This window comes from Rhodanobacter umsongensis (assembly GCF_042654965.1).
In the GTDB taxonomy this organism is placed as follows: domain Bacteria; phylum Pseudomonadota; class Gammaproteobacteria; order Xanthomonadales; family Rhodanobacteraceae; genus Rhodanobacter; species Rhodanobacter umsongensis.
The window spans coordinates 399118-455593 of record NZ_JBHSMK010000003.1; the positions used below are offsets into that span (position 1 = coordinate 399118).

Below are 56476 nucleotides of genomic sequence, written 5' to 3' on the forward strand. Positions count from 1 at the left end.
CCAGCAGCGGCTGCTGCAGTTGCGAGCCCCAGCCCAGCGCATGGCCAGCGCTGCGCAGGGCGAGGATGCCCAGCCCCAGCGTGGCGAAACTGCACAGCACGCCGGCCGTATAGAACAGCGCGTGCCGACGTGCGGTGGCGCGGCTCTCGCCGCTTTCCAGCACGCTGACCGCCTTGATCGACAGCACCGGCAATACACACGGCATCAGGTTCAGCACCAGCCCGCCGCCCAGCGCAAGCAGCAGCGCTGCTATCAGGCCGGTGCGCATCGGCGGCAGGACCTGCGCCGCAGTCTCGACGGTCTCGCCCGTGGCGGTGGCGCCGCCGGCAAGATCGATATTTGCCGACCGGGTCATCAGCGGATAGCACAGGCCGCCGTCCTGGCAACCCTGGAAACCCGCATCCAGCGTCAGGTGCGTGCGATCACCAAGGTCGCCTTCCACTGCTACCGGCAACTCCACCTGATCGAAGTACACGATGACATCGCCGTAATGCTCGTCGTGATGCGGGCTGCCAGCCGGCCACGCCGGCTTCAGGTCCAGCCCGGCGGCATCCCTGAGCTTCAATGTGGTCTGGTCGCGATACAGGTAGTAACCCTTCGGCATCGTCCAGCGCAGCAGCAGTTGATGCGATCCCTGCGCCAGCGCCTCGAAGCGGAAGGCCTGCTCGGCCGGCAGCGGGGTGCCGACCACGCCTGCCGGATGTCCGTTCCCGCTGCCGAGTTGGCTGAGGGCGGCTCCGAGCGAGCCGGCAGCAGGTGTCGTCGTATCGGCGCCACCGCCGACCGGCAGCGGCAGATCGAGTTGCTCGGTGTGCGGCGGATAGCAGATTTTCGGATCGACTTCATGGCAGCCCTGATACTGCACGCCGAGCTTCAAGCGCGTGCTGCCGGCTGCCACGGCGTATGGAATGCTGGCATCGACGCCGCGGTGATAGGTCTCCACGTCGCCGAGGTACTCGTCGTGGTGCTTCTCGCCATCGGGTAGCTGCGCTTGGCCGAGGGTGACGCCATCGCCACCCTTGAACGTCATGCGGCCCCGATAGAGGTAGTAGTCCGGCGCAATGGTCCAGTGCAGCTTGAGCACGCCCGGCGTGGAAGCGTCGGCGCTCAGTTTGTACGCTTCGGTGACCGGCAGCAGCTCATCGGTGCCCTGCGCGAACGCCGGCATGACGGCCAGCAGCAGGCCCAGCCAGACAAACAGACGGAGGGCCATTCGGCCAGCGGACAGCAGGGGCATCACGACTCCGGCAACAGTAAGGCCCGCGCGCCGCGCGGGTGGGGCGATCATTATGGCCCAGTCGCCGCGGTTCACCCTGCGGCGTTGGCACGCACCCACTCGAGGTACGCCTCGTGGCCCCGGGCCACCGGCACGGCGACCAGCTCCGGGACCTCATAAGGATGCAGTTGCAGCAGCCGGGCTTTCAGCGCATCGAAACGCCCGCCGGTGGTCTTGATCAGCAGCAGCTCCTCGCTGCCGGTGGTCACTTCGCCTTGCCACCGGTAAATGGATCGGATGCCTGGCAGGCGATTGGCGCAGGCGGCCAGCCGCTCGCCGACCAGCGCCTCGGCGATGGCCTGGGCGCTGGCCGCATCGGGGCAACTGCAATAACAGAGGAGCACGGTATCGGGCACGGCTCCAGCCTAGCGTGGGCCGCCTCGGGACGCATCCAGTGCGGGCTGCGTTTCGCCGTGCCCGGGAGGCGTCGTGCACAGGGACGCTCGCGTGATCCCATGGAGCCGCAGCCCTTGAAACCCACCGGCATCCACCCAATTAGCTGTTCGTTCCCGGTTCAAAAGCTCTTGCGGCGGCGCGCTGTACCGCTAAAATTGGCACTCATATACCATGAGTGCTAACAAGATGGCCGATCCGGGTCTTGCAAGCCTTGTCCCACCTCAATATGGAGCTATCCCATGAGCAAACTGCGTCCGTTGCACGACCGCGTCATCGTCAAGCGTCTGGAAGAGGAGCGCGTCTCCGCCGGCGGCATCGTCATCCCCGACAGTGCCACCGAGAAGCCGACCCGCGGCAAAGTCGTTGCCGCCGGCACCGGTCTGATCATGGCTGACGGCAAAGTCCGTCCGATGTCGCTGAAGGCTGGCGACACCGTGCTGTTCGGCAAGTACGCCGGTCAGGAAATCAAGATCGACGGCGAGGATCTGGTCTTCCTGAAGGAAGACGACATCGTGGCCGTGATCGAAGGCTGATCGGAGCGGGGAACAGGGATCGGGGGACGGGGAACATGCAGCGCTACGCAGCGCGCAGTTTCCGGTACTCCCCGCCTTTCCTGTTCCCCGTTCCCTGTTTCCCATTCCCGCTTTCCCATTCTAGATAGAGGCAAAAAATCATGGCAGCTAAAGAAGTCCGATTCGGCGAAGACGCCCGCGCCCGCATGCTCAAGGGCGTGAACACCCTGGCCAATGCGGTCAAGGTCACCCTGGGTCCCAAGGGCCGCAACGTCGTGCTCGAGAAGAGCTTCGGCGCACCGACCATCACCAAGGACGGCGTGTCCGTCGCGAAAGAGATCGAGCTGGCGGACCGTTACGAGAACCTCGGCGCGCAGATCGTCAAGGAAGCTGCTTCCAAGACCTCCGACGTGGCCGGTGACGGCACCACGACCGCCACCGTGCTGGCGCAGGCGTTCATCCAGGAAGGCCTCAAGGCCGTCGCCGCGGGGATCAACCCGATGGACCTGAAGCGCGGCATCGACAAGGCCGTCGCGGCTGCCGTCGGCGAGCTGAAGAAGCTCTCCAACCCGACCGCGAACGACAAGGAAATCGCCCAGGTCGGCACGATCTCGGCCAACTCCGACACCAACATCGGCGACATCATCGCCACCGCGATGAAGAAAGTCGGCAAGGAAGGCGTGATCACCGTCGAGGAAGGCTCGGGTCTGGAGAACGAGCTGGACGTGGTCGAGGGCATGCAGTTCGATCGCGGCTACCTGTCGCCTTACTTCATCAACAACCAGCAGAGCCAGCAGGTCGAGCTGGACGACCCGTACATCCTGATCCACGACAAGAAAGTGTCGAACGTGCGCGAGCTGCTGCCGGTGCTGGAAGCTGTCGCCAAGGCCGGCAAGCCGCTGCTGATCGTTGCCGAGGAAGTGGAAGGCGAGGCCCTGGCCACGCTGGTGGTCAACACCATCCGCGGCATCGTCAAGGTTGCCGCCGTCAAGGCGCCGGGCTTCGGTGACCGTCGCAAGGCGATCCTGGAAGACATCGCGGTGCTGACCAACGGCCAGGTCGTGTCCGAGGAAGTCGGCCTGTCGCTGGAGAAGACCACGATCGCCGATCTGGGTCGCGCCAAGCGCATCGTCATCACCAAGGAAAACACCACGATCATCGACGGTGCCGGCGAAGCGGAGAAGATCCAGTCGCGCATCGGCCAGATCAAGGCACAGATCGAAGAGACCTCGTCCGACTATGACCGCGAGAAGCTGCAGGAGCGCGTGGCCAAGCTGGCCGGCGGCGTGGCGGTGATCAAGGTCGGTGCCGGCACCGAGATCGAGATGAAGGAAAAGAAGGCCCGCGTCGAAGACGCCCTGCACGCCACGCGCGCCGCCGTCGAAGAAGGCGTGGTCCCGGGCGGCGGCGTCGCGCTGATCCGCGCGCTGAAGGCGGTCGAAGGCCTGAAGGGCGACAACACCGACCAGGACCTGGGCATCGCGATCACCCGCCGCGCGCTGGAAGCGCCGCTGCGCGCGATCGTCTCCAACGCCGGCGAAGAGCCGTCCGTGATCCTCAACAAGGTCAAGGAAGGCAAGGGCAACTTCGGCTACAACGCCGCCACCGGCGAGTTCGGTGACATGGTGGCGATGGGCATCCTGGATCCGACCAAGGTGACCCGCTCGGCCCTGCAGCACGCGGCATCGGTCGCCGGGCTGGCGATCACCACCGAGGCGATCGTGGCCGAGTTGCCGAAGAAGGACGACGGCCACAGCCATGGCGGCGGCGGTGGCATGGGCGGCGGCATGGGTGGCATGGGCGGTATGGACTTCTAAGTCCCCGCACAATTGCCTCGAAGAAGACCCCGCCTCGTGCGGGGTTTTCTTTGTGAGCGCGACGAGGGTCGCGCATGGGCATCCAGCAAAAGGCCTCGGGAGTTTCCCGAGGCCTTGCCCTGCGCGGGCTACTGCCCGATCAGTGGCCGTGCGCCGCGTTGGCGTTCACCTTGGCGTCGGCCTCCACCGATTGCCCGGCAGCGGTCTGCCGGACGGCGTCGCCGACCGCGCCAGCGCTGCGGTCGGTGGCGCGGATCGCCGAATGGGCGGCATCGCGCACCTCGCCACCCACGCCGTGGCCGGCCGCACCGGCTTGCCCGGCGGTGTTGGCGGTGTCGACGCCTGCGCCCGTATCGATGTTGGCGTTCGCGCCTGCGTGTGCATGGCCCGCGCCGGCATCGGCCGAGCCGCCGGCCGTGGCCCTGCCACTGCCGTTGACGGTCGAACGGGTGCTGTCGACGGCCTTGTGGGTCAGGTGCCTTGCTTTGTGGCCGGCACGTTGCGTGGCCTGTGCACCCGCGTGGTCGATCGAATGGATCGTATGGGGAACGACAGCGCCGGTGTTTACCCCGGCGCCGACTTGCGCGGCGCCGCCAAGATTGACCTGGGCGAACGCGGGGATGCTGAGCGTACTGGCACCAATGACGAGGGTGGCAAGGATGGTCTTGTGCATGGATGAATCTCCTGAGGGCTCGGGGAGCGACGAAGGTGCTCATCGCTCAGCCGACGCTAGGCGGCGGCAACCCACTGATAGATGAACGCCTGCGTTCCTGCTTCAGCCTGTAGCCAGCTCGCTGAATCGCAGGCCGCGCGAGCCATCGGGAGATCACGACGCGTTCACGGGTCGGCCAAGTGCCGAGGGGCTTGAGCGAAGGAGCCGTTGAAGGGCCGTTTCCGACCCTTGCAACTAAGGCATCACATTCGCGGGGACCGGCGCCGATGCATCGCCGTTGTGGGCCATGCCATTGGCGGGCGGAGGAGCCGGGCCGGGCAGCAACTTGTCCAGCTTGCCGGCGATGCGCAGTTGGTCGACGCTGGCCATGGCCTGGTCGAGCTTCTGCACATCGCTGCCCTCGGCGGGCGGCGGTGCGCCAGGCGCCTGGGTCAGCGCGGCGAGTTGCGGGCCGACCACTTCGGTCAAGGCGAAATAGGGGTCATCGCGAATCCCGATCCGCGCCAGCAACTTGCCGGGCAGCAGCCAGGCGGCTGTATCCACGGTTCTCGGCGGGTGCGGATGCTGCGGATCGACCAGCAGCCAGACGCCGGCCTGGCTCAGCATGTCGCCGCCATCGACGAAGCCGGTGATCTGGTAGCTGTTGCTCAGCGCGGGCAGGTGGTCACCATAGAACAGCACCAGGCTGGGGCGTTTCCGTTGCGCCAGCAACTTCACCATCCGGCCCAGTTCGGCGTCGGCGTGTTGCAGATGGTAGAGATAGGTCTGCAGCTCGCGCTTGTCCTTGCCGGAAATGCCATTGGGCACAGGAATGGCATCGCGTTCGGCGATGCGGCTCGGCTCCACGTCGTACGGACCATGCGCCTCGATGCTGATTGCGAACAGGAACTGCGGCGGCCCGCTGTCTTTCAGCTGCCGCATGATCTCGTCGGTCATCGCCTCGTCGGCCATGTACTTGCCGTCCATCGTCGCGCCAGCCGGGAATGCGGCTTGCGATACGAACCGATCGAAGCCGAGCGACTTGAACGCGGTGACGCGGTTCCAGAACGCCGGGTCGTTGCCATGCAGCGCCGTCGTCGAGTAACCGTGCGCAGCCAGCGTGCGCACCAGGCTCGGCAGGCCCCGGTGGCTCATCTGCAGGTACGGAAACTGCAGGTTGTCAAAGTAACGCAGCGACAGTCCGGTGAGCACCTCGAACTCGGTGCGGATGGTGCCGCCGCCAAACGTCGGCACATGCAGTTTGCCGCTGGTGCCCTGCGCGGCGAGGCGGCGCAGATTGGGCGCGAAGTTGCTGTGCTCGTAGCCGCGCATGATGGACGGATCGAACAGCGACTCGCTTTGCACCACCACGATATCCGGCAGTTCGCCGCCGGCCGCCGGCGAGCCCATGGCCTGCAGCATGGCCGGCTTCGATTGTTCGATCAGGGCCATGGCGGCGGCGCGGTCGGGCTTGTGCTGGCTGCGGCCGTACTGAAGGTGAAACAGCATCAGCGAACTGATCAGGCCCGAATGCTCGGTCGTGGTGGAGGCCGACCACGGCTCCAGCCAGAGCACCTTGGCGTTGTAGATCCTGCCCCACGCGGGCAAACCGAGCAGCATGCTGAGCAGCGCCACCGTCAGCACGCCGCCGGCCAGGAGGCGTGGCCGGCGGGGATGCCGCACGAAGATCGGTGGCTCCAGCCGCCACGCCGCCACGATCACCGCCAGCGCCACGAGCAAGCCCAGATAAGGCCACGGGCTATGCGGCAGATAGCCGGCCAGCAGATGCAAGCCGCCCTTGCGCAACTGCCCGACCATACGGAAATCGTCCGGCAGCAGCGGGGTGCCCAGGTTCGCCACCTTCAGCAGGTTGACACCGTAGATCAGCCCCTGCAGCAGGAACGCCAGGCCGAATGACAGCAGCGCCCGCCGGGTCAGCGCCACCAGGATCGCCGCCAGCAGCAGCCCCGGCCAAGCGTTGGCCAGCGGATAGCGCGGCTGGTCAAGCAGGCGCAACGGAACCACGCCGACGCCGCCATCGAGCCCGCCGGTCAACAGCACGAAGGCCAGCGCCAGCGTCAACAGCAGCGCAAGGCGCGGGGCCAGTGAGCGCCAACGGCCGGGCGGGATCGCGAAATTCGGGGGCATGGCAGTCCTGCGGTCGCTGTCATGGTGAGGACATGACAATGTAATGCGCTGCAGATGAACAGCGGGTAGGCGCGGGGAAGCCCGATAACCGGCCCGTTCCGCACCATCAAGCGCACACCATGTGTACGCGTGGGCCCGCGCTGCCCGCCGATGCGTCGAAGTCATGTCGGCGTTTGCCCGCTGCGGCACAATGGCGCGATGCCTGCCCACGAATCCGCCGCGCTGCGAGCGCTGATCGACGATCGCTACGGTGATCTTGCCGCCCGCTGTCGCGTCGCCGGCGTGCCACTGCACGATGACGCCGGCGTGGCCGAACGGATCCGCCGCACCCTGCTGGCCAGCGACTTTGCCTTCGACGTGTGGTGCCGTCAGCCGCAGTTGCTGGCGCCGGCCGGGCTGGAGCGGCTGCGCTCGGGCAGCGACGCCAGCGCGCGCATCGACGCGCTGAAACTGCCCGACGACGAGGCCGCCTGCATGGTCGCGCTGCGCCGCTTCCGCCATGCCGAGGCGTTGCGGCTGGTGTTCCGCGACGTCAACGGGCTGGACGAGTTGCCGGAAACGCTGTCGGCCACCAGCGTGCTATATGAGGCATTGCTCGACGTGGCGCTGGGCTGGTCCGAGCGCGCGCTGGCCGCGCGCTACGGCTCCAGCCGCGGCCAGGACGGCGCGCTGCAGCGGCTGCTGGTGATCGGCTTCGGCAAGCTCGGCGGCAGCGAGCTGAACTTCTCCTCCGACATCGACCTGGTATTCGCCTACCCGCAGGGCGGCCAGACTGACGGCGCGCGTTCGCTCGACAACAGCGAGTATTTCATCCGGCTCGGCCGCCAGCTGGTGCGCCTGCTGAACGAGCCGACCATGGACGGCATCTGCGCACGCGTCGACCTGCGCCTGCGCCCGTTCGGCAATGCCGGCCGGCTGGCGCTGTCGTTCGCCGCGATGGAGCAGTACTACCAGAGCGAAGGGCGCGACTGGGAGCGTTACGCCTGGATCAAGGCGCGTCCGGTCGCCGGCGACCGCGCCGCGGGCAAGCACCTGCAGGAATTGCTGCGCCCGTTCGTCTATCGCAAGTACCTCGACTACACCGCATTCGCCGGACTGCGCGAGATGAAGGCGTTGATCGATGCGGAAGTGGCGCGCAAGGATCTGGCCGACAACCTCAAGCTCGGCCCCGGCGGCATCCGCGAGATCGAATTCATCGTGCAGCTGACCCAGTTGATCCGCGGCGGCCGCGAGCCGAGCCTGCGCGTGCGCGGCCTGCTGCCGGCGCTCACGGCGTGCGAGGCGCGTGGCCATATCGGTGCGGCGCGCGCGCGCATGCTGCGCGACGCATACGTGCTGCTGCGCCGGGTCGAGAACCGCGTGCAGATGTTGCGCGACGCCCAGACGCACGACATCCCCGAAGATGCGCTGAGCCGCGAACGCATCGCGCTGAGCCTGGACTATCCCGACTGGACGGCGCTGGCGGCGGCATTGGGCAAGCATCGCGCCATCGTCAGCGAGGAGTTCGCCGCCGTGCTGATGCCGCAGGGTGGCCGTACCGCCAGCGTACCGGCCGCCGATATGGTGCTTTGGCAACGCGCCTGCGACGAATCACTCGATGCCGACACGCTCGAAGCTTCCGGCTTCTTGCCCGGCGTCGAGCTGGCCGACACGCTGCTGAAACTGCCCCAGGCCGCAGCGGTGCGCGCGATGTCGGCGCGTTCGCGCGAGCGGCTGGACCACCTGATGCCGCAGTTGTTCAGCGCCGCCCGCGCCACCACCGCACCCGCTGCCAGCCTGCTGCGCCTGTGCCGGTTGATGCAGGCGGTGGCGCGACGCTCGTCGTATCTGGCCTTGCTGGAGGAGCAGCCCGCCGCGCGCAAGCGGCTCGTGCGGCTGTTCGCCGACAGTGCGTTTCTGGCCGAGCGCGTCATCCTGCAGCCGCTGTTGCTCGACGACGTGCTTGATCCGCGCATCGATCAACTGCCGTTCAAGCGGGCGGACATCACGGCCGAAATCGCCCGCGTGCTGGGCACGCTGGACGAGCGCGAAGCCGAAGCGGAGCTGGAGCGGATCAACGAGTTCCGTGCCTCCACCGCGTTCCGGCTGGGGCTGGCGTTCAACGATGGGCGTGCCGATGCCGTCGCGACCGCGCGCCGGCTGGCGGCGCTGGCCGAGTCGATCGTGGCGGCCGTGCTGGCGCTGGCCGAGCGCGAGCTGATCGCCCAGCATGGGCGGTTGCCCGGTGAAAGCTCCGGCTTTTCCGTGCTGGGCTACGGCAGCCTCGGTGGCGGCGAGCTCGGCTTCGCTTCCGATCTGGATCTGGTGTTCGTCTACGACGGCCGCCGCGCGCAGGCGATGAGCGACGGTGCGCGTCCGCTCGAAGGCGCGCGCTGGTATCAGCGCCTGGCCCAGCGGGTGATGAACTGGCTTACCGTGCTGACCCGCGCCGGGCGCATGTACGAGGTGGATACACGGCTGCGCCCGGATGGCTCCAAGGGCCTGCTGGTCAGCAGCCTCGATGCGTTTGCCGCGTACCAGAAAAGCCGCGCGTGGACGTGGGAGCATCAGGCCCTGCTGCGCGCGCGCCCGGTGGCCGGGGATGCATCGCTCAACCGTGAACTGGCTGAAGTCCGCCGCGAGATTCTCGCCGTGCCGCGCGATCTCGCGGCGGTGCTGGCCGAGGTGGGCAGCATGCGCCAGCGCTGGCGCGCCGAGCGCGACCGCTCCGACGCTCGTCAGCTCGATCTCAAGCAGGGCCGCGGCGGCCTGCTCGATATCGAGTTCGCGCTGCAGGGGCTGGTGCTGGCTCATGCGGCGCAGTGGCCCGAACTGCTGGGCGTCACCGCCAACGCCGGCCTGATCGAAGCGTGCCGCGTCGCCGGCCTGCTCAATGCCGATCAGGCGGCGATCCTGACCGTGGCCCACGCCGATCTGCTGCAGCGCGCGCTGGCCTGCACGCTCGACCTGCGCTCGCGCATCTCGCCACGCGATGCGGAGCTGGAGCAACTGTGCGACAGCGTGCGCGGGGTCACCGATGCGCTGGGGTTTGCGTTCGGTTGACGAAAGGCTTGGCGTGCAGCCACTTCGAGCACGGTTCACTCAGGTCAACGGCCGTTGCGATTGCCAGCGTTCGATACGCGCGCGCAATTCGGCAGCGACGCCGGCCGTCTCCCGCAGCGGTGCGGGCGCAGGTGTTGCCGAGCTGTCCAGATCATGCAGCCGGTTGGCCTCGCGCAACGCCTGATGGAACCGTTCGATCTTCGCCGGCAACGGCGCGGTGACGAAGGTCTGCACCGGGCAGCCGACGGCGCAGGCTTCCGAGAGCATGTTCACCGAGTCGGGGGTGACCACCAGCCGGTCGGCCCAGCCGAGTACGCCGGGGTAGGGGTTGCGGCCGTCGTCGCTGCCAGACCAGATCAGGCCGGGCGCCCCTCCGAGGGCGTGCCGAAGAACCTCGATCAGCGCGGGCGGGGTGCGCCGTGAGGCCAGCACCAGCAGGCTGCCGCCTTCGAGATGCTGGCGTTGCAGCAGGCGTGCGGCCAGCTGGCGCGCGTACTCGGCATCCAGCGCAATGCCCCGGCGCGGGCCGCCCAGCAGCACACCCACGCGCGGACGCGGCAGCTCGGCGAAACCGGGGCAGGCTTCGCGGCCATCGGCCAGCCATGCGTCGTTCACCGTGTTCAACGAGCCGAGCGGTCGCAGCACGTTGGCGCCGGCTACGCGATCGTGCCGCGGTGCGATCACCGTATCCCACTGTGCGGGGTCGATGCGTGGATCCAGGATCTGCACGGTGTAGCACCGGCCATCGGACAGGCTGCGCAGCATGCGGGTGAACAGCGCGGCTGCGCGACCGCAACCGATGGCGACGTGCGGCCAGGGCGGCGCGAACAGGACACGCTGGCGGGCAGGCAGGGCGAGTCGCCCGCCCGCAGTGAGCCGCGGCGCCAGCCATGACCAGGGCGCCCGCGGTTGCAGTACGAGATGGCGCATCGGCAACTGCAGGTGTCCGGCCAGGGCCAGCGCCTGCCGCTGGTTGCCGGCGGCGGCATCGGTGATGACCCAGCATTCGCCTGGCAGCGTCAACACGCGGGCGACTGCTGCGGCATTGTTTCCCCGATCAACACAGTACGTTCTCCGCAGCCACGGTTGGTTGGCGTTCGCCCGCCTATACACTGGGGGAATATGGCGCCACCGCCGGCGCCTCTTTCAAGAGGATACCCATGAGCGAGTTGCTTTCCGAGGCCACCCTGGATCAGTTGTTCCGCAGCGCCCGCACGCTCAACGCCTGGCTGCCGAAAGAGGTCAGCGACGAGCAGTTGCGCCAGCTGTACGAACTGGCCAAGTTCGGCCCGACCAGCGCGAACTCCTCGCCGATGCGGGTGGTCTTCGTGAAATCCGCCGCGGCCAAGGCGAAGCTGGCGCCGCTGATGTCCGACGGCAACCGGGCCAAGACGCTGGAAGCGCCCGTGACCGCAATCATCGGCACCGACCATGAGTTCTATGAGCACCTGCCGAAGCTGTTTCCACACGCCGACGCGCGCAGCTGGTTTGTCGGCAACCAGCCGCTGATCGACGTCACCGCATTCCGCAACGCCACCCTGCAAGGCGCCTACGTGCTGATGGCGGCGCGCGCGCTCGGGCTCGATTGCGGGCCGATGTCCGGCTTCGACAATGCCGGCGTGGATGCGGCGTTCTTTGCCGGCACCGCGATCAAGTCGAATTTCGTGATCAGCATCGGTTACGGCGATGCCAGCCGCAACCTGTTTCCGCGCAGCCCCCGCCTGGCATTCGATGAAGCCTGCACGATCGCCTGATACCTCATCCACACTTTCCCGAGGAACACTCCCATGCACGCATTGAAATATCTTGTCCTGGCCGGGCTGCTCAGCGCCGCCGTGTCCGCGCAGGCTGCACCGGTCACCTACAAGCTCGATCCGCACCACACCATGGTGCTGTTCAGCTGGAACCACTTCGGCTATTCCAACCCCACCGCCGATCTCGGTCTGGGTGAAGGCACCCTGGTGTTCGACGAGCAGCATCCGGCGCAGTCCAGCGTCGAGGTGACACTGCCGCTGGCTGATCTGGACACCCATGTGCCGGCGCTGGACGAGCATCTGAAGAAGCCGGACTTTCTCGATGCCGGCAAATACCCGACCGTGACCTTCAAGAGCACCAAGGTGCAGCCGCTGGGCGGGCACAAGTTCATGGTTACCGGTGACCTGACCGTGCACGGGGTGACCAGGCCGGTGGTGCTGTCTGCCACGCTGAACAAGGTCGGCCCGCACCCGATGAGCAAGCTGCAGTCGATCGGCTTCGACGCCACGGCCAGCATCAAGCGTTCGGATTTCGGCGTTGGCGCCTACGTGCCCAACGTCGGCGACGAGCTCACCATCCGCATCACCACCGAGGGCTCGGTACCGAAGGCCGATTCGGCCAGGTAAGCAACCGCCGCAAAAAAAACCGCGCCATCATGGCGCGGTTTTTTTGTCGCATGGCGGATGCCTCAGTCGGGCTTCACGCCGGCGTCCTTCAGGGATTCCAGTTTGCCCATGTCGACGCTGGTGACGGCCTGCTTCAACTGGTCGATGCTGTCGACATTGCCGGTGGCCTTCACCGTGAAGCGCTTGCCGAGCACCACGCTGTACTCGCCGGTCTTCGACTGGGTGTCCCACGCTTCATGGACCATGTTGCCGTTGGCGGTGTAGGTCTTCTCGTAGCCGTGGTCGGTTTCCTTCTCTTCCTCCGGCGCCATCGCGGCGGCCATCGCCATGAAGCCCTTGGCGCCGCCGGTGTCGGTGACTTCCAGCGTGATGCGCTGGTCGTTGTCGCCGGAATACTCTGCCGTAGCTTCGGAGATCTGCATGCCCATCGCATTGTTGCGCTGGGCCGAGGTGCTGGTGCGCTTGAGGTTGCCCAGGCTCTCGGGCAGGAACGCCTTGATCTGGTCGGGTGCCAACGCCTCGACCGGGCCGTTGCTGCCGGATACCGCGCCCATCATCTTGGCCATCGCCGCCGACTGGGCGGCGCTGTCGCCGGATTTCTGGGCCGCGTCGAGTTCCTTGCCGGCCTGCTCGGCGCGCTGGCCTATCGCGGCGAGCTTGCCGAGTGCGCTGTTGCCGTCCACGGTGACGCTGTCGCCATCGTTGCCGCTGACATGCAGCCCGCTCATGGCGGCACCGGTCATCGCAGCGGTGCCGATCACGCCGCCGACGATCAGCGCCACGATCCAGCTCAACACGATGGCTATGATGATGCTGACCACGGTGTAGCCGGCGGCCTTCTCCGGCGGGCATTTCATCGTGTGCGGCAGGCCCAGGTACAGAAGATAAATGGCGTACACGGCGCCGACGATCGCGATCAGCCAGCCCAGCCATGGCACGATCACCGCGATGCCGGCGATCCAGCCGGCTGTCCACGAGTAGGCAACCGTCTTGAGCGCCTGCACCAGGTCTTTCTGGCCGCCGAAGGTCGGTGCCAGCGCGTTGACGATCAACGCCATCACGTAGACCAGCGCCAGGGTCAATGCGTAGTGCAGCAGCATGCCCACGATGCCCATGCCGATCGGCGTGCGTACCGTGATTCCAAACATGCCGGTGCCGATCAGGCTGCCCTTGATGAAGCCCGCGATCGTGGGCAGGGCGACGATGATGGCGATGTATCCGGCGTAAAGTCCGCCCACCGTGGCCGGCTCGGCAGCAGCCGCTGGCCATTCGGTCCTGGGTGTCGTCAGAATGCCTTTGACGCGTTCGATGATTTTTCCGGAATCCATGGTCTGCTCCTGAAGCATTTGCCGTTGGCCCGATGCGACGCACCGGGTCGCTGATGACGTGCTCGTTTCAGGACAGGGCCTGCAGCAACCTGTCGGCCCGATCCGCGACTGATGTTCTCTTGCTCCCCTTCTGTCCCCCGGCAGAAGGCTGCAGCCTGCTACCATTTGCGGCCTGATGTCCAGTATGGAGGCCACTGATGTCACCCACCATGTCCGCGACGGTGCCACCGGTGCCGGCAAATGCCGAAAATCGTTATGAAGTGACGCGCGCCGACCTGCCGCTGTCCTGTCCGATGCCCGGCATGGAGCTGTGGAATTCGCATCCGAAGGTGTATCTGCCGATCGTCGATGACGACGGCGAATCAACCTGTGCCTACTGTGGCGCGCATTACGTGCTGCGCGACTGATTTTTCGGCGGCAGCGGGTTCATGGCGGCACCGTTTTTGCTTGCCCTCAAAGAATGAAGGCCGCCAGTCCCGAACTCATGTCCAGCATTGCCGTCCCCGCCAAGCTGTTGACCGTGGTCCAGCTGATACCTGCGCTGCACTCCGGTGGCGCGGAGCGGTCGGCGCTGGAGATTGCCCGGGCGCTGGTGCAGGCCGGACATCGCTCGGTGGTGATTTCCGCGGGAGGCCGGCTGGCCGCGCAACTCCAGGCCGAGGGCAGCGAGCACGTCACGCTCGACCTGGGCCGCAAATCGCTGCTCACCTTGACCCGGCTGGGCCCGCTGCGCCGGGTGCTGCGCGAGCTCAAGCCGGACATCGTGCACGCCCGCTCGCGGCTGCCGGCCTGGATGGGCTGGTGGGCACTCAAGGGCATGACGCCGCGGCCGCACTTCGTCACCACGGTGCACGGTCTCAATTCGCCGGGGCGTTACAGCGCGATCCTGCTGCGTGGCGAGCGTGTGATCGCGGTTTCGCAGACCATGCGTGACTACGTGCTCAGCCATTACCGCTGGCTGGAGCCGGCCAAGGTGCGGGTGATCCCGCGCGGGATCGATCCGGTGGCGTTCCCCTACGGCCACCGGCCCGACGACGCCTGGCAGAAGACCTTCTTTGGCGAGTATCCGGCGCTGGCCGGCGCGCCGTTGCTGACCCTGCCTGCGCGCGGCACGCGCCTGAAGGGCCATCACGATGCGATCGAGCTGCTGGCCGATCTCAAGCGCCGGGGCATCGAGGCGCGCCTGCTGCTGCTGGGCGTGATCGAGCCAGGCCGCGAAACCTACGTGGCCGAGCTGCGGGATCTGATCCGCCTGCGCGGGGTCACCTCGCAGGTGGCGCTGACGCCGCCGCGCCACGACATCCGCGACATCTATGCGATATCCGCGCTCGTACTGCAGTTGTCGAACAAGCCCGAATCGTTCGGCCGCACGGTGATCGAGGCGTTGTCGCTGTGTCGGCCGGTGCTGGGCTACGCGCATGGCGGCGTCGGCGAACTGCTGGCCGAACTGTATCCGGCAGGCCGCGTGCCGCCGGGGGATCGCGAACGATTGGTGGAGCGCGCCGCCGAACTGCTGCGCGTGGCGCCGCCCATCTCGCCGCTGCAGAGCTACCGGCTCACCGACATGCAGGACGCCACCCTGGCGCTGTACGACGAAGTCACCTCCGGCTGACCGTGCCGCGCGGGTGTTCGCGCTCGCCTACAATGCGGGACCGCCTTCCTTCGATCCACGCATGACCTCTTTCGGCGCTTCACTCAAGGCTGCCTTGCGTTCCCCGCTGCTGCCGTTCTGGCTGGTGGTCGCGTTGCTGCCGTTCGGGCGCAGTTCGGAAGTCGGTACCGCGCTGTGCCTGCTCGGCGTGATCCTCCTTTTTACGCGCTCGCCGCAGGCATGGCGGCAGCACCCCGGTGCGCGGCTGCTGCTGTGGCTGCTGGCCGCATATGTGGGCGCCGCGTTGGTGTCCGCCGTGGACGCGATCATGCCGGGCAAGAGTTGGAGCACCGTGGCCGCCTTGCTGCGCTATGCGCCGCTGGGCCTGTACGGCTGCTTCGCGATCCGCCGCGAGCACAAGCTGCAGGCGCTGTATGTGGCCGTGGCGCTGGTGTTGGGATTGTGGTGCATCGACGCGTGGACGCAGGCACTGACCGGCTGGAGCCTGGGCGGCCACGCCGAGGCGGAACGTGTCTCCGGCATTTTTGGCGCCGACAATCTCAAGCTGGGGCCGACGCTGGCCGTGCTGTCGCCCTTTGCGTTGTGGGCGGCGCGGCGGCGCTGGGGCGTGCCGGGCTTGCTGCTGGCGTTCGCGCTGGTGCTGGGCCCGATCCTGCTGGCCGGCTCGCGCGCGGCGTGGGTTTGTTACGCGCTGGTCGCGCTGGGGTTCGTCTGGCGCGAGGCCGGATCCGCGTGGCGCTTTGCCGGCCTGTGCGTGATCGCCGTGGCCGTGCTCGCGCTGGCGGGCGGCATCGCCTGGAAGACCTCCAGTCGTTTTCAGGACCGGATGCAGCGCACCTTGCTGGTACTGCACGGCACCGACCAGTCCGTCGACGCCGCGCTCAGTGGCCGGCTCGATATCTGGCGCACCAGCGTGGCGATGACGGCGGCACATCCGTTCAATGGCGTGGGCGTGCGCGGGTTCCGTTATGCCTACCCGCGGTACGCGCCGGCAAATGACTGGTTCGTCGTTTCCGGGGAAGCCTGTGGCGTGGGCGAAGGAGCCTGCCATGCACATCAGTTGGTGCTGGAGGTGCTCACCGAGACGGGCGCCATCGGTCTGCTGCTGTGGCTGGCCGCGCTGGCGCTGGCGCTGCGGGCGTGGCGCCGGGTGGGGGCGGCGGCGCGCGCGCGCGCCTTTCCGGTCACGCTGGCATTGGGCGTGATGCTGTTTCCGCTGAACACCCATCTGGCCTTCTATTCGGCCTGGTGGGGGCTGCTGTTCGCCTGGCTGCTCGGGCTGTGGTGCGCGGCGCTGTACGTGGAGGCGGACGATGAACGGGCGTGAGCCGCTGTCGGTGGTGGTGACGACGCACAACAATGCCGCCACGCTCGACGCCTGCCTGCGCAGCGTGAGCTGGGCCGACGAGATGGTGGTGCTGGATTCCGGTTCGACCGATGCCACGCTGGCCATCGCGGCCCATTACGGCGCCCGCATCCACTCCCAACCCTTCGCCGGCTACAGCGCACAAAAGCAGGCGGCGATCGACCTGGCCAGCCACCGCTGGGTGTTGCTGCTCGACTCGGACGAATCGATCGCGCCGCCCGCAGCCGCCCTGCTGCAGCAGGTGCTGGCGATGCCCGCGCATGCCGGCTACCAGTTGTGGCGCCGCGAGTGGCAGTTCTGGCGTTGGCAATCCGCGCGCAGCCGCCTCAACCACTACGTGCGATTGTTCGACCGCCAGCGGGCGCGGATGAGCGAGCACCATGTGCACGAATCTGTCCAGGTCGACGGATCGGTGGGCGTGCTCGACGCCATCATCGATCATTACGGCGAACCCGACATCGCCGGGCGTACCGCCAAGGCCAACCGCTACTCGACACTGCAGTTGGCGGATCTGGGGCGGCGCAAGGTGAGCTGGTTGCGGCTGCGCATGGTGGCCTATCCGACCGTGGCGTTCCTGCGCTACTACGCGTTGCGCGGTCACTGGCGATCGGGCTGGGCCGGTTTCATCGCGGCGCGCATCCATGCGTTCTACGCCTTCCTGAAGTACGCGAAGTTGTACGAGCGCCGGCGCCAGTCGCGCGATTGATCCGGCGCGGGCTCAGTCGCTGGCCAGTATCTGCAGGAACTGGCTGGCGATCACCGGCGTACTGAAATGCTTCTGCACGTAGTCGCGCGCGGCTGCACCCATCGACATGCGCAGGGATGGGTCGCACAACTTCAGGATGGCATCGCGCCATGCGGCCACGTTGCCCGGCGGCAGCAGCAGGCCGGTCACACCCGCCTCCAGTGTCTCGGGAATCCCGCCGATGTCGCTGCCCAACACCGGCACGCCGGCGGCCTGCGCCTCGACCGAGACCCGGCCGAATGTTTCCGTCGCTATCGATGGGAAGGCCAGCATGGACATCGCGCTGAAATACGGCTGGACGTCATGGATCCAGCCCAGGAAGTGATGCCGGCCCGCGGTCGCGTCGGCGGCGGCGCGTTCACGCAGCGTCCGCGCACCCGGGCCATCGCCCAGCCACAGGCAATGCAGCCGCGGCTGCTCCGCCATGGCCGCGCAGGCGGCTTCGAACAGGGGAAAGATGCCCTTGCCGTTGTGCATGCGGCCGGTATAGCCGAGGAGGATCGTTTCCTCATCCAGGCCAAGCGAGCGCAGGATCTCACTGCGTCGTTGCGCATCGGGCCGGCACAACTCGGTGTCGACCGGGTTGTAGAGCACCCGTACCAGATGGCCCGGGATGCCTCGATCCAGATAGGCCTGGCGGGCGTACTCCGAGACCGCAAAGAATCGTTGCGCGAGGCGCGGTATCAGGCGGGCGGAGAGGGGGCGCATGGCCGGCGTGCGATGACGGAACAGCGCGACCCGGATGCGCAGCAGTCGTCCGACCAGGATCAGCGGCCAGTATTCCTTGCCGAAGTTTCCCACCAGCCAGTCCGGTTTCAGCTGTCGCTCCGCCTTTAAAACGGCGATATAGCCGCGCAGGTCGAATACGTTGCGGAACTGCGCCGGGTAGCGGTGGACGCCGGAGCTGGCCAGCCCCTGCCAGATCAGGCCATCGGGATAGACCACCGCCGTGACCTGATGCCCGGCCTCGACCATGGCTTGCGCCAGTGCGACAAAGTGACTGGCGGCCCCGGTGTTCTCGGGGTTGGTGCCGACAAAAAGGAGCTTCACGCGCGGCGATCCTCATAGCGCGACAGCACCCGCATGCCGAACTGTGGCAGCAGGTGGTGGCGTGCAACCTGGACCCGCGGCAGTCGCCACAGATCCATGCCCGCGAGAGCCCGGCCGCGCCGGGTCGAGGTCGCGGCGGCGAAGCCGGCTTCGCGCACCCTGCCGGCCACGCGGTCGTCGGTGTCGCCATACGGGTAGCAGAACTGCGTGACCGGCGCGCCAAGGTGATCCTCCAGCGCCGCCTTGCTGCCGTGGATCTCGTCGTGCAGCTGCGCGTCATCGCATTGCGTCAGGCGGGGATGGCTGCGGCTGTGCGCACCGATTTCCATGCCGCCACGGTGCCAGCTGCGCAGTTGCTCCACCGACATCAGCGGCTTGCGCAGGCCCAGCCGCTCGGCATCCCACTGGTTGCATTGCCCGACACTGCCGCTGACGACGTAGCAGGTGGCGCTGAAACCGTAGCGCTGCAGAACGGGCAGCGCGGACTCCAGATTGTCCACGTAGCCATCGTCCAGCGTGATGACCGCGATGCGGCCTGCGCGTTCGCCCCGCAGGTACGGCATTGCGGCCGACATGGACAGGCCGGTGTAACCGCATAGGCGCAGCAGCCACATCTGCCGCGCGAACGTGGCCGGGCTCACGAACAGGCTGCGATACACGCGCAGGTCGCGCGGTGCGCGTGCGATGTTGTGGTACATCAGGATGGGCATGGGGGTTGTCCCCCGTAGGCCGGCTTCGTCCATTTATCCAGTTCCTTTGCCGGTGCGGCGCGATGGAGCGGTGAAACCTTGCACGGGTCGACTCCGGCCCGATCATGCGACAAGCCCGGCGTCGTCTCGGGATGGCGGATCGATCGTGCGAGGTCGCCACTCGGACGAGGCAAGTCGACGTGATCGACTCTGTCCGCGAAAGCGGCGCAATTTTCAGCGAGCCAGGCTTTCACCTGGCTGTCGTCGTCGTCAATATATCGCCGGCTCGCCAGCTGGCCGGGTCTTGAAGCGCTTGTGTACCCACAGATACTGCTCAGGTGCCTCGCGCACCATCTGCTCGATGCAGGCGTTGATACGGGCGGTATCGGCCAGCACGTCGGCGCCGGGAAATGCTTCCAGCGGCGCACCGAGCCGCAATGCGTAGCCTTGGCCATCCGGCAGCCGCCGATGGAAGAACGGGACCACCGTCGCGCCGGACAACCGTGCCAGATGATGGGTGGCGGTAATGGTGGCCGCCGGAACGCCGAAGAACGGCACGAACACGGAGTCCTTGCTGCGCATGTCCTGGTCCGGGGCATACCAGAGCGTGCCGCCGCTGCGCAGGTATTTCACGGTGCCGCGGATGTCGTCCTTGTCGAACATCGCCGAGGCGTAATGCAGGCGCGCACGCAGCACGACCCACTCGAACACGGTCGAGTCCATCCGCCGGTACATGCCGGCGATGCGGATGCGCTGGGAGACCAGCCGGGCGCATAGTTCCAGATGGGAAAAGTGCCCGCCGACCAGCAGCACGCCCCGGCCCTGGGCGCGCGCCGCTTCCAGGTGTTCCAGCCCTTCGATGCGGGTCGGCACGTCCGCGATGCGTTGATCACGGCCCATCCATCCCAGCGCGAACTCCACCAGCATCATGCCGATGTCACGCAGGTTGGCGTCGACCAGCGCGGCGCGGGCGGCTGCATCGAGCGCGGGGAAACACAGTGCGATGTTGGCCTGCGCGATTTGCCGCCGCGCCGACGGCATGCGCGACACCAGTGCGCCAAGCCGGCGGCCCAGCCAGGCGAGTGCGCGCGGCGGCAGTTGCGCGATCAGCCAGATCGCCGCCACTCCCATCCATGCCGGCCAGTGGCGCGGCGCAAGCAGGGAACGGGTGAACGCGGGACGGGGCATGCCGGGCATCGTCTGCATTGTAGAGGAGGCGGCGGGCCGGGACGACCGTGCCCGCCGGTGTCGCGCGCCCCGCTCTCGTATACTGCCGCGTCGGACGCCAGGCACCAGACTTTGCTGCGCTATATCTACACACTCGCGATGTTTCTGGTCACGCCACTGCTGGTGCTGCGGCTGCTGGCGCGCGGCGTGCGTTCGCGGCCGTACCATCGACGCTGGCCGGAGCGGTTCGGATTTTTCGATGCGCCGGGGTTCAGCGGCAGCCTGTGGGTGCATGCGGTATCGGTGGGCGAGGTGAATGCGGCCGAGCCGATGATCAAGGCGCTGCGCCGCGACTATCCGAATGCGCCGCTGGTGATCACCACGGTCACGCCGACCGGCACCGCGCGCGTGCACCAGTTGTTCGGCGACAGCGTGTTCCATGTCTATCTGCCGTATGACCTGCCGTACTCGGTGGGCCGTTTCCTGAAAAAGATCCGGCCGCGGCTGGCGCTTATCGTCGAAACGGAGATCTGGCCGAACCTGTATTTCGCCTGCCGCCGGCGCGGCATTCCTCTGATGATCGTCAACGCGCGATTGTCCGAACGCTCGTTGCGCGGTTACAAGCCGCTGCGTGCGCTGCTGCGTTCAGCGCTCCGCTGCGTGAGCGTGATCGCCGCGCAGTCGCGTACCGACGCGGCGCGCTATCGCCTGCTCGGTGCCGATCCGCAACAGATCCTGGTCATCGGCAACATGAAATTCGACATGCCTATACCGAACGGCGCCGTGGCCGAGGGGGCAGCGATGCGCGAACACTGGGGCGCGCGCCGGCCCGTATGGATCGCCGCCAGCACGCACGAGGGCGAGGAGCTGGCGGTGCTCGAAGCGCACTTGCAGGTGCTGAAGCGATTGCCCGACGCGCTGCTGCTGCTGGCGCCGCGCCATCCGGAGCGATTCCGGGTGGTCGAACATGCGGTGCGCAGCCTGGGGTTCACGACGGCCACGCGCAGTGTCGACCGCGTGCCGTCGCCGTCGCATCAGGTGTGCGTGATCGACGCGATGGGGCAACTGATGCCGTTCTTCGCAGCCAGCGACGTGGCCTTTGTCGGCGGCAGCCTGGTGCCGATCGGCGGCCACAACGTGCTGGAACCGGCCGCACTGTCGGTGCCGGTGCTGGTGGGGCCGTACACGTTCAACTTCGAGGAGATCACCGCCAGCCTGATCCATCAGGGCGGGGCGGCACGGGTGCCCGGCGGCGATCGGCTTGGCCCGGAAATGCTGCAGCTGTTGCTCGACACCGGCCGGCGCGAACGGATGGGGCAGGCGGCCCAGCAGGTATTCGAACGCGAGCGCGGCGCGGTGCAGCGGATCATGCAGCTGATCGACGCACAGTTGCAGGAATAGCGCCATGTGCGCCGCGGACAGCAGAACGGCCGGACGCGGATCCGGCCGTTCTGCATTGTGCCCCGGGTGTGTTACTGCAGCAGGGTGTTGATCGCCTCGATGTCCTTCAGATCGGCCGTGCCGGCGGTCTGCTTGAGCAGCAGCTTGTTCAGGATGAACTGGTGGCGGGCCTGCGAGTAGCTGCTTTCCGACGACGTCAGGGTCTGGATCGCCAGCAGCACGTTGGTCATGGTCTGGGTGCCCACCTCGAAACCGGCGCGGGTGGCTTCAAGCGCCTTCTGGCCCGAATCCACCGAGGCCTTGGCCGACTCCACCTGGGCGATACCGGCGATCACCGAGCGGTAATAGTTGAGCGTATCGCGCACTACCTGCCGACGCTGCGACTCCAGCGCATCGGTGGCCTCGTCGCGGTGGTAGATCTGCTGGCGCACCACGGACTGGGTGAGGCCACCGGAAAAGATCGGCACGTTCAAGGTCACGCCGATCGTGGTCGACGCGCGACCGTTCTGCGAGCTGCCAAAACCGCCGCCGTTCTGATACCAGCTGCTGTTCTTGCCATAGGTGACATTGGCGCTGATCGTCGGCAGATGGCCGGCGCGGGCGGCGCTGATGTTGTGCTCGGCCGTTTCCACATTGTTCTTCTGCGCCAGCAGATTGGGGTTGGTCTGCATGGCCTGCTTGACCCACAGGTCCTGGTCGGCGGGTTCGGGCGGCTGCATCGGCAGGTCGTCGCGCAGCTTCTTCAGGTTGCCGGTTGGCTTGCCGGTGATCTGGGTGAGTGCTTCGCGCGCATCGTTGAGCGTGTTCTGCGCAGCGATGGTCTGTGACTTGGCTGCCTCGTAATAGGCTTTGGCCTGATAGACGTCGGTGATCGCCGATAGGCCGACCTTGAACCGCTGATCGGATTGTTCGAACTGCTGGCGGAAAGCGTCTTCGTTGGCCTTGGCGTAGGTCAGTTCGTCCTCGCTGGTCAACACGCCGAAATAGGCCGTGGCCACCCGCACGTAGAGTTCCTGCGCCGCTGCCTGGTACAGCTCGTCCTGGGCATCCGACGCCGAGTGCGCCGCCTTGAGGTTGGCGTACTTGCTGAAGTCGAGGACGGTCTGGCTGAGCTGGCCGTTGATGCCGCGGGTCCGCGTATGGCCGAGCCCGCTGATCGAGATGTATTGCCCGGGATTGTTCGGATCGGGCACGAGGTTGCTGCCGCCGCTGCTGCCGCCATTGGTCTGGCTGAGCGAGAGATCCGCCGAGATCTGCGGCAACAACGAGGCGCGCGCCTGATTCACGCCTTCGCCCGTGGCCAGCCGGGTGGCATCGGCCTGGGACAGCACCGGGTCGTTGGCGCGGGCATCACGGTAGGCATCGAGCAGATCCTCGCCGTGGCTGGGCAGCGAAATGGCGGTCAGTGCCAGGGCCAGGGTGAGCAGCTTCAAACGCATGGGTTGCCTCGTGGGGAATCGGTTGGGCGCAATCAGAACACGAACCGCGGCGACGGCTCGGCGTGGACGAGATAGGGCAGGTCGGTTTCGAACAGGATCTCTTCGCGATAGCGGCCGGCACTTTCATGGGTCAGCAGGGTGGCGTGCTGCACCGGCGATTGGCCGCGCACGACCAGCGCACGGGCACCGGGCTTGAGCCAGGTCAGCCAGCGCGGCGGAATATCGGATACCGCGCCGGTCACCACCAGCGCATCGAACAGCTCATCGGGCTGCCATGCATTGACGGCCTCCGCGGTGAGCAGGGTCGCGTTGAGGATGCCGGCGCCCTGCAGCCGCGGCGCCGCGGCGGCGGTGAAATCGGCATGGATGTCCACGCTGGTCACGTGCGCCGCCAGGCTGGCCAGGCATGCGGTGAGGAAGCCCGAACCGGTGCCGATCTCCGCCACGCGATCGGTCGGCTGCAACTCCAGCGCCTGCAACACCCTGCCCTCCACCACCGGCTTCATCATGACTTCGCCATGGCCCAGCGGCAGGCACAGGTCGGCGAAAGCGAGCTGGCGATGTTCGGGTGCGACGAAATCCTCGCGGCGCACGCGCGCGATGACGTCGAGCACGCGGCCGTCCAGCACTTCCCACGGGCGGACCTGGTTCTCCACCATGTTCAGTCGCGCCTGCTCGATATTCATCGCCATCTGCTCGTGTCCCGTGCGGATAAAAAAGGTCAAAGAGGATAAGTGCTGGAGCCCGGTCCCACAATGACATGTCCCACGGTGCAAGCCTGCCGGTTGTGTCTTGACCCACGAAGTGCCGGAAGTCATCGCGAGCGGTTGACGGGCGTCACCCGGCGCGCCGCGCGGAAGGGCCAAGGAAGCCGCGTTCTGCGTCATTCTGGAAAATAATTGAACCGCTGCGTATAATAAAGCTCGAATTTCCGTTTGTGAAGGTGGAGGCATGAATATCAGCGCGCAGATCAAGGCCCAGGGCCCCGGTCGCCCGAAGGACATGGAGAAGCGTGCGGCGATCCTTGCCGCGGCCAAGGCGCTGTTCATCCGCAATGCCTTCGCCGGCACCAGCATGGACGCGATCGCCGCCGATGCGGGCGTGTCCAAGCTCACCGTCTACAGCCATTTCGGCGACAAGGACAACCTGTTCCGCGAGGTGATCCGTTCGCGCATCCAGGATCTTCTGCCGGAAGAGACCTACCTGTTCGATCCTGCCGTGGATATTCGCCAGACGCTGCTGCGGGTGGCACTGACCCACGCGCACCTGGATTGCAACGCCGAAACCGTGGGCACCTTCCGCGCCATTCTGAGCGACTGCCGTCAGGGCAATCCGCGCTACGGCAAGCTGATCTGGGAAGAGGGCGCCACGCGCACGCAAGGCCTGATGGAACGGCTGCTGCAGCAGGCGGTCGATGCCGGCCAGCTCGCCATCGACGATGTGCCGCGCAGCACGGTGCAGTTCCTCACCCTGATCAAGGGAAATCTGATGATGCGCCAGATGTTCGGTTGCACCGAGTGTCCCGAGAGCTACATCGAGGAAATCGAAAGCACCGCACGCGCCGGCGTCGAGATGTTCCTGCGCGCGTACCTGCCGCGCTAGCGCCCTGTACGCCACGCAACCGGCGTGGCGCGTGCTGGCGCCGCCAGCCTTCACCTGGCTTTTCCACGTGCGTTCCTACGCTGTGCGGACTTTCGCTGGCGACGGTAAAACTTGCCGTCGCGCACGTCCCGCATGCAGGAGCACACCATGGCAACCACCAAACCGTTCGTCAGCGACATCGAGAACATCCGCAAGCGCGCACGCCAGGACATCGACAAGGGCGCGATGACCGCGGGCTACAGCGCCGATCGTGAAACGGTGATCAAGCTGCTCAACCACGCGCTGGCCACCGAGCTGGTGTGCGTGCTGCGTTACAAGTACCACTACTACATGGCCTCGGGCATCAACTCGCAGGCGATCAAGGCCGAATTCCTCGAGCACGCCAACGAAGAGCAGGGCCACGCCGACCAGATCGCCGAGCGCATCACCCAGCTCGACGGCAAGCCGAACCTGTCGCCGGAGGGCTTGCTCAGCCGCAGCCACTCCGATTACGTCGAAGGCGAGGATCTGGTCGACATGATCAAGGAGGATCTGGTCGCCGAGCGCATCGCGATCGACAGCTATCGCGAGATGATCACCTACCTCGGCGCCGACGACCCGACCACCCGCCGCGTGCTGGAAGGCATCCTGGCGGTGGAGGAAGAACACGCCGAGGACATGAACACCCTGCTGGAGCAACTGGGCAAGCAAGGCGAACCCGCCAAGCCGGCACCACCCGGGGCGATGCCCGGCAAGCCCGCCTGAGCGCCGATGGGCGGCGCGGCCGCACGCCGTCCATCGCGCGGCTTCACCAGCCGGCGAGCACCAGCTTGCCGATCGTGGTGCCGGACTCCAGCCGCCGATGCGCCTCGCGCAGGTTCATGGCGTTGATCGGTGCCAGTGTTTCGGTGAGCGTGCCGCGCAACTCGCCGGCATCGACCAGAGCCGCCACGCGATCGAGGATGCGCCCCTGCTCGGCCTGGTCGGCCGTCTTGAAGCGTGGTCGCGCAAACATCATTTCCCAGTGGATGCCGATGGCCTTCGCCTTGTAGGGATCGCCGATCTTCAGCGCGCCGGCCGGCTCCACGATCAGGCCGACGTGGCCCTGCGGCGCCACGATCTCGCCGATGGCGTCCCAGTAGCGATCGGTGTCGGCGAGGTTGAGTACCGCATCGACCTGGGCGAAACCCAGCGCCTGCAGTTGCGGCGCCAGCGGCTGCCGATGATCAATCACGTGCTGCGCGCCCAGCTTGCGGCACCAGTCGATGGTCGCCGCGCGCGAGGCAGTGGCGATCACGCAGAAACCCGCGCGCCGCGCCAGCTGGATCGCGATCGAGCCGACGCCGCCGGCGCCGCCGATGATCAGCAACGATTTGCCGGCGCCGCCGCGCTCGCTGTCGTACGGCATGCGCTGGAACAGCAGCTCCCATGCGGTGATCGTGGTCAGCGGCAGCGCCGCCGCACCAGCCGCATCCATCGTGTGCGGCGCATGACCGACCAGTCGCGCATCGACCAGCTGGAACTCGGCATTGCTGCCCGCGCGGGTCACGTCGCCGGCGTAGTAAACCCGATCGCCCGGCCTGAAGCCGCTGACGGATTCGCCGACCGCCTCGACCGTGCCGCCCGCGTCGTAGCCAAGCACCCTGGGCTGCGCCTCCACCTGCGCCTTCGGCGAGCGGACCTTGGTATCGACTGGATTCACCGAAACCGCCTCGACGCGCACCAGCAGATCGTGCGCGCCGGGTACGGGCGTGGGCAGCTCGACGTCGAGCAGCGACTGCGGGTCGTCGATCGGCAGGTAGCGGGTGAGTGCGACGGCTTTCATGCTGGCGGCTCCGTGGGGACGTTGAACGGCACCGGCGGAGGATTGCGCTCGGCGAACATGCCGTTCCAGTAGGGATAGTAAGGATACGGCGGCATCACCGCGCTGGCGGCATCCAGTCGCGCGACCTGCGCGGCATCGAGCGTCCAGCCGACCGCACCCAGGTTGTCGCGCAGTTGCTGTTCGTTGCGTGCGCCGATCAGCACGCTGGACACGGTCGGCCGCTGCAGCAGCCAGTTCAGCGCGACCTGCGGCAGGTTTCTGCCGGTTTCCTCAGCCACCGCGTCCAGCGCATCGACCACGCGATACAGCCGCTCGTCGTCCACCGGCGGCGCGAAGCCGGCGGTGTCATGCAGGCGGCTGCCGGGCGGCAGCGGCTGGCCGCGGCGGATCTTGCCGGTGAGCCGGCCCCAGCCGAGCGGACTCCACACGATCGCGCCGAGGCCCTGGTCCAGCCCCAGCGGCATCAGCTCCCACTCGTAGTCGCGGCCGACCAGCGAGTAGTAGGTCTGGTTCGCCACGAAGCGCGAGTAACCCAGCCTGTCGGCGGCGGCCTGCGATTTCATCAGCTGCCAGCCGGAGAAATTCGATGCGCCGAGGTAGCGCACCTTGCCGGCGCGCACCAGCTCGTCCAGCGTCGCCATCACCTGCTCCACCGGCGTCATCGCGTCGAAGTGGTGCAGCTGCAGCAGGTCGATGTAGTCGGTGCCCAGGCGTTTCAGCGCGCGCTCGACGCCGCCGATCAGATGATGACGCGAGGCACCGGCGTCGTTCGGGCCGTCGCCCGCGCGCAGGGAGATCTTGGTCGAGATGGTCGCCTGCTCGCGCCGGCCCTTCAGCGCGGCGCCCAGGATCGATTCCGATGCGCCGTCCGAATAGACGTCCGCCGTGTCGAACAGATTCACGCCGGCGTCGAGGCAGATGTCGACCAGCCGTTTCGCCTCGGAGACATCGGTATTGCCCCAGGCGCTGAACAGCGGCCCCTTGCCGCCGAACGTGCCGGCGCCGAAGCCGAGCGCGGGCACCTTGAAGCCGGAAGTGCCAAGATAGCGGTAGTCCATGATGCAGTCCTTCGAAGTCAGAGTGAGGTGTCGGCGCAGGCCGCGACGGTCGCGATGCGTGCCGGCCGGGAACCCAGCCGCACGCTCCACAGCGCCACGGCGAAGCCGAGCACGGTGACCAGCGCCGCGGCCCAGGTCACCGCACCCAGGCCCGGACCGTGACTGATCACCATGCCGCCCAGCCACGCGCCGATCGCGTTGCCGAGATTGAACGCGGCGATGTTGAAGCTCGACGCCAGCACCTGGCCGCCGCCGGCGGCTTGTTGCAGCACGCGCAACTGCAGCGGTGCCACGGTGGCGAACGCGGCGATGCCGAGCAGGCCGGTGAACGCGATCGTCGCCGGCTTGCTGTGCAGGGCAAACGTCATCGCGGCCAGCACGATCGCCAGCGCCGCCAGCGAGCCGAGCAGGGTCGGTACCAAGGCGCGGTCGGCGAGGCGGCCGCCGAGCAGGTTGCCGATCACCAGGCCGCCGCCGAACACCAGCAGGATCGGCGACACGGCGCTGTCGGCGAAGCCGGTGACGCGGGTCAGGATCGGCTGGATATAGGTGAACACCGCGAACACGCCGGCGAAGCCGAGCACGGTGACCAGCAGGCCGAGCAACACCTGCGGCCGCGCGATGCCTTTCAGCTCTTCCATGAAGCGCACCGGCGCGGCGTCGCCGCGGTCGGCCGGCACCAGGGTGGCGATGATCGCGGTGGCCAGCACGCCGATCGCGCTGACCGCCCAGAACGTGGCGCGCCAGCCGAACGCATGGCCCAGCCACGCGCCGGCCGGCACGCCGAGCAGGGTGGCCACGGTGAGACCGGTGAACATGATCGAGATCGCCGAGGCCTTGCGGTCCTCCGCCACCAGTCCGGTGGCTACCACCGCGCCGACGCCGAAGAAGGTGCCGTGGGCGAGCGAGGTGATCACCCGCGCGATCATCAGCACGGCATAGCTCGGCGCCAGCGCACTGGCCAGGTTGCCGATGGTGAAGATCAGCATCAGGGCGACCAGCGCGGTCTTGCGCGGCAAGCGGCTGGTCGCCGCGGTCAGCAGCGGTGCGCCGACGAACACGCCCAGCGCATAGCCGGAGATCAGCAGGCCGGCGGCCGCGATGCCGACGTGCAGGTCGGCGGCGACCTGCAGCAGCAGGCCCATGATCACGAATTCAGTGGTGCCGATGCCGAACGCGCCGGCGGTCAGCGCGTACAGCGCCAGCGGTGTGCGGGGTCGGGGGGAAAGGGAGCGCATCGGGGTCGTCCGGAGGAGAAGAGGCGCAGCTTAGGCGCTTGCCTTTTCGTCAAAAACCACCAGGATGGCTAATCATTATCAACAAATGATTGAAGATCATGGATCGCGTCGGTGACCTCAGCCTGTTCCTGCGCGTGCTCGACCTCGGCTCGATCAGTGCCGCGGCGCGCAGCCTCGACCTGTCGGTGGCGGTGGCCAGCCAGCGCCTCAAGCGGCTGGAGCGCGAACTCGGCGTGCGCCTGCTGCACCGGACCACGCGCCAGCTGCACGCCACGCCTGAAGGCGCCGCGCTGGCTGAGCAGGGGCGCGCGCTGGTGGAGGACCTGGAAGCGCTCACCGGCGGCCTGCGCCAGTCCGCCACCGAGGTCAGCGGCACCTTGCGGGTGACCATCCCGGCCTCGTTCGGACGCCAGTACATCTCGCCGCTGTTGCCGGAATTCCTCGCCCTGCATCCGCGGGTGAAGCTCAGCGTGAACCTCAACGACCAGATCCTGGACCTGGTCGGCTCCGGTTTCGACCTGGGCATCCGTGTCGGCGCGCTGGGCGATTCCGGCCTGGTCGCGCGCCAGCTGGCGACCAACCGGCGCGTGCTGTGCGCGTCGCCGGATTACCTGCGGCGGCACGGCGTGCCGCGCACGCCGGCGGATCTGGCAACGCACGACTGCCTGCTGCTGGTCGGCAGCCAGGGCCGGCAGGACGTCTGGCGCTTCACCGACCGCAAGGGCCGCGAGGTCGCGCAGCGGGTGCAGGGCCGTTTCGAGAGCAACCAGGGCGAACTGTTGCGCGACGCGGTGGTGGCTGGGCTCGGCATCGCGCTGCACTCGGTCTGGCACGTGCACGAGGAACTGCGCGCGGGCCGGCTGCAGGTGCTGCTGCCGGATTATCCGATTGCCGCTACCGGCATCCACGCGGTGATGCCGCAGCGCCGGCTGGTGCCGCCGCGGGTGCGCGCCTTCGTCGATTTCCTGGCCGGGCGGCTGGGCGAGCATCCACCGTGGGAGCGATGAGCTGCGTTGTAAGCTTGGCCATCCCCCGCAGGAGCTGCCCCATGCAGACCCAGGACACCTCGAGTTCCCCACGCCGTGGCATCCGCCGCGCCATCCTGGCGTTGATCGCCCTGTTGATTGTGTTCGTGGGCTTGCTGATGTGGTGGTGGGACACCGAGCCGCCATTGTTCGATCCGGTGAAGGTGACACAGGCGCAGCTGCAGGAGCTGAAGCATCCAGCCAGCGTCGGCGCCACCACCACGGCGACCCTGATCGCCTCGGTGCATACCCTGCTGGACAAGCGCGGCGGTTACCTCAGCAACGACAAGCTGCCGCCGGGCGTGTTCATGGACAATATTCCCAACTGGGAATTCGGCTCGTTGACCGCCTCGCGCGACCTGGTGCGCGCGCTGCGCAACGACTTCAGCCGCTCACAGACGCAGTCGACCGAGGACAAGGACCTGGCCGAGGCCGATCCGTTGTTGTCCAGCCCGAACGACCGCTGGCTGCTGCCCAGTTCCGAAGGCCAGTACGACAAGGCAATTGGCCATCTGGACGGCTATCTGAACCGGCTCAGCGACCGTGAGGACGGCAACGCGCATTTCTACGCGCGCGCCGACAATCTCGCCGACTACCTGCAGGTGGTGTCCGCGCGGCTGGGCTCCCTGTCGCAGCGGCTGTCGGCCAGCGTGGGCCAGATACGTATCGGCGACGTGGCCGCGGCCGACGAGCCGGCAGGCGCCAGTACGGTGCAGGCGCCCGGTGGCGGCCGGCTGGTGAAAACCCCATGGAACAAGATCGACGACAATTTCTACGAAGCGCGCGGCTATACCTGGACGCTGCTGGAGCAGCTCAAGGCGTTCCAGCAGGACTTCGGTCCGATCCTGCGCAGCAAGCACGCCGACGTCAGCCTGGAGCAGGTCATCCGCGAACTGGAAGAGGCGCAGCGGCCACTGCGCAGCCCGATGGTGCTAAACGGCTCGCCGTTCGGCTTCTTCGCCAACCATTCGCTGGTGATGGCCAACTACGTGTCGCGTGCGAATGCCGCGATCATCGACCTGCGCGAATTGCTCAAGCGCGGCTGAACCGCTTTCGGAACCGGTGGAGACAGGAAACGCCCCGCCGCAGCGCGGGGCATTTCCGGACTTGGCGATGCCGGGCCGACCGCGGTTGCCCATCGTGCCGGTCGCTACTGGATCGTCAGGCGATAGATGAAAGTCAGGTCGGTGCCATTGCTGTCGTGGTTGTGCCGCACGATGGTGTGCATGCCCGGTGACATCGGACGGAACATCATGAAGTACCCGTAGATCACGCTCGGCTGGTAGGCGCCGGTGATGCAGGGGTCGAACTGGGTTTCGCTGGGGTCGCCCTTGAGCGCGAAGAGGTTCTCCGAGGTGTAGACGTAGCGTTGCGGGTTGAAGATCGGCCTGCCATCCAGTTTCAGGTCCTGCTCGGTGACCATGTTGTACGGCAAGGCGTCGGCGACCAGAAAGTCGTACATCGATCGTGCCGGTTTCGGTCCGAAGGCCGGGTCGGGGCAGGGCCAGTCGTCCGCGATGCTGCCGACCTGCAGGAATGTCGCCTTGCCGCGCGGGATCATGCAGGTGCGCGTGTTCATCGCCGACGCCGCCGCACCGCCGTGCAGCGAGTTCGGGCACGACCTGCAGTTCCAGAAAACTCACGTGGAGATGCTGCTCGGGCTGCGGCATGGTGGTGACGACATGCCGGAGGAGGCCGAGGAGGTCCTGCTGGAAACGCTCGCCTGCCTGCTGCAGTCCCACATTCCGATGCGCGTTCGCGCGGCCTGGCGGAATCGCGCGCCAGGTGGCGCGGGTCGAGGAGGCGATCATTGGCCACGTCGGAGAAAACCTCGACGTGCATGTGCTGGCCGAACTCGCCGGCTGCTCGCCGTTCCATCTGTGCCGGATCTTTCGCGGTCGCACCGGGCAGTCGTTGCGGCAGTTCCGGTTGCAGCAACGATTGGGCACCGCGCTGGACCGTCTGGGCGATGGCGAAGAGGACCTCGCTGCGCTCGCCTACGACGTGGGCTTCAGCAGCCACAGCCACATGACCGAAGCGTTCCGCCAGTCGCTGGGCGCCTCGCCCAGCGAGTTGCGCGAGGATCTGCGGCACAGCGAGTTGTCGCGATTGAGAAGCCGGCTGCGCGGGCCGTCCGGATCACGCCGCCGGTGGTTCTAGCCCCGCTGCCTCGCAGCAGGGGCGAACTCAGCCATTCTTCTCGGCCTTGTAGCGCCCGATGCCGGCCACGATCTCGGCCTTTGCTTCGTCAGCGCCAACCCAGCCTTCCACTTTCACCCACTTGCCCTTCTCCAGATCCTTGTAGTGCTCGAAGAAGTGGCCGATGCGCTCCAGCCAGTGTGGCGAGACGCCTTTCATGTCGGTGATGTGGGCATAGCCCGGAAACACCTTTGGCGACGGGATCACGATCAGCTTCTCGTCGCTGCCTGCCTCGTCGCTCATCTTCAGCATGCCGACCGGATGGCAGCGGATCACCGAGCCGGGGATCAGCGACAGCGGCAGGATCACCAGTGCGTCCAGCGGATCGCCGTCGCCGCCCAGCGTGCCGGGCACGTAGCCGTAGTTGCAGGGGTAGCGCATCGGCGTGGACAGGATGCGGTCGACGAAAATCGCGCCGCTCTCCTTCTCCACTTCGTACTTGACCGGCTCGGCATCTTTCGGGATTTCGATGACGACGTTGATTTCGTGCGGCACGTCGCGGCCGGCGGAGACGAGATGCAGACCCATGGGATGTCCTTGCTGCGGGAGAGGAAAGCTGGCCCGCAAGGATACGCCAAACGCTGCTGCATCGCAGCAACCGTGTGGCCGGGTGATCAGTCCGCGTGGAAGCTCAGCGCCTCCCCGGGCTGCGGTATGGACGCTCGCGCAGCCATTTGGTCGCGATCCATTTTTCACCGCGCTGTACCGGCAAGCCGGCGTGCAGGGAACTGCGGTCGCCGCCTTCGTAAGCGAAATAGACGGCCGAACCGCGGCGGGCGGTGACGGTCAGGCCGATCTCCGGGAACGCCGTGCCACCACCCAGGGCGGGCGTGTTCAGATACATCACCACGCTGGCGATGCGTTGCCCGCCGGCCGCCGTGATCGCGGCAAAGCCGGGTTGCTCCGGGTCGAACCAGTCGTAGTGAGGCTCGTAGGCCTGACCCGGAAGATAATGCAGGATCTGCAACCCCTCGCCATGATCGACCGGCACGCCGAGCAGGTCGGCCAGGCGTTGCTCGATGCGGCCCACCAGCGGCAGTTCGTTCAGGCCGAAGAACATGCCCTCGCTGGTACGACGGTGATCGACCTGCTGGCCGCCGTCGCTGTCCACCGTTAGCGCGCGCTGCAGCTGCGGCCGCGCCAGCTCGATCAGCTCATCGCATTCCGCGCCGGCAAGCATGCCGTCGAGCACGCGTATCACCGGCGCATCCACGCTGAGCAGTACCCCGATGGCTTGCCCGCCGATGGACACACCAGGCGCTTCGGGGTGGGTCGTGCGCAAGCTCGACATCAGCGCGTTGGCGGTGCGCGCGTGCAGCGCCGCGAGCGGCAGCTTGAGTACCTCGGCCACCATGCTGCGGCTCAGCCGCGGATCGTAGCCGCTGTCCTTCATCAGTTGCAGCACGTCGGCCACGCTGTGGCCGGCCCGCGTGGTGGTCAGGATCCATTCGCGCAATGCGGGGCTGATGGTGGTGCGTGAGTGCATGGCGGGACGAATTGACTGACGTGCTGGAAAGCTTACTTCACACCCGGGCGCCAGCGCTGCAGGCGCGGCCGGAAATCATGCGGGCGTCGATCTCGTCCATGCAGGCTCCAAACAGTTTCATGGCCTCACGAAGCTCGCCGGTCGACAGGCCGCAATAACCGAGCAGCACACCCTGGCGCGATGGTGGGTCCAGGTAATGCGGCGCCATCGAGTACATGCCCAGGCCGCGCGAGCTGGCGAGTTCCAGCAGCGCCTCCGCATGAGCCTTGTCGTAATCGCGGAACCACACGACCACATGCATGCCAGCCGGTGAATCGACGATCTCCACACGCTCCCCGGCATACTGGCGCAAACCGCGGATGAGCTCTTCGTTGCGTGCCCTGAGTTCTTTGCGAACCACCCGCAAGTGCCGCTCGAAGCCGCCGTCTTCCATGTAGTGCGCCAGTGCCGCCTGTTCGAAACCCGGGCAGGAAAAATCATTGAGGAACTTGGCGGTGATGAAGTCGTCCCGCAGCGCTACAGGGAGCACCATGTAGGCCAGTCTCAGGGTACCGAACAGGACCTTGGAGAAGGTGCCGACATAGATCACCCGGTCGGCCTGATCGAGCGAACGCAGCGCCGCCAGCGGATGGGCGTCATAACGGAATTCGCCGTCGTAGTCGTCCTCGAGGATCCAGCATCGCTGCGCATCGGCGTAGCGCAGCAGCTCCAGCCGGCGCGGCAGCGACAGCACGGCACCGGTCGGGAACTGGTGCGAAGGTGTCACGCAGATCAGCGAAGGCGCCGCGTCGGGCAGTTCGCCGCAGACCAGGCCATCGTCGTCCGTGCGCACGCCACAAACGCGGGCACCATGCGCGATCAGCGCCTGATAGGCGCCGAAGTAATGCGGCTCCTCCAGCACCACAGTGTCACCATCGTCCAGCAGCACGCGGGCGGCCAGCGAAAACGCCTGCTGGGTTCCACTGACGATGAGCACATTCTCCGGCAACGCCTGTACACCACGCCGGCGGGCGAGATAGTCGCAAACCTGCTGGCGCAATGCGGGCAGGCCCTGCGACCCGGCGCCGCCCGCCGGCGTGTAGGCGGCGGCACGCGCCAGTTCACGGCTCCAGGCACTGTTGAGCATGGGATTGATCGTCGGTTCGCCGTACTGCATGTGATAGCGCAGCCCGCGGTGCAGCACGGCCATTCGGCGGTCCTGCACCTGCCGCGCGCGCTTCGCGTAGAGCGAAGGTGCGCTGATCGCATCCGTCGGCGGCTGCAAGGCAGCCCCAGGCTGCAGACGGGTGACGTAGCTGCCGGAGCCCACGCGGCCCTCGATGAAACCTTCCGCGCGCAATTGCTCGTAGGCAGCCAGCACGGTGGTGCGCGAAAGTTCGAGCTCGTGGGCAAGAACCCGGGTGGGCGGCAATCGCGAGCCGGCGACCATGCGGCCATCGAGGATCGCGGCCTTCATGGCGCGGGTGAGCTGCGCGTAGTGCGGGCCGTTGCCGTCCAGTTCGAGGAACATGTCAGGGCTCCATGAGACCGGCCGCGCCGGCTGGTCCGAAACCGGCGCCGTGGCGGTGCGGTGTGTGGCGACCGCCGGCTTCCATCTCGTCCAGGCACTGGCCGAACAGCTGCATGGCCTCGCGCAGCGCGCTGGTCGACAGCCGGCCGTAGCCGAGCAGAAGGCCGGCGCGCCGCGGCGGCTGGTGCACGTAGCGCGCCATCGGATAGAGGCCGAGGCCGCGCGTGAGCGCGTACGCGACCAGCGCGTCGGCACGGGCATGGTCGTAGCCGTTCAGCCATGCCACCACGTGCATGCCGGCCGGCGTGTCGACGATGTCCACGCGCCCGCCGGCATATCGACGCAGACCCTCGATCAGAGCCTGGTGGCGTGCCATCAGTTCCTTGCGGACGCGCCGCAGATGCCGCTCGAACCCGCCGCTTTCCATGAAGTGCGCCAGCGCCGCCTGCTCGATGCTGGGACAGCAGGAGTCGTTGAGGTATTTCGCGGCGACGAAGTCGTCGCGCAGCGCGGCGGGCAACACCATGTAGCCCAGCCGCAAGGTGCTGAACAGCATCTTGGAGAAGCTGCCCACGTAGATCACGCGGTTGCCGTCGTCGAGCGAGCGCAGCGCGGCCAGCGGGCGGCCGTCGTAGCGGAACTCGCCGTCATAGTCGTCCTCCATGATCCAGCACGACCGTTCCGCCGCGTAGCGCAGCAGTTCCAGGCGGCGCGTCAACGAGAGCACGCTGCAGCCTGGGAACTGGTGCGACGGCGTCACGTAGACCAGCCGCGGCGCGGCCGCTGGCAGTTCGTCGCAGACCAGGCCGTCGGTGTCCGTGCGCACCAGGCGCAGCTGCGCGCCGTGCGCGGCGAAAGCCTGGTAGGCGGCGAAGTAATCCGGATCTTCCAGCACGACCGTGTCGCCTTCGTCGAGCAGCACACGCGCCGTCAGCGAGAACGCCTGCTGAGCGCCGCTGGTGATCAGCACATCGTCCGGTGAAGCCCTTATGCCGCGGCGGCGGGCCAGGTAGTCGCACACCTGCTGCCGCAGGGCTAACAGGCCCTGCGCGTTGTTCTCCTCCAGCGCCGTGTGCGTGGCCGCGCGGGTCAGTTCGCGGCCCCAGAGGTCGATCAGCGCCGTATTGATCAGCGGGTTGGTGGACAGCAGGTTGTAGCGCACTTCGTAGTGCTGTCGCGTTGGCCGCAGGTCGTGCCCCAGGCGCGCGCGCCGCACGTAGCGCGAGGGCGACGCGAACTCGGCCTCGCGTGCGTTCTGCGCCGTGGCGATGGGCAGGTTCGCCACGTAGCTGCCGGAGCCCACGCGGCCATCGATATAACCTTCCGCGCGCAGCTGTTCGTAAGCGGCCAGCACCGTGGTGCGCGAAAGTTCGAGCTCGTGGGCAAGAACCCGGGTGGGCGGCAGTCGCGAGCCGGCGACCATGCGGCCATCGAGGATCGCGGCCTTCATGGCGCGGGTCAGCTGCGCGTAGTGTGGCCCGTGGCCATCCAGTTCCAGAAACATGCAGACTCTCCGATTGGCTCCCGCAAATTTGGCGAAATTGGTCGTGGATGACAGGGGCCGCAGTGTCTAGTCTGTCTCGTGCCAGTGCAGTTTCGAACAGCGCCGTTGCTGCGCCTTGCCAGAATCAGACCGGGCCGTGCCGGTATCGCCCCGGCATGTCTGGGTTGCATGGTGCGATCGACCTCGCGCTTCATCCGACAAAGGAAGCCTCATGAGAAGTGCCATACGTCTTGGTAGCAGTCTTTTCGGTATCGGCATGCTGGCTTTTGGCGTGCTCAACTTCGTGTTTGCCATTCCCGTTCTCGGGCTGGAGTCGCTGCCTGACTGGCTGCCAGCGCAGACGCTGTGGACTTATATCACTGCCCTGCTGCTTGTCGCCGGTGGGGGCTGTGTGCTGAGCAATCGGTGGCGGGCACATGAATCGGCCATCGCGCTGGGCATGCTGCTTTCGCTCTGGCTGGTCTTGTTGCAGGTACCGGCGCTGCTCACGCATCTTCACAATGGCGGCAGGTGGACCTCCGCGTCCGAGTGCCTCGCACTGTGCAGTGCCGCGTGGGTGCTGGTACATGCACTATCGGAGGGCGCGACCGGGCGTACACCGTGGAACGGTCGATTCCGTCGACTGGCAGACAGCGGACGCTACGGTTTTGGCATCTCGCTGCCGGTGTTCGGCGCCTTGCATTTCATCTACTGGCAATACGTCGCCAGCGTGATTCCCGGCTGGATCCCCGGCTCGCCGGTGTTCTGGGCATATTTCACCGGCTGCGCGCACATCGCGGCCGGGCTGGCCATTCTGAGCGGCGTGCAGGCGCGACTGGCCGCGACGATGCTGGGCATCATGTTCGGAAGCTGGGTGCTGATCGTGCACATTCCGCGCGTGTTGGCGGATCCGCGGAGCCAGGCGGAATGGACCAGTCTGTGCGTTGCCATCGCGCTGTGTGGCGGTGCCTGGCTCATGGCTGGATATTTCGCGCGGTCTGCGGTGACGGCGGACGCCGGCCCGGAGCATCGTCCGCAACGGGAACCCGCTTCCGCATGATGCGTGGATAGCCGGCCGTCGTGGGGTACCTGGTAATCGTGTTGCGGCGCACGCCACGCGAGCTTGCTGGTGAATTTTGATAGTCCTGATTGTTCGCTTGCGCTCCATGTCGGTTGGCCTGGGGCGAATCACGACGGCTGCTGTTTTCACCCGAAGGTGAGGGTGTATATCTGCAGGCCCGCTTGCGGAATGCGCAGGATCAGCGAGTGCTCCCGGTAATCGTCACTGTCGAACAAGGTGTACAGGCGACTGGCCTGCACCGTGACCGTGGGTTGCAGCTTTCCGTCGACGACTATCTCCAGCGGGATCGGCTGCTCCGAGCTGGCGACCATGTGCAGCTTGCCGGCCTTGAAATGCAGCTGCAGTTCGCCATGTGCACTGACTGACTTGGCATATTTGTCGCTCATCTCCCACACGCCGGCGAGCGCGAAGCGATTCATGGCCAGTCGTGCCGGGATGCTGAAGTGCCGGATGCCGTTGTGGCCGGTTTCCGGGCTGGCCAGGTTTTGCTGCTTGGCACTGCCGAGGTACATCTCGGGCGAAGCTGCGACGGCGCCGGCAGCGGAGTTGCCGGCGCTGCCGCTTCCCGGCAGCAGGTTCATGCCGAGCAGCAGGCGGATGGCGTCTTCCATTTTCAGGTAGTCGCCTTCGCCGTAGTGGTGGCCGATCAGGTTGCCGTTCCGGTCGATCAGGTATTCCGCCGGCCAATACAAGTTCCGCCAGGCATTCCATGTACCGAGATCGTTGTCCGCAGCCACCGGGTAGGTGATGCGCAGGCGTGTCACTGCCTCCTTGACGTTTGCCGGATCTTTCTCGAAATCGAACTCCGGCGAGTGGACGCCGATGACGACCAGGCCCTTGTCCTTGTAGGTCTCGTACAGATGTTCGACGTGCGGTATCGCGCGCAGGCAGTTGATGCAGGAGTAGGCCCAGAAGTCGATCAGCACGACCTTGCCGCGCAGGCCAGCGAGGGTCAGTGGCGGCGAGTTGATCCACTGCGAGATGCCGGCAAACTCCGGCGGGTTTGCCGGCGTCGCTGCCGCCCCGGCGCCGCCGGGCAGGGCAACCAGCAGCAGGCCCATGAACAGCAAAAGTTGCTTCATGACAACTACCTCCAGACGAACGTGGTCCTGATGCCCGAACCGGGCATCAGGACCTTGCCTGCATGGCGACCCGACCGTTCCCCGGCCGCGGACGCGTCGCGACGACTAGTAGTCGTAGGTTATGCCCAGCTGCACGGAGCGCGGTTGCTGCGTGGACAGGGGCAGATCGTAGGTCGGACGAACCTTGGCCGAACTGCCGTAGCGCCCGTTGTGCTGCGTAATGCGCTGTTGATCGAGCACATTGTTGACCTGCAGATGGAAGGCCAGTCTGTGGTCCGCCCAGTCCGGGCGGTACTCGGCACCAAGGCTGAGCAGGTAGGTCCACGCCTCGCGCTTGTAGCCGGGCGACACCGGCGTGCCGCCGCAGAAGTGATAGAACGAACCGTAGCCCAGGCCCGGGTTGGTCTGGTCCGCGCCGTAGAAACCCAGGCAGGTCTTGGGCGCGCCGGACAGGAGCGCAGCGTTGCCCGACAGCATCCACTCGGGGGTCAGCTGGTAGTAACCGTAGGCCTTGATCTGGTGGCGGCGGTCGTTGGACAGCGAGCCATTGGCGTAGTCCATGACCTGGGCGTAATCCCAGTCCACCGTCGCCGATACATCGGTCTGGCCGATATCCGAACGCACCTGGCCTTCGGTGTTGCCGAAGTTGTGCGACCACAGGTAGTCGATCTTGCCGTACCACTTGCCATCGAACGGATGCTCCAGGTACAGGTCGAGCGCATAGTACTTGCGCTTCAGCGAGGTGTTGAAGCCCATGTCCTTCTTCCAGTCCAGCGGCACCTGGTAGTAGCCGCCGGACAGTTTGGGGATCTGGATGATCGGGTTCTTGCCCGGGTTGATCAGGTAGCTGCCCTGGATGCCGTTGACCGGGTCGTAATCGTTCATGCCCAGCTCCGCCATCTTGGCGGCGATGCGGCCGGTGTCGCCCCAGTCGTCGATGGCGCGGCCGAGCTTGCGCCAGGTGCCCTTGGCGCCGTACACCCAGGCATCGCCGAGCTTCCGGTCGAAGCCGAGGATCAGCTCGTCCTGGTACTCGGACTTGATGTTGGTGGCGGCGGCCGTCTTCGGATCGCGCGGGTTGCCGTATTCGAGGTTGGCCGAGATCGGCTGCTCGAGGCCGCGATAGGTATCGATCGGGGTCAGGCCGGTGGGATAGCCGGTGCTTGGGTCGATGCCGGTGTAGGTGTAGTACACATTGGTAAAGGTCGACGAACCGGCCGAACGCAGCGCCACCGAGGCCGGTACGGCCAGGTAGTAGCGGCCGGCGTTGCCGTACACCTTGAAGCTGGAATCGCCGTTCACGTCCCAACTGAAGCCCAGCCGCGGCGCCAGCTGGCCACCGGTGAGTCGCAGATACGGGGTGCCCACGCCGTTGTAGTTGGTGAACTGGTCGTTGCGCAGGCCCAGCTTGACCAGCCAGCGATCGGTGATCTGCCAGGCGTCCTCGATGTATTGGGCCTGCTGTTTTACCCGCACCGAGGCGCTGTTGGCGAAGATCTGTTTCGAAACGTAGTAGCCGGTCTGGCCGCCGGGGTACTGGCCCGGTGGCCGCACCCACGGGTAGCCCTGCCAGCCGGGGCCGTTCGCGTCCGGACCGCCGGCAATCCAGCTGTTCGGGTCGCCGGAGGCATACGCCCATGCATAGCCTGGACCGGAGGGGAACTGGCCGTCATGGATGTCGCGCACGTTCTGGTTGTCGATGCCCGCGGTCAGCGTGTGGTTGCCCAGCTTGTAGCTCAGGTCCAGGCGCAGGTTGGTGTTCTTGGTGACGTGCTGCGGGTCGAAAAGCGGATTCGTCGTTTGCGCATTGCCGAAGCCGCCGCCAGCGCCGACGATGTCGGGATTCTGCGAGGTCTGGCCGAGGACAGGGATCAGGGTCGGATCGTAGCCGGGCAACTCGTTGTAGTGCGTGCCCTTCATCTTGCCGTACAGCGCCGAGAAGGTAAGGCTGTCGGTGATATAGCTGGTGAACTTGGCCAGATACAGGTCGGAGCCGTCCTTGATTTGAAAATCGTGATGGTCGAATGGCCCCTGCTGGCCGGTGGCGTAGTCGTACTGGTACAGGTTGCCGCGGTAGGACGACTTGTTCGAGGCGCCGGTGAGTTCGAGCAGGTTGCTGTCATTGATGTTCCAGTCCAGCTTGGCGTACCACTTCGGGTCGTCCAGACGGGTGTGGTTGTTGTAGGTCGGTGGCGCATTGATGCCCACGCCCGCAGGCTCGCCGATCGCGCCCGAAGGGGTGCCGCTGGAGGCGCCGTTGCCCTGGATGCGCTCACCCTCCACCGAGGCGAACAGGAACAGCTTGTCCTTGATCAGTGGACCGCCGACGTAGGCGTCGACAGTAGTGATGTTGGACTTGTTGTCGTTGCGCCGCCAGTAAAGCTGGCCCGCCTTGGGGCTGCCTGCGCCGTAGTAAATATTGCGCGGGTCACCCTGCAAGGTCTTGGGCTTCCACAGCACCTGCCCGCCGAAGTGCCACTCATTGGTGCCACGCTTGCCGACCTGGCTGATCACGCCGCCGTCGGAACGGCCATAGGCCGCCCCGTAACCGCCGTTGAGGATTTCCTGCTGGTCGATCGATCCGTAGGGAAGGCTCAGGCCGCCGAAACCGCTGATCGGATCGGTGGTGTTGAAACCGTTGATGTAATACGCGTTCTCGGTCACCGACGAGCCGCCGAAGGAAACGAACTTCCGCGGCGACGAGGCACCCATGCCCATGCCCATGAACGTGTCGCTGCCCTCCACCACGCCCGGAGCGAGCAGCGCGATCGCTTCCGCACTGCGCGCCAGCGGCAGTCGCGCGAGTTGCGCGGCAGTGATGACCGTACGTGAATCGACACCGCTCACGTCGATCGAGGGCAACGCATTGGCGACGACAGTCACCCCTTGCAGATTCTGGGCGTTGGCAGCCTCGCCGAACGAGACCTCGGTGCCCGCGCCCACACGCAGGATGATGTTCGATCTCGATTCGACCGTCTGACCGTTCTGCTGCAGGACTACCGTGTAATCGCCCAGCGGCAGCGAGCTCGCCGCGTAGTGTCCTGTCGAATCCACCACCACCTGGCGGCTGATGCCTGACGTGCTCTGAATCACAACGGTTTCACCAGGTTGTGCCTGGCCGAAGATGCTGCCTGTAGTGGCCTGCGCATGTACCGGCATCGTCGCCGCCATGCCGCACAGGCTGAGCGTGGCCACCACTGCCAGACTCAAGGCCGAGGGGGCCAGTCGATGGCCGCGGAACTGTGTATCAACATGTTTGCTGCTCTTCATGCAACTCCCCTTCCAGTATTGATTGACGGTTGATGCTGGATTTGTTGAATGCCGGTGCGGTACGTCACCTCGGCCTGGATGAAGCCACTCATGCGATCAGATCGACATTGCGCCCGTTGCGCAGCTGGGCGCCGAGCTTGCTGTGGAAGGCTATGAGGCGATCGACCTCGCGCAGTTCGCCGCCGTCGCAGAGCAGGCCGTACAGCTCCGCCACGACTTCCGAGCGCTGCTCGATGTTCAGCGAGCCGCCGACCAGGCATATGTACGACTGCAGCAACCTCAGCGTGGCGGCGAGACGCCGAGCGTCGATGCCCACTGCGGGCGACGCGGCCGGCATGACCGTGGTTGCAACGTATGGTGGCGCCGCTTCGGCATCGTCGCCGTGGCGTTCGTTGCGCTCCGGGTGCATCGACCCTTCGCCAGTCACCAGCCATTGCAGCGAAATGTTCAGCGCGCGAGCCAGCGTGACGCAGCGCGCCCGGGAGGGATCGCTGTGGCCATCGCGCCAGTTGCGCACGGTGCCTTCGGAGACGCCGCAACGTCGTCCCAGCGCGGAGGCGCCGCCTTCGCGTGCGATCAGCAAGCGGATGCGCGTGGCCAGGTTCTGTGCTTCGCCGGTACCGGACGCGGCATGCGCGCACGGCTCACCCATCATTCGCATCACGACCGGCCGGTCGGGTGATGGCTCGAAAAAGCAGTGGTGCGCGGGCAGATCCTCGCTGCCAAGGCCTGCGACATGACGGTCACGTTCAAGGCGCGTTGGCTGGTGCATCTCGAAGCTGGGCGCCATCGTGGACATGGACGGGTACTCCATGAGCCTAAAAAAACAGCCTCGCCTGAAAGCCGGGGAGAATGAGGAGTGCGTTCAGGCGAAGCCGGGGGGAGTGGGGCAATTCGTCAAGGATTCGTTAGAGAAACCTTGCGCAAAAAGTAGGCGTCGGCATGCAGCCGATCAATGACCAATTCCCCCGAATCGGATAAAGCCAAATCCATGGAGTGGCCGCAGCAATGGGCGGCATGGCATGCGCCAGCAAGGGCGATTGCCGGCCCGCTTCCCGCTGGCGTGCTGCGAGGCGCGCGCTGCCTGCGCGGGATGGACGATGGCCGCGCAGGGCACGATGAGCCGGCCGCGCTGTCGGTCGCGGTCGCGCCCCATGGCGCTGTGCGCCGGATGTAAAAGAAGCGAGAGCCGGGTTTCGGAATTCATTGCGAAATCGATGGCATCGACAACCCATCGGCGTCTTCGCGCCGGAGCAGCGTGCTACCTGCGCGGCAGACTCACGGCACCCGCCATGGCGACAGCAGGAGATCGCCGGGATCGCCGATGCCCGTCCCGGACAGCGTGCCGCATGCCTGTCTTGCCGCGATCCACCGAGGTAGCCCAGGTGTCGGTGCCATCGATATCGTCGCTGCGGCCACGATCCATCGGGTCAGCCCGATCAACGTGCTGAACCGTTGCAGGTAGTCTACGAGGGCGGCAGGCAGCTCCAGCAGCGCTTGCGGGCAGATCCCAAGCAGCTTGGCGGGATCGGCGCGCCCGCCTTGGCTGGAATGGCAGTGAAGAGCGTTCGGGGCCAGGTGAGCCGCTGCGCGGACGACGCCGTGCAGCGGTTCCCGGCAGTAGGGCAACGGGTGCCTACTTCAACTGATCCCACAGGAAGTCATACGCCATCGCGTGCATGTGCGCGGATTGCTGGTTGTCCGCACCGGCACCGTGGCCGCCTTCGAGGTTCTCGTAGAACCATACGTTCGAGTGGCCTTGCGCCTGCATCCGCGCGGCCATCTTGCGCGCCTGCACCGGGCCGACACGGTCGTCGCTGGTGGCGGTGTAGAACAGTACCGGCGGGTGGTGGCCGCCCTCGCTCATGTTCTGGTACGGCGAAAACGTCTTGATGAAGTTCCAGTCATCGGTGTCCGGGTTGCCGTATTCGGCCATCCACGACGCACCGGCAGAAAGGTGGATGTAGCGCTTCATGTCCAGCAGCGGAACTTCGCAGGCGATCGCGCCGAACAGCTGCGGATACATCGTCAGCATGTTGCCCATCAGCAGGCCGCCGTTGCTGCCACCTTCGGCGCCGAGGTGCCTCGCCGAGGTGACGCCGCGCTTGACCAGATCCTCGGCCACCGCGGCGAAGTCCTCGTAGGCGCGTGGACGGTTCGCCTTCAGTGCAGCCTGGTGCCACTGCGGGCCGTACTCGCCGCCGCCGCGGATGTTGGCGATCACGTAGACGCCGCCGCGGTCCAACCAGGCGCGGCCGATGCTGCCGCTGTAATGCGGCTGCAGCGAGACCTCGAAGCCGCCGTAGCCGTACAGCAGGGTGCGGTTGGAGCCGTCCAGCTGGATGTTCTTCGGCGCGATCTCGAAATACGGCACACGGGTGCCGTCCTTCGAGTTGACGAAGTGCTGGCTCACGCTGAACTTCGCGGCGTCGAAGAATGCCGGCTCCTGCTTGATCGTCTGGACCGGCAGGTTGTCCAGCACGCCGCGTTCGAGCGATGACGGGGTGAGGAAGCTGGTGACGTCGAGCCAGTATTCGTCGTTGTGGTCGGGATCGGTGTCGATCACGCTGATCGTGCTCATCGCCGGTGCGCCCGGCATCGCCTGGCGCGCCCAGGCGCTGCCGGGCATGGCGATCTGCGGCGGCGTCAACACCTCCAGCCGGCTCTTGACGTCGTCCATCAGGTTGAGGATCAGGTGATTCCTGGTCCAGGCGTACGAATCCAGCGAGGTGTGCGCATCGGGCCGGAACAGCACACTGAAATGCGCGCTGCCGGCGATGAAGCTGTCGAACTGCGTGGCCAGCAGTGCGCCGGAAGGGTAGGTGGTGCCGTCGACCGTCCACGGCGAGCGGAGCCGCACCAGCAACCATTCGCGATGGGCATCGGCGTCCGCATCGGCCGGCACGTCGAGCTTGGTCAGCTTGTCGCCATTGCGCTGGTACAACTCGCTGTGGAAGAAATCCTTGGCAACGGACACGAAGTCGCGTTCGTAACCGGGTGTGCGGTCGTGGTATGCGCTGATCGCCAGGTCGGTCGGCTTGCCTTCGTACACGGTGGTGGCGGCCGCCAATGGGGTACCGCGCTTCCACTGCTTGACGATGCGCGGATAGCTCGATTCGGTCATCGAGCCGGGGCCGAAGTCGGTGCCGACGTAGATGCTGTCCTGGTCGATCCAGCCGACCTGGCTCTTTGCCACCGGCAGCTCGAAGCCATTCTTCACGAAGGCCTTGTGCGGAATGCTGAACTCGCGCACCGCGATCGCGTCGCCCCCGTCCGGCGACAGGGAGATCAGGCAGCGCTCGAACGCCGGCTTCAGACACTGCGCGCCCTTGAACACCCAGCGCTTGTCTTCGGTCTTGTTCAGCGCGTCGATGTCCAGCAGAACCTCCCACTGGGGTTCGGCCTTGCGGTACTCCTCCAGCGTGGCGCGTCGCCACACGCCGCGCGGGTGCGTCTTGTCGCGCCAGAAGTTGTAGAGATGGTTGCCCATGCGATTGACATACGGGATGCGCGCATCCGAATCGAGCACTTCGAGGATGCTGTCGCGGGTGCTGGCGAACTCGGCGTTGTCGACGAACTGCTTCGTCGTCACCGCGTTCTGCCGCTTCACCCAGTCCATCGAGCGGGCGCCGCGGATGTCCTCCAGCCAGAGGAACGGATCGTCGGTGGCGTTGCTGGCCGCCGGGGCTTTGGCCGGAGGAGGGTTATGGGCTTGGATGTCGTTCATGCCCACCAGTGTGACGCCGAGCGCCAGGATCATCCAGACGTGGTTCAAGAAATTCTCCCGGTCGCCATGACCCTTCCGCACCCTGCGAGACTGCAGCCGGGAAGGGTTGATCGGTGAAGTGTCGTGTTTGAAGTTACTGCGCAGTAAGCGCGCAGTCTCCCCGCGAAGCATCCCGTGCGGTGTGGTCCCCTGCCATACGTGAAAACAGCGCACAGGGAATGCCGACCAGTGTCATGAAAGTCGCGACGCAGATCAGTTGCCAGGGCAAGTTGTGAAAGTTCGGGCCTGTGCTCGTCAACAGTGGCGCCATGATCTGGAAGATGACGAAATATGCAGCTGCCCCGTACAGTGATCCACATACAAACGGACGCTGCCAGAACACCGGGTGGCGCCGGGCGATGGCGCGGTAGAGCGCGACCACGCCCCACATCAGGTGACCGTAGACGAGGGCGCCGATCATTGTTGTGGCCATGCCGCCGCCATAGGCAGCGTGGCCGAGGATCCATGTAGCCGGCACCTGCAGGACGTGACTTGCAGACACCCCGCGGCCCGACCAGTACGTGATGGCAACCAGCATATCCAGCGTGGCAACGGTGTAACCGCCGAGCAATAGCCACGGTACGGCGATCCTGCGACGCGGGATAACGGACGAGAGTGCGGTGAGCATGATGGGTCCTGGCCAGTGGCGGGTTCTCAGGAGAATACGCCGGGAAGCTGCAAAATGCGGAAGGCAGTCACGCGCACAGGTACGGAAATCGAACGAGGCAGGATCGAACGGATTTGCCCCGACGCCGCCGCCCAAGTGTGGACTCCCGGGAAGCCTGCCTGATCGCAGGAGGGAGAGTTCGGGATGACCGGACTCTCCCTCCTGCGGGAATACAACGCTCAGAGAAGTGGAATCAGCAGCAGCGCCACGATGTTGATGATCTTGATCAGCGGGTTCACTGCCGGACCGGCGGTGTCCTTGTACGGGTCGCCCACGGTGTCGCCGGTGACCGCGGCCTTGTGCGCCTCGGAACCCTTGCCGCCGTGGTGGCCGTCCTCGATGTACTTCTTCGCGTTGTCCCAGGCCCCGCCGCCGGTAGTCATCGAGATCGCCACGAACAGGCCGGTGACGATGGTGCCGATCAGCACGCCGCCGAGCGCCTGTGCGCCGGCGACGGACGAACCGGCGAGCCACTTGAAGCCGAACGCGACGATGACCGGCACCAGCACCGGCAGCAGCGAGGGCACGATCATTTCCTTGATGGCGGACTTGGTCAGCATGTCCACCGCCTTGTCGTACTGTGGCTTGCCGGTGCCTTCCATGATGCCGGGAATGTCGCGGAACTGGCGGCGCACTTCCTCGACGACGGCGCCGGCCGCGCGGCCGACCGCCTCCATCGCCATCGCGCCGAACAGGTACGGGATCAGACCGCCGATCAGCAGGCCGATGATTACGTAATGGTTCGACAGGTCGAACAGCGTGTCGGTGCCAAAGTGGGTCTTGAGGTTGTGCGTGTAGTCGGCGAACAACACCAGCGCGGCCAGTGCGGCCGAGCCGATCGCATAGCCCTTGGTCACCGCCTTGGTGGTGTTGCCGACCGCATCCAGCGGATCGGTGACGCCGCGCACTTCCGGCGGCAGGTCGGCCATCTCGGCGATGCCGCCAGCGTTGTCGGTGATCGGGCCGTAGGCGTCCAGCGCCACGATCATGCCGGCCATCGACAACATCGCCGTGGCGGCGATCGCGATGCCGTACAGGCCGCCAAGTGCAAACGCGCTCCAGATCGCGGCGCAGATCACGATCACCGGCAGCGCGGTGGATTTCATCGAGACGCCGAGGCCCGCGATGATGTTGGTGCCGTGGCCGGTGGTCGATGCGGCGGCGATGTGCTGCACCGGGCCGTACTGCGTGCCGGTGTAGAACTCGGTGATCCACACGATCAGGCCGGTCAGCACCAGGCCGATCAACGAGCACTGGAACAGTGCGTGATTGGAAATCACCAGGCCATCGCCGGTGGTCAGGCCGTCCGGCAGCAGGTTGCCGGTCACGAACCAGAATGCGGCGGCGGAGAGGATCGCCGACACGATCACGCCTTTGTACAGCGCACCCATGATCGAGCCGCCGGCTTTCACCTTGACGAAGAAGGTCGCGATGATCGAGGCGATGATGGACACCGCGCCGATGACCAGCGGATACAGCACGGCATTGAGGTTGTTGGCAAAGGTAAGGCCGGCCAGCAGCATCGTGGCGATCACGGTCACTGAATAGGTCTCGAACAGGTCGGCCGCCATGCCGGCGCAGTCACCCACGTTGTCACCGACGTTGTCGGCGATCACCGCCGGGTTGCGCGGGTCGTCCTCGGGAATGCCGGCCTCGACCTTGCCGACCAGATCGGCACCGACATCGGCGCCCTTGGTGAAAATGCCGCCGCCCAGACGCGCGAAGATCGAGATCAGCGAACTGCCGAAGGCCAGTCCCACCAGCGCATGCAGGGCGGGTTCGCCGCTGATGCCCATGTGATTGAGCACCAGCCAGTAGCCCGTCACGCCAAGCAGGGCCAGGCCGACCACCAGCATGCCGGTGATGGCGCCGCCACGGAAGGCCACGTCCATCGCCGCGCTCAGGCCGCGTCGTGCGGCTTCGGCGGTGCGCACGTTGGCGCGTACCGACACGTTCATGCCGACGTAGCCGGCCGCACCGGAAAGTACCGCGCCCACCAGGAAACCGATCGCCGTCGGCCAGTTCAGGAAAAAGCCGATCAACAGCATCAGCACCACACCGACCATGCCGATGGTGGCGTACTGGCGGTTGAGGTAGGCGCGTGCGCCTTCCTGGATGGCTGCTGCAATCTCCTGCATCCGGTCATTGCCCGGCGATTGCGCCAGGATCCAGCGCGCGGAAAACACGCCATACAAAATCGCCACTACCGCACACGCCAGAACGATCCAGCCATACTGCTGCAGCATCGGAGCCTCCCCATGATTGTCAGTGGCCGTCCGGAACGGGCGGTCCCGGGGAGTATAGGCAGACCTTGTTGCAGGAACTGTTGTGCGACGCAGCGGCGCGGCCGCTTCTGCCCTAAAGCTGGAGTGATCCAATCTGGGCATTGATCCGGGTCATTCGGTTCCAGGAGATTGCCGGTAAAAACGCTCGACATCGTCAAGGCGGCATAACTGCGTGCCCACGGCGAGCAACGCCGCGGCGCCCGCCGCGATACCGAAACGTGCCGCCTCCCTCAAGGAAAGGCCGCGGGTCAATCCCACGAGGACACCAGCCAGCATCGAGTCGCCGGCTCCGACCGCGCTTTTTGCGGCAACCGCGATGGACGGCAAACGCTCGATGGCGTCCTTGCTCGCCAGGATGGCGCCTCTCGCGCCGAGGGATACCACGGCGACCTCGCAACGACCCTGCTCGATCAGCTCTTGTGCGGCCTGTTCCTCTTCGCGCTTGCCGCGGATCGGACGACCTACCAAAGTCTCCAGTTCGATGAGGCTCGGCTTCAGCAGATAGACGCCGGCACCGGTACTTTTGAGTGCTGAGCCGGAGGTATCCAGAACCAGACGCTTTCCCTGAAGTTTGGCCAATTCCACGACACGGCCGTAGAAATCCGCGGGCGCGCCGGGTGGCAGGCTTCCGCTGGCAACGATGTACGCGGCATCAGCTGCTGCGGCCGCCAATTCGTCGAGGCAGCGCTGCTGGTCGAGGTCGCCGATCTCGGGGCCTGGAAGAATGAATCGGTATTGCGAGCCGCTCTCGCGCTCGACGATGTTGAGGCTCTCGCGCGTGAATCCGGTGATCGGGATGGCCCGGTGCTCGACGCCTTCTTGTTGCAGCAGATGACCGATCAAATTTCCTGCCGCTCCACCGGCGGGAAAGACCGCGAGTGCATCGACGCCAAGCGAATGAACGGCCCGGGCGACGTTGATCCCGCCACCGCCCGGGTCATAGCGCGGCGTATCGCAACGCAACTTGCGATCCGGGACGATTTGGTCGGTTGATGTCGCGATATCAAGCGCCGGATTCATCGTCAGTGTGACGATCTTCGCCATGACCATCTCCGCGAGCCAGTGAGCCCTGAGTTAAAAGACGACGAAACCAGAAAAACCTGCGGCGGAGGAGGAAAGCTTTGTGTCTTGCCGCGGACCGGTCAGTGCTCGAATGCCGGCAATTTCTTCGCCACCGCCGTGTTCTTCAGCCGCCCATACTTGGGCAAGCCGTCACGCCCATGTGGCGGGTGCGCTTCGCCCTGGATCAATGGCGCCAGATAACGTCGTGCAGCCGCCGTGATACCGAAACCATCCAGGGTAAGAAAATCGGCCGGCATTTTCTTCTCGCGATTGGCAATCTTGTCCAACGCGGCAGGCTCGATCTTCCAGCGATACGGCGAATCCGATGTTCGCGTGATCACCGGCATCACCGCGTTCATGCCGGCCAGCGCGTATTCCACCGCGGCCTTGCCGACCGCATAGGCCTGATTCGCATCGGTCTTGGAAGCCATGTTGCGCGCCGAGCGTTGCAGGTAGTCAGGCAAGGCCCAGTGATACTTGTAACCGAGCTTTTCCTTCACCAGGGCCGCGAGTACCGGTGCTACGCCGCCGAGTTGGGTGTGCCCGAAGGCATCGCGGGTGCCGGCGTCGGCAAGGAACTCGCCGGCCGCGTTGCGCACGCCCTCGGAAGCCACCACGGTGCACCAGCCAACACGCTCGACGGTGGCCTTCACCTTGGCCAGAAACGCCACCTCGTCGAAGCTGTTTTCCGGAAACAGGATGATGTGCGGAGGTTCATCCTCACCCTCACCGGCGAGTCCGGCCGCGGCGGCGATCCAGCCGGCGTGACGGCCCATCACTTCGAGGATGAACACCTTGGTCGAGGTTTCGGCCATCGAGGCCACGTCCAGGCTCGCTTCCAGCGTGGAGATGGCGGTGTATTTGGCCACCGAGCCGAAGCCGGGGCAGCAGTCGGTGACGGCGAGATCGTTGTCCACCGTCTTCGGCACGCCGATGCAGCGGATGTCGTAACCCATCGCGTTGCCCAGCTGCGAAATCTTCAGCGCGGTATCGGCCGAGTCGTTGCCGCCGTTGTAAAGAAACCAGCGGATCTCGTGCGCGCGGAATACGTCGATCAGCCGCGCGTACTCGGCACGGTCGTCTTCCAGCGATTTCAGCTTGTAGCGGCATGAGCCGAACGCGCCGCCAGGCGTGTGCCGCAGCGCGGTGATCGCCGCGGCCGATTCCTTGGAAGTATCGATCAGCTCCTCACGCAGCGCGCCGAGGATGCCGTTGCGCGCCGCGTATACCTTCACGCCCTTGCCGCGGGCGGCCTCGATCACGCCGGCGGCGGTGGCATTGATCACCGCGGTGACGCCGCCGGATTGGGCGTACAGCAGGTTGCCGGTGATGGCGGTCGATTGGCGTTTCTGGCTCATGGGGGTCCTCTCGGGGAGCGGGTACGGGGTTGCTGGGTGTCCGATCAAACCCTTTTGGCGACAAACACTTGCCGCAAGCTTGGGGGCGCCTCTGTTTGACGGCATCGGGTGCAGCCGCTAATTTGACAGCCAATTCTGGGAATCTGGCGGGCTGCTGCAGTGTGCGGCAGCCCGCCGAACTTGTGGAGCATTATGCGACTGGTCCTACTTGGTGCGCCCGGCTCGGGCAAAGGCACGCAGGCTGCACGGCTGAAGACGGAATTCGGTGTGCCGCACATCTCGACCGGCGACATGCTGCGCGCCGCCGTTGCCGCCGGCACACCGATGGGACGGAAGGCCAAGGCGGTGATGGATGCCGGTCAGCTGGTTTCCGACGACATCCTGCTGGGCATGCTGGAAGACCGGCTGACCCAGGACGATGCGAAGGCTGGTTTCATCCTCGACGGGTACCCGCGCAACCTGGCCCAGGCCGATGCGCTGGATCAGTTGCTGGCGAAGATCGGCCAGCCGCTGGATGCGGTCGTGAAGCTCAAGGTGCCCAGCGAAGTGATCATCGGCCGCTGCGAGATCCGCTTCAAGGCCGAAGGTCGCGCCGACGACAATCCCGACACCGTGCGCAAGCGCCTGGCGATCTACGCCGAGCAGACTGCCCCGGTGGCCGATTTCTACGCCCGCCGCGGCAAGCTGCAGAGCGTCGACGGCGTCGGCGAATTGAGCGATGTCACCGCGCGGGTCAAGCAGGCGCTGCAGATCAAATCGGCTGCAGCGAACGGCTAAGTACATCCCGTTCCCTTTGGAGCGGGCTTCAAGGAATCGCGTCCCACCATGCGCCTGCACATCCTCGGCATCTGCGGCACCTTCATGGGCGGTGTCGCCGCGCTGGCTCGAGAACTCGGACATGCGGTCGAAGGGTCCGACGCCAACGTCTACCCGCCGATGAGCAACCAGCTCGAAGCGCTCGGCATCGCCTTGATGAGCGGCTACGCGGCCGACCATCTGCAGCCCGGCCCCGGTCATGCCTCGCCGGATCTGGTGGTCGTCGGCAACGCGATGAGCCGTGGAAATCCCGCGGTCGAGTACATGCTCGATCAGCAACTGCGCTACACCTCCGGCCCGCAATGGTTGGGCGAGACGGTGTTGGCCGGCCGCACCGTCCTGGCCGTTGCCGGCACCCACGGCAAGACCACCACCACCAGCCTGCTGGCGCACCTGCTGGAAAGCGTCGGCATGGCGCCGGGGTTTCTGATCGGAGGGGTGCCGGGGAATTTCGCCGCGTCGGCGCGGCTGGGGCGGGGCGAGCCGTTCGTGATAGAGGCGGACGAATACGACACCGCGTTCTTCGACAAGCGCTCGAAGTTCGTGCACTACCGGCCGCGCATTGCGATCCTCAACAACCTCGAGTACGACCACGCGGATATCTTTCCCGACGTGGCGGCAATCCAGCGCCAATTCCATCACCTCGTGCGCACGGTGCCGGGCAATGGCCGGCTGATCGTCAACGCGCACGACCAGAGGCTGGCCGAAGTGCTGGCGATGGGCTGCTGGACGCCGGTGGAAACATTCGGCATCGGTTGCGGCGACTGGCGGGCGACCCTGATCGACGCGGATGGCTCGGCGTTCGTCGTGCATCGCGGCGCCGAACTGATCGGCCAGGTGAACTGGCCCCTGCTGGGCAACCACAGCGTGATGAACGCGCTGGCCGCGCTGGCCGCCGCCACTGCCGCCGGGGCCGATCCGAAAACGCTGCTGTCCGCGTTCGCCAGCTTCGAAAGCGTCAAGCGGCGGATGGAGCTGGTGGGTGAGGTGGATGGCGTGCGCGTCTACGACGATTTCGCCCATCACCCTACCGCCATCGCGACCACCCTGGCCGGACTGCGCGCGAAAGTCGGTGCGGCGCGCATCCTGGTGGCGCTGGAACCGCGTTCCAATTCAATGCGTCAGGGTGCGCACGCCGAGGCGCTGGCACCGTCACTGGTCGATGCCGATGCGGTAGTGTTCCTGCATCGACCGGCGTTGTCGTGGGACGCGCATCGGGTTACCGATGCCCTGGCCGGGCGCGGCCGCACCGTGCCGGACGTCGATGGCCTGATCGCCGCCATGCTCGCGCTGGCGCGGCCTGGTGACCAGGTGGTGTTCATGTCCAACGGCGGTTTCGAGAATGCGCCGCGCCGGTTCGTCGAGGCCTTGCGCACGGACGCCTGAGTGCAGGTCGCTGCGGCGCCGCATGCCGCCGCCAGTGAACGCGTCAAGGCCGCTGGCTGCGTGGCGGCGGGCCCTCTGGTTACACTGATGACATGGTTACCCAATCGCCGCTGATCGAGATGCCGCTGTTTCCGCTGCCTTCGGTGCTTTTTCCGGGCGGGCGCTTGCAGCTGCGGATCTTCGAGCCGCGCTACCTCGATCTGGTGCGTGAATGTACTCGCCAGGGCACCGGCTTCGGTGTGTGCCTGATGCTCGATGGACATGAGGCGGGCGCTCCGGCCGTGCCTGCCGCGATCGGCACGATTGCCCGGATCAGCGACTTCCACCGCGACGAAGACGGCCTGCTCGGCATCGTGGCTGTCGGCGACCAGCGCTTTCGGGTGGCGCGCAGCCGCGTTCGCGCCGATGGCCTCCTCCGCGGCGAAGTGGAGGTTTGGCCCGCGGAGCCGGAACATCCGGTGCCGGTGGAATTTGCCTTGTTGCAAAGCATCCTCGAACGGCTGGTCGATACCATGGCGCCGCACTGGCGGCTCGCGCCGCCCGCCATGTACGAGGACGCCAGCTGGGTGGGTTTCCGGCTGGCCGAACTGTTGCCGCTGGATGCGGCCGAGCAACAGCACATGCTGGAGCTCGGCGATCCGCTGCAGCGGCTGGCCGAGCTGCGCGACATCCTGCCGCGCTTCCAGAAGCCCTGAGCTGGCCGGTCCTGGGCGGGCCAAACCTTTCCCGATACCTCCAACGGAACCGATTTCATGGGCAATCTGGCCGGCAAGACCTTATTCATCACCGGCGCCTCGCGCGGCATCGGCCTGGCGATCGCACTGCGCGCCGCCCGCGACGGTGCGAACATCGTGATCGCTGCGAAGAGCGGCGTGCCGAATCCGAAACTGCCCGGCACCATTCACACCGCCGCGGCGGCGGTCGAGGCGGCTGGCGGCAGGGCGCTGGCGCTGCAAGTGGACATTCGCGAAGAGGAACAGGTACGCGCGGCAGCAGCGCAGGCAGCCGAGCACTTTGGCGGCATCGACATCGTGGTCAACAACGCGAGCGCAATCTGGCTCGCCGGTACCGCCGATACGCCGATGAAGCGTTTCGACCTGATGCACCAGGTCAATACGCGCGGCACGTTCCTGGTCACCCAGAGCTGCCTGCCACACCTGAAACAGGCGACGAACCCGCACGTGCTGATGCTGTCGCCGCCACCAAACCTCGATCCGAAATGGTTCGCGCCGCATACCGCCTATACGATCGCCAAGTACGGCATGAGTCTTTGCGTACTGGGCATGAGCGCGGAGTTCGCCGCGCTCGGCATCGCGGTGAACGCGCTGTGGCCGCGCACGGTGATCGCCACCGCGGCGATCGGGATGATCGAGGGGGTCAAGGTCGAGCATTGCCGCAGGCCCGAGATCGTGGCCGATGCCGCGCATGTCATCCTGACCCGGCCGGCGCGCGGCTACAGCGGTCATTTCGCCATCGACGAGACGGTCCTGCGCGAGTCCGGCACCACCAATTTCGACGCCTACGCGGTGCAGCCGGGCGTGCCGCTGCTGCCGGATCTGTTCCTGGAGTGACCTGGCGGCAAGACCCTCGCGAATTTGCCGTGTACGGCAAGCTCCACAACAAACCTGGTCTCCGCTTACACCGCTGAACGATAAAACCCAACAATTGCAAGAAGTTAGCGCCGAGTAGCCGCTTGGTCTCTTCACGCAATCTTCGTGCCCGCGGAGTATTGTCTGTGAACTGGTTCACACTTTAGCGGCAAGCCGGGTGCAAAATCCGGTCTGGAAGTATCGGGACCCATCACCTGCCCAAGGTGTGGTCCCGAACTGCATCGGCAGGACAGGGGGCGGTCATGACAAGCAAACAGGCATCCAGGCGCTGCGTCGTCTGGTTTGGACAGCCGACTGCCGAGGAGTGCGCCGCGTTGGCGCAGGCAGGCTGGCGCACGCGGATTGGGGATGTGGCGACGCATGAAGGTGTAGGCATGCGCCGCGACGATGTCGTGGTGGCGATGGCCGATCTGCGGCGCAGCGACCCAGCTACGGTGCAGTCCATGCGACGCTTGATGGATGAGCATCCGTGGTTGCCGTGGCTCGTTGTGGTGTTGCAGGAAACGTCCGCCGTTACGCCGGAAGTGCAGCGGATCCTGCACGCCGGCGTGGACTTCTTCACTGCGCCGGTGGACATGGAGCGGCTGATCGAGACGCTCACGAAGATCGGCCGCGACCGGTCGGCGGCCGTCGAGAAAACCGATGTCCCTGGGATCGTCGGTGCGATCAGCCCGGTGATGCGAGCAACCATGGCCGGCCTGCGCAAGTACGCTCCGGTGGAGTTGCCGGTGCTGATCACCGGCGAAACCGGCAGCGGCAAGGAAGTGGCGGCGCGTGCGCTGCATGGTTTGTCGAGGCGCGGCGAGCGGCCTTTCGTCGCGATCAATTGCGGTGCGCTGCCGTCGAACCTGGTGCAGTCCGAATTGTTCGGGCACGAGCGTGGCGCCTTCACCGGCGCCAATGCCCGGCGCGTCGGTCACTTCGAAGCGGCCGATGGCGGCACGGTTTTTCTCGACGAGATCGGCGACCTGCCACTCGACGCGCAGACCAGCCTGTTGCGCCTGTTGCAGGAAGGCACGTTGCTGCGCGTGGGTTCCAGCCAGCCGATCAAGCCGGACGTGCGAGTGCTGGCCGCCACCCATGTGGATCTGGAGTTGGCTGTCGCGCAGGGGCGTTTCCGCCAGGATCTCTACTATCGCCTCAATGTCCTGCGCCTGCACATGCCAGCGCTGCGCGAGCGCAGGGGCGACGTCGAACTGCTGGCACAGCATTTCCTCGACGCATTCCGCTTGCGCCACCCGAGCCGCGCCCGCGCCTTCGGCTGCGACGCGCGCCAGGCCATGCGCGATTTCGCCTGGCCGGGCAACGTGCGCGAGCTGCTCAATCGGGTGCAGCGCGCCGCGGTAGTCGCCGAAGGCTCATTGATCAGCGCCGCCGATCTGGATCTGCAGGGCATGCTGCCGGCCATCGGTCGGTCGAATCTCGATCTGACCCGCATATCGGCCGAACGCGAAGCGGTTCTGCAATGCCTGCGCGAAAGCCACTACAACATCACCGAATGCGGTCGGCGGCTCAACGTATCGCGAGTCACCGTGTACCGCCTCTGCAAGAAACACCACATCGCGCTGGACGAGCTGCGTGAAGGCGTCCCGGTCGATGTGCTGCGGCCGTCGGCCCGAGGAAAGGGCGGCGAGCGGCTGGTGACTCAGAACATGTAGGGAACCTTG

At 66.2% G+C, this 56476-nt stretch carries 50 protein-coding genes (2 of these 50 running past the window's edge); 22 read left to right on the forward strand and 28 right to left on the reverse strand.

All coding sequences use genetic code 11. The annotated features are described in order from the left end of the window. Positions 1–1237 carry the 5' portion of a protein-disulfide reductase DsbD family protein gene (locus tag ACFPME_RS07060; RefSeq protein WP_377303524.1) on the reverse strand. The gene continues 944 nt to the left of window position 1, outside the view, so only the first 1237 of its 2181 coding nucleotides appear in the window; the start codon lies at positions 1235–1237; the stop codon falls past the left edge of the window. Positions 1238–1308: 71 nt separating this feature from the next. Next, complete coding sequence (cutA, locus tag ACFPME_RS07065) at positions 1309–1632, reverse strand: divalent-cation tolerance protein CutA (RefSeq protein WP_377303526.1); 324 nt, start codon at positions 1630–1632, stop codon at positions 1309–1311. Between the two features lie 279 nt (positions 1633–1911). On the opposite strand from cutA, the gene ACFPME_RS07070 reads away from it, so the two are divergent. Then, positions 1912–2205, forward strand: coding sequence for a co-chaperone GroES (locus tag ACFPME_RS07070; RefSeq protein WP_377303528.1), 294 nt, complete (start codon positions 1912–1914; stop codon positions 2203–2205). Between the two features lie 140 nt (positions 2206–2345). Beyond that, positions 2346–4001, forward strand: a complete 1656-nt coding sequence (gene groL, locus ACFPME_RS07075; RefSeq protein WP_377303530.1) for a chaperonin GroEL — start codon at positions 2346–2348, stop codon at positions 3999–4001. 139 nt (positions 4002–4140) lie between these two features. On the opposite strand, the gene ACFPME_RS07080 is transcribed toward groL, so the two are convergent. Together ACFPME_RS07080 and ACFPME_RS07085 are read right to left on the reverse strand one after the other, a co-directional pair. Next, the gene (locus ACFPME_RS07080) at positions 4141–4674 is read right to left on the reverse strand and encodes a hypothetical protein (RefSeq protein ID WP_377303532.1); all 534 of its coding nucleotides are present in this window, start codon (positions 4672–4674) and stop codon (positions 4141–4143) included. A gap of 234 nt (positions 4675–4908) precedes the next feature. Beyond that, positions 4909–6801: an LTA synthase family protein gene (locus ACFPME_RS07085; protein ID WP_377303534.1), complete on the reverse strand. Its 1893-nt coding sequence runs from the start codon at positions 6799–6801 to the stop codon at positions 4909–4911. 198 nt (positions 6802–6999) lie between these two features. Here ACFPME_RS07085 and glnE point away from each other — a divergent pair, with 198 nt between their 5' ends. After that, positions 7000–9843 carry a bifunctional [glutamate--ammonia ligase]-adenylyl-L-tyrosine phosphorylase/[glutamate--ammonia-ligase] adenylyltransferase gene (gene glnE, locus ACFPME_RS07090; RefSeq protein WP_377303536.1) on the forward strand — a complete coding sequence of 948 codons (2844 nt, stop codon included), beginning with the start codon at positions 7000–7002 and terminating at the stop codon, positions 9841–9843. A 39-nt stretch (positions 9844–9882) separates the two neighbouring features. Here glnE and ACFPME_RS07095 read toward each other — a convergent pair whose 3' ends face one another. Further along, positions 9883–10869, reverse strand: a complete 987-nt coding sequence (locus tag ACFPME_RS07095; RefSeq protein WP_377303538.1) for a mitochondrial fission ELM1 family protein — start codon at positions 10867–10869, stop codon at positions 9883–9885. Between the two features lie 134 nt (positions 10870–11003). On the opposite strand from ACFPME_RS07095, the gene ACFPME_RS07100 reads away from it, so the two are divergent. Next, positions 11004–11597, forward strand: coding sequence for a malonic semialdehyde reductase (locus tag ACFPME_RS07100; RefSeq protein WP_377303540.1), 594 nt, complete (start codon positions 11004–11006; stop codon positions 11595–11597). Positions 11598–11630: 33 nt separating this feature from the next. Beyond that, positions 11631–12224, forward strand: a complete 594-nt coding sequence (locus ACFPME_RS07105; protein ID WP_377303542.1) for a YceI family protein — start codon at positions 11631–11633, stop codon at positions 12222–12224. A gap of 62 nt (positions 12225–12286) precedes the next feature. Here the strand turns inward: ACFPME_RS07105 and ACFPME_RS07110 are convergent, their stop codons facing one another. Beyond that, positions 12287–13552 carry a Yip1 family protein gene (locus ACFPME_RS07110; RefSeq protein WP_377303544.1) on the reverse strand — a complete coding sequence of 422 codons (1266 nt, stop codon included), beginning with the start codon at positions 13550–13552 and terminating at the stop codon, positions 12287–12289. 197 nt (positions 13553–13749) lie between these two features. On the opposite strand from ACFPME_RS07110, the gene ACFPME_RS07115 reads away from it, so the two are divergent. From ACFPME_RS07115 to ACFPME_RS07130, 4 genes are all read left to right on the forward strand, one after another. Then, positions 13750–13959, forward strand: coding sequence for a zinc-finger domain-containing protein (locus tag ACFPME_RS07115; RefSeq protein ID WP_377303546.1), 210 nt, complete (start codon positions 13750–13752; stop codon positions 13957–13959). A gap of 77 nt (positions 13960–14036) precedes the next feature. After that, positions 14037–15164 (forward strand): glycosyltransferase, encoded by a 1128-nt coding sequence (locus ACFPME_RS07120; RefSeq protein ID WP_377303548.1) that lies wholly within the window; start codon positions 14037–14039, stop codon positions 15162–15164. 61 nt (positions 15165–15225) lie between these two features. Further along, a complete protein-coding gene (locus ACFPME_RS07125; protein ID WP_377303550.1) occupies positions 15226–16491 on the forward strand; it encodes an O-antigen ligase family protein in 1266 nt (421 codons plus the stop codon). After that, positions 16478–17236: a glycosyltransferase family 2 protein gene (locus ACFPME_RS07130; RefSeq protein WP_377303552.1), complete on the forward strand. Its 759-nt coding sequence runs from the start codon at positions 16478–16480 to the stop codon at positions 17234–17236. Before ACFPME_RS07125 ends, ACFPME_RS07130 begins: the two co-directional genes overlap by 14 nt. Positions 17237–17248: 12 nt before the next feature. Here the strand turns inward: ACFPME_RS07130 and ACFPME_RS07135 are convergent, their stop codons facing one another. The 3 genes from ACFPME_RS07135 to lpxL form a co-directional block, all read right to left on the reverse strand. After that, positions 17249–18325 (reverse strand): glycosyltransferase family 4 protein, encoded by a 1077-nt coding sequence (locus tag ACFPME_RS07135; protein ID WP_377303554.1) that lies wholly within the window; start codon positions 18323–18325, stop codon positions 17249–17251. Next, entirely contained in the window at positions 18322–19035 is a 714-nt protein-coding gene (locus ACFPME_RS07140; RefSeq protein WP_377303556.1) for a polysaccharide deacetylase family protein, read from the reverse strand. Before ACFPME_RS07140 ends, ACFPME_RS07135 begins: the two co-directional genes overlap by 4 nt. 249 nt (positions 19036–19284) lie before the next feature. Then, positions 19285–20202, reverse strand: a complete 918-nt coding sequence (lpxL, locus tag ACFPME_RS07145) for an LpxL/LpxP family Kdo(2)-lipid IV(A) lauroyl/palmitoleoyl acyltransferase (protein WP_377303558.1) — start codon at positions 20200–20202, stop codon at positions 19285–19287. 114 nt (positions 20203–20316) lie between these two features. Here lpxL and waaA point away from each other — a divergent pair, with 114 nt between their 5' ends. Then, on the forward strand, positions 20317–21582 hold the full coding sequence (gene waaA, locus ACFPME_RS07150; protein WP_377303667.1) for a lipid IV(A) 3-deoxy-D-manno-octulosonic acid transferase: 1266 nt from the start codon (positions 20317–20319) through the stop codon (positions 21580–21582). 71 nt (positions 21583–21653) lie between these two features. On the opposite strand, the gene ACFPME_RS07155 is transcribed toward waaA, so the two are convergent. Further along, positions 21654–23021: a TolC family outer membrane protein gene (locus ACFPME_RS07155; RefSeq protein ID WP_377303560.1), complete on the reverse strand. Its 1368-nt coding sequence runs from the start codon at positions 23019–23021 to the stop codon at positions 21654–21656. A gap of 32 nt (positions 23022–23053) precedes the next feature. Then, positions 23054–23713 (reverse strand): protein-L-isoaspartate O-methyltransferase family protein, encoded by a 660-nt coding sequence (locus tag ACFPME_RS07160; RefSeq protein ID WP_377303562.1) that lies wholly within the window; start codon positions 23711–23713, stop codon positions 23054–23056. A 259-nt stretch (positions 23714–23972) separates the two neighbouring features. On the opposite strand from ACFPME_RS07160, the gene ACFPME_RS07165 reads away from it, so the two are divergent. Then, complete coding sequence (locus ACFPME_RS07165) at positions 23973–24623, forward strand: TetR/AcrR family transcriptional regulator (RefSeq protein WP_377303564.1); 651 nt, start codon at positions 23973–23975, stop codon at positions 24621–24623. Between the two features lie 147 nt (positions 24624–24770). Then, positions 24771–25367: a ferritin-like domain-containing protein gene (locus tag ACFPME_RS07170; protein ID WP_377303566.1), complete on the forward strand. Its 597-nt coding sequence runs from the start codon at positions 24771–24773 to the stop codon at positions 25365–25367. 43 nt (positions 25368–25410) lie between these two features. On the opposite strand, the gene ACFPME_RS07175 is transcribed toward ACFPME_RS07170, so the two are convergent. Genes ACFPME_RS07175 through ACFPME_RS07185 form a run of 3 tightly spaced genes read right to left on the reverse strand, consistent with a single transcriptional unit; the run spans position 25411 to position 28723 of the window. Next, a complete protein-coding gene (locus ACFPME_RS07175) occupies positions 25411–26427 on the reverse strand; it encodes a zinc-binding alcohol dehydrogenase family protein (RefSeq protein WP_377303569.1) in 1017 nt (338 codons plus the stop codon). Next, positions 26424–27485 (reverse strand): aldo/keto reductase, encoded by a 1062-nt coding sequence (locus tag ACFPME_RS07180; protein WP_377303571.1) that lies wholly within the window; start codon positions 27483–27485, stop codon positions 26424–26426. The genes ACFPME_RS07175 and ACFPME_RS07180 overlap by 4 nt, the downstream gene beginning before the upstream one ends. A gap of 17 nt (positions 27486–27502) precedes the next feature. Beyond that, on the reverse strand, positions 27503–28723 hold the full coding sequence (locus tag ACFPME_RS07185; protein WP_377303573.1) for an MFS transporter: 1221 nt from the start codon (positions 28721–28723) through the stop codon (positions 27503–27505). A gap of 98 nt (positions 28724–28821) precedes the next feature. On the opposite strand from ACFPME_RS07185, the gene ACFPME_RS07190 reads away from it, so the two are divergent. Next, the gene (locus ACFPME_RS07190; RefSeq protein WP_377303575.1) at positions 28822–29730 is read left to right on the forward strand and encodes a LysR family transcriptional regulator; all 909 of its coding nucleotides are present in this window, start codon (positions 28822–28824) and stop codon (positions 29728–29730) included. 41 nt (positions 29731–29771) lie between these two features. Further along, positions 29772–30794: a DUF2333 family protein gene (locus ACFPME_RS07195; protein WP_377303577.1), complete on the forward strand. Its 1023-nt coding sequence runs from the start codon at positions 29772–29774 to the stop codon at positions 30792–30794. A gap of 104 nt (positions 30795–30898) precedes the next feature. Here the strand turns inward: ACFPME_RS07195 and ACFPME_RS07200 are convergent, their stop codons facing one another. After that, positions 30899–31327, reverse strand: a complete 429-nt coding sequence (locus tag ACFPME_RS07200) for a hypothetical protein (RefSeq protein ID WP_377303579.1) — start codon at positions 31325–31327, stop codon at positions 30899–30901. Positions 31328–31533: 206 nt separating this feature from the next. Here ACFPME_RS07200 and ACFPME_RS07205 point away from each other — a divergent pair, with 206 nt between their 5' ends. Continuing rightward, the gene (locus ACFPME_RS07205; protein ID WP_377303581.1) at positions 31534–31908 is read left to right on the forward strand and encodes a helix-turn-helix transcriptional regulator; all 375 of its coding nucleotides are present in this window, start codon (positions 31534–31536) and stop codon (positions 31906–31908) included. 27 nt (positions 31909–31935) lie between these two features. Here ACFPME_RS07205 and ppa read toward each other — a convergent pair whose 3' ends face one another. The 4 genes from ppa to pdxR (ACFPME_RS07225) all read right to left on the reverse strand — a co-directional run bounded on the left by ppa (position 31936) and on the right by pdxR (ACFPME_RS07225) (position 36447). Beyond that, positions 31936–32475 carry an inorganic diphosphatase gene (gene ppa, locus ACFPME_RS07210; protein ID WP_377303583.1) on the reverse strand — a complete coding sequence of 180 codons (540 nt, stop codon included), beginning with the start codon at positions 32473–32475 and terminating at the stop codon, positions 31936–31938. Between the two features lie 103 nt (positions 32476–32578). Beyond that, entirely contained in the window at positions 32579–33433 is an 855-nt protein-coding gene (locus ACFPME_RS07215) for a 2OG-Fe(II) oxygenase (protein ID WP_377303585.1), read from the reverse strand. A 37-nt stretch (positions 33434–33470) separates the two neighbouring features. Then, complete coding sequence (gene pdxR / locus ACFPME_RS07220; protein WP_377303587.1) at positions 33471–34943, reverse strand: MocR-like pyridoxine biosynthesis transcription factor PdxR; 1473 nt, start codon at positions 34941–34943, stop codon at positions 33471–33473. Position 34944: 1 nt separating this feature from the next. Continuing rightward, entirely contained in the window at positions 34945–36447 is a 1503-nt protein-coding gene (gene pdxR / locus ACFPME_RS07225) for a MocR-like pyridoxine biosynthesis transcription factor PdxR (RefSeq protein WP_377303589.1), read from the reverse strand. A gap of 136 nt (positions 36448–36583) precedes the next feature. On the opposite strand from pdxR (ACFPME_RS07225), the gene ACFPME_RS07230 reads away from it, so the two are divergent. Next, positions 36584–37486, forward strand: a complete 903-nt coding sequence (locus ACFPME_RS07230) for a DoxX family membrane protein (protein ID WP_377303591.1) — start codon at positions 36584–36586, stop codon at positions 37484–37486. 146 nt (positions 37487–37632) lie between these two features. Here ACFPME_RS07230 and ACFPME_RS07235 read toward each other — a convergent pair whose 3' ends face one another. The 3 genes from ACFPME_RS07235 to ACFPME_RS07245 all read right to left on the reverse strand — a co-directional run bounded on the left by ACFPME_RS07235 (position 37633) and on the right by ACFPME_RS07245 (position 42658). Beyond that, positions 37633–38589, reverse strand: a complete 957-nt coding sequence (locus ACFPME_RS07235; protein ID WP_377303593.1) for a thioredoxin family protein — start codon at positions 38587–38589, stop codon at positions 37633–37635. 105 nt (positions 38590–38694) lie between these two features. Beyond that, the gene (locus ACFPME_RS07240; RefSeq protein WP_377303595.1) at positions 38695–41859 is read right to left on the reverse strand and encodes a TonB-dependent receptor; all 3165 of its coding nucleotides are present in this window, start codon (positions 41857–41859) and stop codon (positions 38695–38697) included. An 88-nt stretch (positions 41860–41947) separates the two neighbouring features. Further along, the gene (locus ACFPME_RS07245) at positions 41948–42658 is read right to left on the reverse strand and encodes a helix-turn-helix domain-containing protein (RefSeq protein WP_377303597.1); all 711 of its coding nucleotides are present in this window, start codon (positions 42656–42658) and stop codon (positions 41948–41950) included. 156 nt (positions 42659–42814) lie between these two features. On the opposite strand from ACFPME_RS07245, the gene ACFPME_RS07250 reads away from it, so the two are divergent. Continuing rightward, the gene (locus ACFPME_RS07250) at positions 42815–43036 is read left to right on the forward strand and encodes a hypothetical protein (protein WP_377303599.1); all 222 of its coding nucleotides are present in this window, start codon (positions 42815–42817) and stop codon (positions 43034–43036) included. 459 nt (positions 43037–43495) lie between these two features. On the opposite strand, the gene ACFPME_RS07255 is transcribed toward ACFPME_RS07250, so the two are convergent. The 5 genes from ACFPME_RS07255 to ACFPME_RS07275 form a co-directional block, all read right to left on the reverse strand. Continuing rightward, on the reverse strand, positions 43496–45586 hold the full coding sequence (locus tag ACFPME_RS07255) for a prolyl oligopeptidase family serine peptidase (protein ID WP_377303669.1): 2091 nt from the start codon (positions 45584–45586) through the stop codon (positions 43496–43498). Between the two features lie 133 nt (positions 45587–45719). After that, positions 45720–46253 carry a hypothetical protein gene (locus tag ACFPME_RS07260; protein WP_377303601.1) on the reverse strand — a complete coding sequence of 178 codons (534 nt, stop codon included), beginning with the start codon at positions 46251–46253 and terminating at the stop codon, positions 45720–45722. Between the two features lie 218 nt (positions 46254–46471). Next, positions 46472–48538: a sodium-translocating pyrophosphatase gene (locus tag ACFPME_RS07265; protein ID WP_377303603.1), complete on the reverse strand. Its 2067-nt coding sequence runs from the start codon at positions 48536–48538 to the stop codon at positions 46472–46474. A 150-nt stretch (positions 48539–48688) separates the two neighbouring features. After that, positions 48689–49621: a 1-phosphofructokinase family hexose kinase gene (locus ACFPME_RS07270; protein ID WP_377303605.1), complete on the reverse strand. Its 933-nt coding sequence runs from the start codon at positions 49619–49621 to the stop codon at positions 48689–48691. A 98-nt stretch (positions 49622–49719) separates the two neighbouring features. Continuing rightward, positions 49720–50997: a 6-phosphofructokinase gene (locus ACFPME_RS07275; protein WP_377303607.1), complete on the reverse strand. Its 1278-nt coding sequence runs from the start codon at positions 50995–50997 to the stop codon at positions 49720–49722. Between the two features lie 192 nt (positions 50998–51189). On the opposite strand from ACFPME_RS07275, the gene ACFPME_RS07280 reads away from it, so the two are divergent. From ACFPME_RS07280 to ACFPME_RS07300, 5 genes are all read left to right on the forward strand, one after another. Beyond that, complete coding sequence (locus tag ACFPME_RS07280) at positions 51190–51774, forward strand: adenylate kinase (protein WP_377303609.1); 585 nt, start codon at positions 51190–51192, stop codon at positions 51772–51774. Positions 51775–51822: 48 nt separating this feature from the next. Then, positions 51823–53199: a UDP-N-acetylmuramate:L-alanyl-gamma-D-glutamyl-meso-diaminopimelate ligase gene (mpl, locus tag ACFPME_RS07285; protein ID WP_377303611.1), complete on the forward strand. Its 1377-nt coding sequence runs from the start codon at positions 51823–51825 to the stop codon at positions 53197–53199. 92 nt (positions 53200–53291) lie between these two features. Continuing rightward, the gene (locus ACFPME_RS07290) at positions 53292–53894 is read left to right on the forward strand and encodes an LON peptidase substrate-binding domain-containing protein (protein WP_377303613.1); all 603 of its coding nucleotides are present in this window, start codon (positions 53292–53294) and stop codon (positions 53892–53894) included. A 57-nt stretch (positions 53895–53951) separates the two neighbouring features. Continuing rightward, entirely contained in the window at positions 53952–54770 is an 819-nt protein-coding gene (locus ACFPME_RS07295) for an SDR family oxidoreductase (RefSeq protein WP_377303615.1), read from the forward strand. Between the two features lie 281 nt (positions 54771–55051). Next, a complete protein-coding gene (locus ACFPME_RS07300) occupies positions 55052–56467 on the forward strand; it encodes a sigma-54 dependent transcriptional regulator (RefSeq protein ID WP_377303617.1) in 1416 nt (471 codons plus the stop codon). Here ACFPME_RS07300 and ACFPME_RS07305 read toward each other — a convergent pair. After that, positions 56455–56476, reverse strand: partial view of a hypothetical protein gene (locus tag ACFPME_RS07305; RefSeq protein ID WP_377303619.1) — the 3' portion only. Its footprint extends 1304 nt past the window's final position; only the last 22 of its 1326 coding nucleotides appear in the window; its start codon lies beyond the right edge, outside the window; its stop codon occupies positions 56455–56457. The two genes, ACFPME_RS07300 and ACFPME_RS07305, sit on opposite strands and share 13 nt — an antisense overlap.

Excerpts from the sequence above, each read along its gene's own strand:
- ACFPME_RS07070 (WP_377303528.1), top strand. The coding sequence starts at position 1,912 with ATGAGCAAACTGCGTCCGTTGCACGACCGCGTCATCGTCAAGCGTCTG.
- groL (WP_377303530.1), top strand. The coding sequence starts at position 2,346 with ATGGCAGCTAAAGAAGTCCGATTCGGCGAAGACGCCCGCGCCCGCATG.
- ACFPME_RS07080 (WP_377303532.1), bottom strand. The coding sequence starts at position 4,674 with ATGCACAAGACCATCCTTGCCACCCTCGTCATTGGTGCCAGTACGCTC.
- ACFPME_RS07085 (WP_377303534.1), bottom strand. The coding sequence starts at position 6,801 with ATGCCCCCGAATTTCGCGATCCCGCCCGGCCGTTGGCGCTCACTGGCC.
- glnE (WP_377303536.1), top strand. The coding sequence starts at position 7,000 with ATGCCTGCCCACGAATCCGCCGCGCTGCGAGCGCTGATCGACGATCGC.
- ACFPME_RS07100 (WP_377303540.1), top strand. The coding sequence starts at position 11,004 with ATGAGCGAGTTGCTTTCCGAGGCCACCCTGGATCAGTTGTTCCGCAGC.
- ACFPME_RS07105 (WP_377303542.1), top strand. The coding sequence starts at position 11,631 with ATGCACGCATTGAAATATCTTGTCCTGGCCGGGCTGCTCAGCGCCGCC.
- ACFPME_RS07110 (WP_377303544.1), bottom strand. The coding sequence starts at position 13,552 with ATGGATTCCGGAAAAATCATCGAACGCGTCAAAGGCATTCTGACGACA.
- ACFPME_RS07115 (WP_377303546.1), top strand. The coding sequence starts at position 13,750 with ATGTCACCCACCATGTCCGCGACGGTGCCACCGGTGCCGGCAAATGCC.
- ACFPME_RS07120 (WP_377303548.1), top strand. The coding sequence starts at position 14,037 with ATGTCCAGCATTGCCGTCCCCGCCAAGCTGTTGACCGTGGTCCAGCTG.
- ACFPME_RS07125 (WP_377303550.1), top strand. The coding sequence starts at position 15,226 with ATGACCTCTTTCGGCGCTTCACTCAAGGCTGCCTTGCGTTCCCCGCTG.
- ACFPME_RS07130 (WP_377303552.1), top strand. The coding sequence starts at position 16,478 with ATGAACGGGCGTGAGCCGCTGTCGGTGGTGGTGACGACGCACAACAAT.
- ACFPME_RS07140 (WP_377303556.1), bottom strand. The coding sequence starts at position 19,035 with ATGCCCATCCTGATGTACCACAACATCGCACGCGCACCGCGCGACCTG.
- lpxL (WP_377303558.1), bottom strand. The coding sequence starts at position 20,202 with ATGCCCCGTCCCGCGTTCACCCGTTCCCTGCTTGCGCCGCGCCACTGG.
- ACFPME_RS07155 (WP_377303560.1), bottom strand. The coding sequence starts at position 23,021 with ATGCGTTTGAAGCTGCTCACCCTGGCCCTGGCACTGACCGCCATTTCG.
- ACFPME_RS07160 (WP_377303562.1), bottom strand. The coding sequence starts at position 23,713 with ATGGCGATGAATATCGAGCAGGCGCGACTGAACATGGTGGAGAACCAG.
- ACFPME_RS07165 (WP_377303564.1), top strand. The coding sequence starts at position 23,973 with ATGAATATCAGCGCGCAGATCAAGGCCCAGGGCCCCGGTCGCCCGAAG.
- ACFPME_RS07170 (WP_377303566.1), top strand. The coding sequence starts at position 24,771 with ATGGCAACCACCAAACCGTTCGTCAGCGACATCGAGAACATCCGCAAG.
- ACFPME_RS07175 (WP_377303569.1), bottom strand. The coding sequence starts at position 26,427 with ATGAAAGCCGTCGCACTCACCCGCTACCTGCCGATCGACGACCCGCAG.
- ACFPME_RS07180 (WP_377303571.1), bottom strand. The coding sequence starts at position 27,485 with ATGGACTACCGCTATCTTGGCACTTCCGGCTTCAAGGTGCCCGCGCTC.
- ACFPME_RS07185 (WP_377303573.1), bottom strand. The coding sequence starts at position 28,723 with ATGCGCTCCCTTTCCCCCCGACCCCGCACACCGCTGGCGCTGTACGCG.
- ACFPME_RS07190 (WP_377303575.1), top strand. The coding sequence starts at position 28,822 with ATGGATCGCGTCGGTGACCTCAGCCTGTTCCTGCGCGTGCTCGACCTC.
- ACFPME_RS07195 (WP_377303577.1), top strand. The coding sequence starts at position 29,772 with ATGCAGACCCAGGACACCTCGAGTTCCCCACGCCGTGGCATCCGCCGC.
- ACFPME_RS07200 (WP_377303579.1), bottom strand. The coding sequence starts at position 31,327 with ATGAACACGCGCACCTGCATGATCCCGCGCGGCAAGGCGACATTCCTG.
- ppa (WP_377303583.1), bottom strand. The coding sequence starts at position 32,475 with ATGGGTCTGCATCTCGTCTCCGCCGGCCGCGACGTGCCGCACGAAATC.
- ACFPME_RS07215 (WP_377303585.1), bottom strand. The coding sequence starts at position 33,433 with ATGCACTCACGCACCACCATCAGCCCCGCATTGCGCGAATGGATCCTG.
- pdxR (WP_377303587.1), bottom strand. The coding sequence starts at position 34,943 with ATGTTCCTCGAACTGGACGGCAACGGCCCGCACTACGCGCAGCTCACC.
- pdxR (WP_377303589.1), bottom strand. The coding sequence starts at position 36,447 with ATGTTTCTGGAACTGGATGGCCACGGGCCACACTACGCGCAGCTGACC.
- ACFPME_RS07235 (WP_377303593.1), bottom strand. The coding sequence starts at position 38,589 with ATGAAGCAACTTTTGCTGTTCATGGGCCTGCTGCTGGTTGCCCTGCCC.
- ACFPME_RS07240 (WP_377303595.1), bottom strand. The coding sequence starts at position 41,859 with ATGAAGAGCAGCAAACATGTTGATACACAGTTCCGCGGCCATCGACTG.
- ACFPME_RS07245 (WP_377303597.1), bottom strand. The coding sequence starts at position 42,658 with ATGTCCACGATGGCGCCCAGCTTCGAGATGCACCAGCCAACGCGCCTT.
- ACFPME_RS07250 (WP_377303599.1), top strand. The coding sequence starts at position 42,815 with ATGACCAATTCCCCCGAATCGGATAAAGCCAAATCCATGGAGTGGCCG.
- ACFPME_RS07255 (WP_377303669.1), bottom strand. The coding sequence starts at position 45,586 with ATGAACGACATCCAAGCCCATAACCCTCCTCCGGCCAAAGCCCCGGCG.
- ACFPME_RS07260 (WP_377303601.1), bottom strand. The coding sequence starts at position 46,253 with ATGCTCACCGCACTCTCGTCCGTTATCCCGCGTCGCAGGATCGCCGTA.
- ACFPME_RS07265 (WP_377303603.1), bottom strand. The coding sequence starts at position 48,538 with ATGCTGCAGCAGTATGGCTGGATCGTTCTGGCGTGTGCGGTAGTGGCG.
- ACFPME_RS07270 (WP_377303605.1), bottom strand. The coding sequence starts at position 49,621 with ATGGCGAAGATCGTCACACTGACGATGAATCCGGCGCTTGATATCGCG.
- ACFPME_RS07275 (WP_377303607.1), bottom strand. The coding sequence starts at position 50,997 with ATGAGCCAGAAACGCCAATCGACCGCCATCACCGGCAACCTGCTGTAC.
- ACFPME_RS07280 (WP_377303609.1), top strand. The coding sequence starts at position 51,190 with ATGCGACTGGTCCTACTTGGTGCGCCCGGCTCGGGCAAAGGCACGCAG.
- mpl (WP_377303611.1), top strand. The coding sequence starts at position 51,823 with ATGCGCCTGCACATCCTCGGCATCTGCGGCACCTTCATGGGCGGTGTC.
- ACFPME_RS07290 (WP_377303613.1), top strand. The coding sequence starts at position 53,292 with ATGGTTACCCAATCGCCGCTGATCGAGATGCCGCTGTTTCCGCTGCCT.
- ACFPME_RS07295 (WP_377303615.1), top strand. The coding sequence starts at position 53,952 with ATGGGCAATCTGGCCGGCAAGACCTTATTCATCACCGGCGCCTCGCGC.
- ACFPME_RS07300 (WP_377303617.1), top strand. The coding sequence starts at position 55,052 with ATGACAAGCAAACAGGCATCCAGGCGCTGCGTCGTCTGGTTTGGACAG.